Annotated in this window: 45 protein-coding genes, 4 tRNA genes, 1 other RNA gene and 1 pseudogene (1 of these 51 only partly in view); 23 read left to right on the top strand and 28 right to left on the bottom strand. The window is 69.4% G+C overall.

Annotated elements, in window-relative coordinates; genetic code table 11:
* Window positions 1-131: 131 nt before the first annotated feature.
* From purL to purS, 3 genes are read right to left on the bottom strand one after another with little or no spacing between them, the layout of a single operon-like run.
* Entirely contained in the window at window positions 132-2,390 is a 2,259-nt protein-coding gene (purL, locus tag ACZ5XS_RS37330; RefSeq protein ID WP_468659043.1) for a phosphoribosylformylglycinamidine synthase subunit PurL, read from the bottom strand.
* Window positions 2,387-3,067 (bottom strand): phosphoribosylformylglycinamidine synthase subunit PurQ, encoded by a 681-nt coding sequence (gene purQ / locus ACZ5XS_RS37335; protein ID WP_217235955.1) that lies wholly within the window; start codon window positions 3,065-3,067, stop codon window positions 2,387-2,389. Before purQ ends, purL begins: the two co-directional genes overlap by 4 nt.
* Window positions 3,064-3,327 (bottom strand): phosphoribosylformylglycinamidine synthase subunit PurS, encoded by a 264-nt coding sequence (purS, locus tag ACZ5XS_RS37340; RefSeq protein WP_217235954.1) that lies wholly within the window; start codon window positions 3,325-3,327, stop codon window positions 3,064-3,066. The genes purQ and purS overlap by 4 nt, the downstream gene beginning before the upstream one ends.
* Before the next feature lie 351 nt (window positions 3,328-3,678).
* Between purS and ACZ5XS_RS37345 the strand changes: the two genes are divergently transcribed.
* The 8 genes from ACZ5XS_RS37345 (at window position 3,679) to ACZ5XS_RS37380 (ending at window position 8,253) form a co-directional block, all read left to right on the top strand.
* Complete coding sequence (locus tag ACZ5XS_RS37345) at window positions 3,679-3,996, top strand: histone-like nucleoid-structuring protein Lsr2 (RefSeq protein WP_217235953.1); 318 nt, start codon at window positions 3,679-3,681, stop codon at window positions 3,994-3,996.
* Between the two features lie 135 nt (window positions 3,997-4,131).
* Window positions 4,132-4,203 (top strand) — tRNA-Gly (locus ACZ5XS_RS37350).
* 80 nt (window positions 4,204-4,283) lie between these two features.
* Window positions 4,284-4,359 (top strand) — tRNA-Gly (locus ACZ5XS_RS37355).
* 150 nt (window positions 4,360-4,509) lie between these two features.
* Window positions 4,510-5,493, top strand: a complete 984-nt coding sequence (locus tag ACZ5XS_RS37360) for an ABC transporter ATP-binding protein (RefSeq protein WP_468659045.1) — start codon at window positions 4,510-4,512, stop codon at window positions 5,491-5,493.
* Window positions 5,490-6,266 carry an ABC transporter permease gene (locus ACZ5XS_RS37365; RefSeq protein ID WP_468659047.1) on the top strand — a complete coding sequence of 259 codons (777 nt, stop codon included), beginning with the start codon at window positions 5,490-5,492 and terminating at the stop codon, window positions 6,264-6,266. Before ACZ5XS_RS37360 ends, ACZ5XS_RS37365 begins: the two co-directional genes overlap by 4 nt.
* Before the next feature lie 17 nt (window positions 6,267-6,283).
* Window positions 6,284-7,546, top strand: coding sequence for a sensor histidine kinase (locus ACZ5XS_RS37370; RefSeq protein ID WP_468659148.1), 1,263 nt, complete (start codon window positions 6,284-6,286; stop codon window positions 7,544-7,546).
* Window positions 7,543-8,157, top strand: a complete 615-nt coding sequence (locus ACZ5XS_RS37375) for a response regulator (RefSeq protein WP_468659049.1) — start codon at window positions 7,543-7,545, stop codon at window positions 8,155-8,157. Before ACZ5XS_RS37370 ends, ACZ5XS_RS37375 begins: the two co-directional genes overlap by 4 nt.
* Before the next feature lie 23 nt (window positions 8,158-8,180).
* A tRNA-Gly gene (locus tag ACZ5XS_RS37380) sits at window positions 8,181-8,253 on the top strand.
* Between the two features lie 48 nt (window positions 8,254-8,301).
* Here ACZ5XS_RS37380 and ACZ5XS_RS37385 read toward each other — a convergent pair.
* From ACZ5XS_RS37385 to ffs, 6 genes are all read right to left on the bottom strand, one after another.
* Window positions 8,302-9,201, bottom strand: coding sequence for a phosphoribosylaminoimidazolesuccinocarboxamide synthase (locus ACZ5XS_RS37385; protein ID WP_468659051.1), 900 nt, complete (start codon window positions 9,199-9,201; stop codon window positions 8,302-8,304).
* Between the two features lie 85 nt (window positions 9,202-9,286).
* Window positions 9,287-10,777: a N,N-dimethylformamidase beta subunit family domain-containing protein gene (locus ACZ5XS_RS37390; protein WP_468659053.1), complete on the bottom strand. Its 1,491-nt coding sequence runs from the start codon at window positions 10,775-10,777 to the stop codon at window positions 9,287-9,289.
* Window positions 10,778-11,069: 292 nt separating this feature from the next.
* A complete protein-coding gene (locus ACZ5XS_RS37395; RefSeq protein ID WP_468659055.1) occupies window positions 11,070-13,175 on the bottom strand; it encodes a M48 family metalloprotease in 2,106 nt (701 codons plus the stop codon).
* Window positions 13,176-13,563: 388 nt separating this feature from the next.
* Window positions 13,564-14,814: a phosphoribosylamine--glycine ligase gene (purD, locus tag ACZ5XS_RS37400; protein ID WP_468659057.1), complete on the bottom strand. Its 1,251-nt coding sequence runs from the start codon at window positions 14,812-14,814 to the stop codon at window positions 13,564-13,566.
* A 133-nt stretch (window positions 14,815-14,947) separates the two neighbouring features.
* Window positions 14,948-17,332 (bottom strand): DNA polymerase III subunit gamma and tau, encoded by a 2,385-nt coding sequence (locus ACZ5XS_RS37405; RefSeq protein WP_468659059.1) that lies wholly within the window; start codon window positions 17,330-17,332, stop codon window positions 14,948-14,950.
* Window positions 17,333-17,391: 59 nt separating this feature from the next.
* Window positions 17,392-17,490, bottom strand: an RNA gene (gene ffs, locus ACZ5XS_RS37410) — signal recognition particle sRNA small type.
* 72 nt (window positions 17,491-17,562) lie between these two features.
* Between ffs and ACZ5XS_RS37415 the strand changes: the two genes are divergently transcribed.
* From ACZ5XS_RS37415 to ACZ5XS_RS37425, 3 genes are all read left to right on the top strand, one after another.
* Window positions 17,563-17,650, top strand: a tRNA-Ser gene (locus ACZ5XS_RS37415).
* A 336-nt stretch (window positions 17,651-17,986) separates the two neighbouring features.
* A complete protein-coding gene (locus ACZ5XS_RS37420; protein ID WP_468659061.1) occupies window positions 17,987-20,086 on the top strand; it encodes a site-specific DNA-methyltransferase in 2,100 nt (699 codons plus the stop codon).
* The gene (locus tag ACZ5XS_RS37425; RefSeq protein WP_468659063.1) at window positions 20,086-22,662 is read left to right on the top strand and encodes a DEAD/DEAH box helicase; all 2,577 of its coding nucleotides are present in this window, start codon (window positions 20,086-20,088) and stop codon (window positions 22,660-22,662) included. Before ACZ5XS_RS37420 ends, ACZ5XS_RS37425 begins: the two co-directional genes overlap by 1 nt.
* Window positions 22,663-22,763: 101 nt before the next feature.
* Here ACZ5XS_RS37425 and ACZ5XS_RS37430 read toward each other — a convergent pair.
* The 7 genes and pseudogenes from ACZ5XS_RS37430 to ACZ5XS_RS37460 form a co-directional block, all read right to left on the bottom strand.
* Window positions 22,764-23,600: pseudogene (locus ACZ5XS_RS37430) on the bottom strand (tyrosine-type recombinase/integrase); the annotation flags it as partial.
* Window positions 23,601-23,746: 146 nt separating this feature from the next.
* Window positions 23,747-24,970 (bottom strand): methyltransferase, FxLD system, encoded by a 1,224-nt coding sequence (gene fxlM, locus ACZ5XS_RS37435; RefSeq protein WP_468659065.1) that lies wholly within the window; start codon window positions 24,968-24,970, stop codon window positions 23,747-23,749.
* An 87-nt stretch (window positions 24,971-25,057) separates the two neighbouring features.
* Window positions 25,058-26,233, bottom strand: coding sequence for a lanthionine synthetase C family protein (locus ACZ5XS_RS37440; protein WP_397871372.1), 1,176 nt, complete (start codon window positions 26,231-26,233; stop codon window positions 25,058-25,060).
* Window positions 26,233-29,283, bottom strand: coding sequence for a lantibiotic dehydratase (locus ACZ5XS_RS37445; RefSeq protein ID WP_468659067.1), 3,051 nt, complete (start codon window positions 29,281-29,283; stop codon window positions 26,233-26,235). Before ACZ5XS_RS37445 ends, ACZ5XS_RS37440 begins: the two co-directional genes overlap by 1 nt.
* 79 nt (window positions 29,284-29,362) lie before the next feature.
* A complete protein-coding gene (gene fxlA, locus ACZ5XS_RS37450) occupies window positions 29,363-29,566 on the bottom strand; it encodes an FxLD family lanthipeptide (protein ID WP_159327196.1) in 204 nt (67 codons plus the stop codon).
* A gap of 185 nt (window positions 29,567-29,751) precedes the next feature.
* Window positions 29,752-29,919: a hypothetical protein gene (locus ACZ5XS_RS37455; protein ID WP_468659069.1), complete on the bottom strand. Its 168-nt coding sequence runs from the start codon at window positions 29,917-29,919 to the stop codon at window positions 29,752-29,754.
* A gap of 8 nt (window positions 29,920-29,927) precedes the next feature.
* Window positions 29,928-30,335, bottom strand: a complete 408-nt coding sequence (locus tag ACZ5XS_RS37460) for a hypothetical protein (RefSeq protein ID WP_468659071.1) — start codon at window positions 30,333-30,335, stop codon at window positions 29,928-29,930.
* A gap of 211 nt (window positions 30,336-30,546) precedes the next feature.
* Here ACZ5XS_RS37460 and ACZ5XS_RS37465 point away from each other — a divergent pair, with 211 nt between their 5' ends.
* Window positions 30,547-31,092, top strand: a complete 546-nt coding sequence (locus tag ACZ5XS_RS37465; protein WP_468659073.1) for an ATP-binding protein — start codon at window positions 30,547-30,549, stop codon at window positions 31,090-31,092.
* Here the strand turns inward: ACZ5XS_RS37465 and ACZ5XS_RS37470 are convergent.
* On the bottom strand, window positions 30,988-31,692 hold the full coding sequence (locus ACZ5XS_RS37470) for a 2'-5' RNA ligase family protein (protein WP_468659075.1): 705 nt from the start codon (window positions 31,690-31,692) through the stop codon (window positions 30,988-30,990). The two genes, ACZ5XS_RS37465 and ACZ5XS_RS37470, sit on opposite strands and share 105 nt — an antisense overlap.
* 55 nt (window positions 31,693-31,747) lie before the next feature.
* On the bottom strand, window positions 31,748-33,088 hold the full coding sequence (locus ACZ5XS_RS37475; protein WP_468659077.1) for a hypothetical protein: 1,341 nt from the start codon (window positions 33,086-33,088) through the stop codon (window positions 31,748-31,750).
* A 221-nt stretch (window positions 33,089-33,309) separates the two neighbouring features.
* Between ACZ5XS_RS37475 and ACZ5XS_RS37480 the strand changes: the two genes are divergently transcribed.
* Together ACZ5XS_RS37480 and ACZ5XS_RS37485 are read left to right on the top strand one after the other, a co-directional pair.
* A complete protein-coding gene (locus tag ACZ5XS_RS37480; RefSeq protein WP_468659078.1) occupies window positions 33,310-34,191 on the top strand; it encodes a helix-turn-helix domain-containing protein in 882 nt (293 codons plus the stop codon).
* Complete coding sequence (locus ACZ5XS_RS37485) at window positions 34,188-34,424, top strand: DUF397 domain-containing protein (protein WP_134040018.1); 237 nt, start codon at window positions 34,188-34,190, stop codon at window positions 34,422-34,424. Before ACZ5XS_RS37480 ends, ACZ5XS_RS37485 begins: the two co-directional genes overlap by 4 nt.
* Window positions 34,425-34,722: 298 nt before the next feature.
* On the opposite strand, the gene ACZ5XS_RS37490 is transcribed toward ACZ5XS_RS37485, so the two are convergent.
* Entirely contained in the window at window positions 34,723-35,424 is a 702-nt protein-coding gene (locus ACZ5XS_RS37490) for a restriction endonuclease (RefSeq protein ID WP_468659080.1), read from the bottom strand.
* 225 nt (window positions 35,425-35,649) lie between these two features.
* Between ACZ5XS_RS37490 and ACZ5XS_RS37495 the strand changes: the two genes are divergently transcribed.
* The gene (locus ACZ5XS_RS37495; protein ID WP_468659082.1) at window positions 35,650-35,928 is read left to right on the top strand and encodes a hypothetical protein; all 279 of its coding nucleotides are present in this window, start codon (window positions 35,650-35,652) and stop codon (window positions 35,926-35,928) included.
* 65 nt (window positions 35,929-35,993) lie between these two features.
* On the opposite strand, the gene ACZ5XS_RS37500 is transcribed toward ACZ5XS_RS37495, so the two are convergent.
* The gene (locus tag ACZ5XS_RS37500; protein WP_468659084.1) at window positions 35,994-37,253 is read right to left on the bottom strand and encodes a competence protein CoiA family protein; all 1,260 of its coding nucleotides are present in this window, start codon (window positions 37,251-37,253) and stop codon (window positions 35,994-35,996) included.
* A gap of 302 nt (window positions 37,254-37,555) precedes the next feature.
* Between ACZ5XS_RS37500 and ACZ5XS_RS37505 the strand changes: the two genes are divergently transcribed.
* Window positions 37,556-39,049 carry a hypothetical protein gene (locus ACZ5XS_RS37505; RefSeq protein WP_468659086.1) on the top strand — a complete coding sequence of 498 codons (1,494 nt, stop codon included), beginning with the start codon at window positions 37,556-37,558 and terminating at the stop codon, window positions 39,047-39,049.
* A 259-nt stretch (window positions 39,050-39,308) separates the two neighbouring features.
* Here the strand turns inward: ACZ5XS_RS37505 and ACZ5XS_RS37510 are convergent, their stop codons facing one another.
* Complete coding sequence (locus tag ACZ5XS_RS37510) at window positions 39,309-39,776, bottom strand: PIN-like domain-containing protein (RefSeq protein WP_334488283.1); 468 nt, start codon at window positions 39,774-39,776, stop codon at window positions 39,309-39,311.
* Window positions 39,773-40,522 carry a hypothetical protein gene (locus ACZ5XS_RS37515; protein WP_319165619.1) on the bottom strand — a complete coding sequence of 250 codons (750 nt, stop codon included), beginning with the start codon at window positions 40,520-40,522 and terminating at the stop codon, window positions 39,773-39,775. The genes ACZ5XS_RS37510 and ACZ5XS_RS37515 overlap by 4 nt, the downstream gene beginning before the upstream one ends.
* Window positions 40,523-40,887: 365 nt before the next feature.
* Between ACZ5XS_RS37515 and ACZ5XS_RS37520 the strand changes: the two genes are divergently transcribed.
* Window positions 40,888-41,844 (top strand): recombination directionality factor, encoded by a 957-nt coding sequence (locus tag ACZ5XS_RS37520; RefSeq protein WP_468659089.1) that lies wholly within the window; start codon window positions 40,888-40,890, stop codon window positions 41,842-41,844.
* Between the two features lie 587 nt (window positions 41,845-42,431).
* On the opposite strand, the gene ACZ5XS_RS37525 is transcribed toward ACZ5XS_RS37520, so the two are convergent.
* Together ACZ5XS_RS37525 and ACZ5XS_RS37530 are read right to left on the bottom strand one after the other, a co-directional pair.
* The gene (locus ACZ5XS_RS37525; RefSeq protein ID WP_468659091.1) at window positions 42,432-42,833 is read right to left on the bottom strand and encodes a DNA-binding protein; all 402 of its coding nucleotides are present in this window, start codon (window positions 42,831-42,833) and stop codon (window positions 42,432-42,434) included.
* Complete coding sequence (locus ACZ5XS_RS37530; protein ID WP_058850160.1) at window positions 42,830-43,078, bottom strand: hypothetical protein; 249 nt, start codon at window positions 43,076-43,078, stop codon at window positions 42,830-42,832. The genes ACZ5XS_RS37525 and ACZ5XS_RS37530 overlap by 4 nt, the downstream gene beginning before the upstream one ends.
* A 430-nt stretch (window positions 43,079-43,508) precedes the next feature.
* On the opposite strand from ACZ5XS_RS37530, the gene ACZ5XS_RS37535 reads away from it, so the two are divergent.
* From ACZ5XS_RS37535 to ACZ5XS_RS37555, 5 genes are all read left to right on the top strand, one after another.
* Window positions 43,509-46,301, top strand: coding sequence for a DEAD/DEAH box helicase (locus ACZ5XS_RS37535; protein ID WP_468659093.1), 2,793 nt, complete (start codon window positions 43,509-43,511; stop codon window positions 46,299-46,301).
* Window positions 46,298-47,533: an SWIM zinc finger family protein gene (locus ACZ5XS_RS37540; protein WP_468659095.1), complete on the top strand. Its 1,236-nt coding sequence runs from the start codon at window positions 46,298-46,300 to the stop codon at window positions 47,531-47,533. The genes ACZ5XS_RS37535 and ACZ5XS_RS37540 overlap by 4 nt, the downstream gene beginning before the upstream one ends.
* 534 nt (window positions 47,534-48,067) lie before the next feature.
* Window positions 48,068-49,906, top strand: a complete 1,839-nt coding sequence (locus ACZ5XS_RS37545) for a GmrSD restriction endonuclease domain-containing protein (protein ID WP_468659097.1) — start codon at window positions 48,068-48,070, stop codon at window positions 49,904-49,906.
* Between the two features lie 195 nt (window positions 49,907-50,101).
* Window positions 50,102-52,540 carry a helicase C-terminal domain-containing protein gene (locus ACZ5XS_RS37550; RefSeq protein ID WP_468659099.1) on the top strand — a complete coding sequence of 813 codons (2,439 nt, stop codon included), beginning with the start codon at window positions 50,102-50,104 and terminating at the stop codon, window positions 52,538-52,540.
* Window positions 52,541-52,637: 97 nt separating this feature from the next.
* Window positions 52,638-53,141, top strand: coding sequence for a DUF5990 family protein (locus ACZ5XS_RS37555; RefSeq protein ID WP_468659101.1), 504 nt, complete (start codon window positions 52,638-52,640; stop codon window positions 53,139-53,141).
* Window positions 53,142-53,168: 27 nt separating this feature from the next.
* Here ACZ5XS_RS37555 and ACZ5XS_RS37560 read toward each other — a convergent pair whose 3' ends face one another.
* The gene (locus tag ACZ5XS_RS37560) at window positions 53,169-53,459 is read right to left on the bottom strand and encodes a zinc-ribbon domain-containing protein (protein ID WP_468659103.1); all 291 of its coding nucleotides are present in this window, start codon (window positions 53,457-53,459) and stop codon (window positions 53,169-53,171) included.
* A 155-nt stretch (window positions 53,460-53,614) separates the two neighbouring features.
* Here ACZ5XS_RS37560 and ACZ5XS_RS37565 point away from each other — a divergent pair, with 155 nt between their 5' ends.
* Window positions 53,615-54,547: a DUF72 domain-containing protein gene (locus ACZ5XS_RS37565; RefSeq protein WP_468659105.1), complete on the top strand. Its 933-nt coding sequence runs from the start codon at window positions 53,615-53,617 to the stop codon at window positions 54,545-54,547.
* Here ACZ5XS_RS37565 and ACZ5XS_RS37570 read toward each other — a convergent pair.
* From ACZ5XS_RS37570 to ACZ5XS_RS37580, 3 genes are all read right to left on the bottom strand, one after another.
* A complete protein-coding gene (locus ACZ5XS_RS37570) occupies window positions 54,495-56,228 on the bottom strand; it encodes a copper resistance CopC/CopD family protein (RefSeq protein ID WP_468659107.1) in 1,734 nt (577 codons plus the stop codon). The two genes, ACZ5XS_RS37565 and ACZ5XS_RS37570, sit on opposite strands and share 53 nt — an antisense overlap.
* Window positions 56,229-56,354: 126 nt before the next feature.
* On the bottom strand, window positions 56,355-57,125 hold the full coding sequence (locus ACZ5XS_RS37575) for an SDR family NAD(P)-dependent oxidoreductase (RefSeq protein WP_468659109.1): 771 nt from the start codon (window positions 57,123-57,125) through the stop codon (window positions 56,355-56,357).
* A protein-coding gene (locus ACZ5XS_RS37580) for a cupin domain-containing protein (protein WP_468659111.1) crosses the window boundary here: on the bottom strand, window positions 57,122-57,159 show its 3' portion. 436 nt of this gene lie beyond the right edge of the window; 38 of the gene's 474 nt are visible here — the last part of the coding sequence; the start codon falls outside the window, past its right edge; it ends in the stop codon at window positions 57,122-57,124. The genes ACZ5XS_RS37575 and ACZ5XS_RS37580 overlap by 4 nt, the downstream gene beginning before the upstream one ends.

Genomic DNA, 57,159 nt, shown 5'->3' on the forward strand with positions numbered 1-57,159 from the left:
GACGCTCGGCTGGGAAACCCCAGCCGAGCGCCTGCATAAACTGCTCGCCGTCTGACACAACCAATCACGTGTTGCGACGATCCCTAGAATCCGCCAACCCAGGGGCCGGACGGGGCCTTCCGCAGGCGTCCTTACGCGAGCAGCGCCGGGATCGTCCGCTCGTGCACCTCGCGCAGCTCCTCCAGCGACAGCTCGAACTCGCCCTGCAGCTCGACCGTCTCCCCGTCCACGACACCGATGCGGATGACGGGCAGACCGCGCGCGCCGCACATGTCGTTGAAGCGGAGCTCTTCCGAGCGGGGCACGGCGACGACCGCGCGGCCGGCCGACTCCGAGAAGAGGAAGGTGAAGGCGTCGAGCCCGTCCGGTACGACCAGACGCGCGCCCTTGCGTCCGAGCAGCGCCGACTCGACCACGGCCTGGATCAGGCCGCCGTCGGACAGGTCGTGCGCGGAGTCGATCATGCCGTCGCGGGAGGCGGAGATCAGGATCTCGGCCAGCAGCCGCTCCCGCTCCAGGTCGACCTTCGGCGGCAGCCCGCCGAGGTGGTCGTGCACGACCTGCGACCAGGCCGAGCCGCCGAATTCCTCACGGGTGTCGCCGAGGAGGTAGAGCAGCTGCCCCTCCTCCTGGAAGGCGACCGGCGTGCGGCGGGCGACGTCGTCGATGACGCCCAGGACCGCGACCACCGGGGTGGGGTGGATGGCCACCTCGCCCGTCTGGTTGTAGAGGGAGACGTTGCCGCCGGTCACCGGGGTGCCGAGCTGCTGGCAGGCGTCGGCGAGACCACGGATGGCCTCCGCGAACTGCCACATGACCGCCGGGTCCTCGGGCGAACCGAAGTTCAGGCAGTCGGAGACGGCGAGCGGCTTGGCGCCGGTCGTCGCCACGTTCCGGTACGCCTCCGAGAGTGCCAGCTGCGCACCCGCGTACGGGTCGAGCTTGGCGTAGCGGCCGTTGCCGTCGGTCGCGATGGCGACGCCGAGCCCGGTCTCCTCGTCGATGCGGATCATGCCCGAGTCCTCGGGCTGGGCCAGCACCGTGTTGCCCTGCACGAAGTGGTCGTACTGGGAGGTGATCCAGGACTTGGAGGCCTGGTTCGGGGACGACACCAGCTTCAGGACCTGGTCCTTCAGCTCCTCGCTCGTCTGCGGGCGGGGCAGCTTGTTCGCGTCGTCCGCCTGGAGCGCGTCCTGCCAGGACGGGCGGGCGTAGGGACGCTCGTAGACCGGGCCGTCGTGGGCGACGGTCCGCGGGTCGACGTCGACGATCTTGCCGCCGTGCCAGTAGATCTCCAGGCGGTCGCCGTCGGTCACCTCACCGATGACGGTGGCGATGACGTCCCACTTGTCGCAGATCTCCAGGAAGCGGTCGACCTTGCCCGGCTCGACGACCGCGCACATGCGCTCCTGCGACTCGCTCATGAGGATTTCCTCGGGCGAGAGGGTGGAGTCGCGCAGCGGTACGTCGTCCAGGGTGACGCGCATGCCGCCGGAGCCGTTGGACGCCAGCTCGCTGGTGGCGCAGGACAGGCCCGCCGCACCCAGGTCCTGGATGCCGACGACCAGCTTCTCCTGGAAAGCCTCCAGGGTGCACTCGATGAGCAGCTTCTCCTGGAAGGGGTCGCCCACCTGGACGGCCGGACGCTTCGACGGCTTGGCGTCGTCGAAGGTCTCCGAGGCGAGGATCGACGCGCCGCCGATGCCGTCGCCGCCCGTGCGGGCCCCGTACAGGATGACCTTGTTGCCCGCGCCGGACGCCTTCGCGAGGTGGATGTCCTCGTGCCGCATCACACCGATGGCACCGGCGTTGACCAGCGGGTTGCCCTGGTAGCAGGCGTCGAAGACGACCTCGCCGCCGATGTTCGGCAGGCCCAGGCAGTTGCCGTAGCCGCCGATGCCGGCGACGACACCGGGCAGCACGCGCTTGGTGTCGGGGTGGTCGGCAGCGCCGAAACGGAGGGGGTCCACGACGGCGACCGGGCGCGCACCCATCGCGATGATGTCGCGGACGATGCCGCCGACACCGGTCGCGGCACCCTGGTACGGCTCCACGTACGACGGGTGGTTGTGCGACTCGACCTTGAAGGTGACCGCGTAGCCCTGGCCGACGTCCACGACACCGGCGTTCTCGCCGATCCCGACCAGCAGGGCGTCGGACTGCGGGGCCTTCTCGCCGAACTGGCGCAGGTGCACCTTCGACGACTTGTACGAGCAGTGCTCGGACCACATGACGGAGTACATGGCGAGCTCGGCACCGGTGGGCCGGCGGCCGAGGATCTCCACGACCCGCTCGTACTCGTCCTTCTTCAGACCGAGTTCGGCCCAGGGCAGCTCGACGTCGGGGGTCGCGGTCGCGTGCTCGACCGTGTCCAGAGGCGTCCGGCTCATGCGTTGACCAGCTTCTTGAGGATCGAGGTGAAGAAGGGGAGGCCGTCGGTGCGGCCGGTGCCGATCAGCGGCTCCACGGCGTGCTCCGGGTGCGGCATCAGGCCCACGACGTTGCCGGCCTCGTTGCTGATGCCGGCGATGTCCCGCAGCGAGCCGTTCGGGTTGAAGTCGACGTAGCGGAACGCGACGCGGCCCTCACCCTCGAGCTTGTCGAGCGTGTACTCGTCGGCGACGTACCGGCCGTCCATGTTCTTCAGCGGAATGTTGATCTCCTGGCCGGCCGTGTAGTCGGTCGTCCAGGCGGTGTCCGCGTTCTCCACCCGCAGCTTCTGGTCGCGGCAGATGAAGTGGAGGTGGTCGTTGCCGAGCATCCCGCCCGGGAGCAGGTGGGCCTCGGTGAGGATCTGGAAGCCGTTGCAGATGCCGAGGACCGGCAGTCCGGCCTTCGCCTGCTCGATGAGGGGCTCCATCACCGGCGAGAACCGGGCGATGGCGCCGGCCCGCAGGTAGTCGCCGTAGGAGAAACCGCCGCACAGCACCACGGCGTCGACCTGGTGAAGGTCCTTGTCCTTGTGCCACAGGGCGACCGGCTCGGCGCCCGCGAGGCGGATCGCGCGCTGGGTGTCCCGGTCGTCGAGGCTGCCCGGGAAAGTGACGACGCCAATACGAGCGGTCACTTCGCGGCCTCCGCGACTTCCTCCACCTTGACGGTGAAGTCCTCGATCACGGTGTTGGCGAGGAAGGATTCCGCGAGATCGTGGATGCGGGCGAGCGTGGCCTCGTCGACCGGCCCGTCAACTTCCAGTTCAAATCGCTTTCCCTGACGTACGTCCGAGATGCCTTCGAAACCCAGCCGCGGCAGTGCGCGCTGCACCGCCTGGCCCTGGGGGTCGAGGATCTCCGGCTTGAGCATGACGTCGACTACGACGCGTGCCACTGGCACTCCCGGTGTTGTGGTGCTGAGCAGGTTCCTGCAGGTGTCTTCAGACTACCCGCACAAAATTTCTACGCGGGTAGAGTTGTAGGAAAGTACGTGACGGCTGTCACGATCCGGTATCGGAAGGGCGCCTTCACGAAAAGTTCAGGGAAAGATCCCGAATCGATGCACCACGCCTATTGCGCCGGAGACACGCGGGCAGATTTAGTCGAGCTTCACAATGCAATGCCGGGCACTGTACAAATGAATTGGCAATAGCCGATACTTTGCCCAATAACAGGCGGACAGTCGGCATCTCCAGGACGTCCTGGCACGTCATCGCAGAGATGCCGCACGAAGGGACCGATATTCGTGGCGCAGCGTGTCGTGGTCACTCTCTTTGACGACATCGACGGCTCGGAAGCGGCGGAAACGATCGCCTTCGGACTCGACGGCAAGTCGTACGAGATCGACCTGAACCAGATCAATGCCAAGAAACTGCGTGAGACGCTCGAGCCGTACGTGGAGGCCGGCCGCAAGCGGTCGAGGTCGGGCAAGGCCTACCGGCAGACGGAGATCGCGCCCGACCCGGCGGCCGTCCGGGCCTGGGCCCAGGCCAACAAGATGGACGTCCCGGCGCGCGGGCGGATCCCCAAGAAGGTCTACGAGGCATTCGCCGCCGCGCAGTGACAGCCGCCTCGGTTGCGTGCTCAGGGTCCGTCACCGGGCCCTGAGGCCAGCCGACTTGCGCAGCACCCCTCCTGGTCAGCTAGAGTCTGAAGCACGCCGAGGGGCAAGGCCGAAAGGTCCGGCTCCGAAGTACACGCGGGTGTAGTTCAGTAGTAGAACATCCCCCTTCCAGGGGGAAGGCGCAGTGTGCAATTCCTGTCACCCGCTCTGCACCACCAGCTCGACCACTCTTGTGGATCAGGTAGGATGGTGCTCGCGCCGATCGGTGAGAGCCGGTCGGAGGCAATGCGGACGTAGCTCAGTTGGTAGAGCGCAACCTTGCCAAGGTTGAGGTCGCCAGTTCGAACCTGGTCGTCCGCTCCATGAAAAGGACCCCGGTCATTGACCGGGGTCCTTTTCGTGTTCCTCCAGCGCCCGGTGGGTGTGCGCGGCGCGCGGTCTTCTGACATTTGTCACGCCGACTGATGACAGCCCGCACTGCTGCCGGGCCCGTGTCGGCGGAACGCTGAAGGCATGGAAACCGACGGACACGAACACGTGATTGAGGTCACTGACCTGCGGCGTGTGTACGGGGGCGGGTTCGAAGCGGTACGCGGAATCTCCTTCTCCGTGCGCCGCGGCGAGATCTTCGCCCTGCTGGGCACCAACGGGGCGGGCAAGACATCCACGGTGGAACTGCTGGAAGGGCTCGCGCGGCCGGCCGCGGGGCGGGTGCGGATCCTCGGCCTGGATCCCTACGCCGAGCGGGCCGCCGTACGGCCCCGGACGGGCGTGATGTTGCAGGAGGGCGGCTTTCCGTCCGAGCTGACCGTCGCCGAGACCGCGCGGATGTGGGCCGGGTGCGTGAGCGGGGCACGGCCCGAGGGGGAGGCGCTCGCGCTGGTCGGGCTGGAGGGCAGGTCGGGCGTACGGGTGAAGCAGCTGTCCGGGGGTGAGCGGCGGCGCCTGGACCTCGCGCTCGCGCTGCTCGGCAGGCCCGAGGTGCTGTTCCTGGACGAGCCGACGACCGGCCTGGACGCCGAAGGACGCCGGCAGACCTGGGAGTTGGTGCGCGCGCTGCGCGACGGGGGGACGACCGTGCTGCTGACCACGCACTACCTGGAGGAGGCCGAGGACCTCGCCGACCGGCTCGCCATCCTGCACGAAGGGCGGATCGCGGTCGCGGGGACACCGGCCGAGGTGACCGCCGCGCAGCCGTCCCGGATCTCCTTCGTGCTGCCCGACGGCTACTTCCTGGGGGATCTGCCGCCTCTCGGTGAACTGGGGGTGTGCGGGCACGAGGTCGAGGGGAACGTCGTACGGCTGCGGACCCGGGAGCTGCAGCGGGCGGCGACCGGGGTGCTGCGGTGGGCCGAGCGGGCCGGGGTCGGGCTGGGCCGCCTCGATGTGCGGTCGGCGTCGCTGGAGGAGGCGTTCCTGGGGATTGCCCGGGCGGCATCACAAGAGGGCTCTGAGACTCAAGCGGGCCTCGGGACTGTTGAGGAGTACGTGTCATGAGTGGAGCCGTCACCACTCCGGCGGGGCGTGTCGCGGCACTCGCGCGGGCCGAGCTGACGCTGTTCGGGCGGAGCAAGGGCATGATCGTCACGGCGGTGTTCGTGCCGCTGGTGCTGCCGGTCAGTGTGCGGTCGGTGGCCGAGGACATGGACCTCGAGGGGTCCGGGCTCAGCATCGGGCTGGTGCTGCTGCCCGGGGCCGTCGGGTTCTCGCTGCTGTTCGCCGTGTACTCGGCGCTCGTGGGCGTCTTCGTCGGGCGGCGCGAGGAACTCGTCCTCAAGCGGCTGCGCACCGGCGAGCCGCGGGACCGGGAGATCCTCGCCGGGGCCGCGCTGCCGGCCGTCGCCACAGGGCTGGTGCAGTGCCTGGTCCTGGCGGCGGGCTGCACCGTCCTCCTTGACGTACCGGCTCCTGAGGCTCCCCAACTGGCGGTGATCGGCGTCGGGTTGGGGTTGGTGCTGAGTGCGGTGCTGGCTGCTGTGACGGCGGGCCTGACGCGTACCGTGGAGAGCGCGCAGGTCACCTCCATGCCGCTCGTGATGGCCTCGATGGTGGGGTCCGGGGTCACCGTACCGCTGGAGTTGATGCCGGACCGGGTGGCTTCGGTGCTCGAACTGCTGCCGCTGACACCGGTGATCACGCTGGTGCGGGGCGGGTGGACCGGTGAGCTGTCGGCGTACGAGGCGGTGGGGGCCGTGCTGACCGGGCTGGCCTGGACGGTGTTGGGTGTGTTCGCTGTACGGCGGTGGTTCCGGTGGGAGCCCCGACGCTGAGGAACGGGGGCATGGACGTGCGGGGACCGGCCAGATGGTGGCGGGGCAAGAGCACACCGGCGAAGGTGGAGACCTACACACGGTCGACGTTCCACTTCTTCGCGGTGCTGGAGATCGCGGCCATCGGGCTCACCGGGTTCGGGCAGGTCGAGCTGTGGCTCGCGGGCTGGCTGCTGCTGATGGTGGGCGTCCACGGGGCGGTGTGCGCGGTGACCGCGTCGCGGGCGCTGGACTGGACGCGCGGTCGGCGTGAGCAGCCCGTACGGCTGCTGTGGACGCTCGGCGCGATCACCGCTGCGGTCGCCTGCGCGGCCCTCGCGATCGCGGAGTACGGTCCGGGCGGCGAGAGCGTGGACAGCGCGGCGGGCGGGGTCTTCGGGGTCGTCCTGGTCTTCGGCGCCGGCACGCTCGCACTCGGCGTCCACAACCGGCGGCGCGTGTACGCACTCGTCGGCGGTTTCGGGGCCGGCGCCGGCGCCGTGTCGCTCGCCCTGGGCGCCCCCGGGGCCGCCGCGCTGGTCGTCACGCTGGCCGTGCTGTTCGGCTCCGCGCTCTTCGCCTTCACCTCCGTGTTCTCCGTCTGGCTCCTCGACGCCTTCTACGAACTCGACGAGGCCCGGGAGACCCGCGCCCGGCTCGCCGTCGCCGAGGAACGGCTGCGGTTCGGGCGCGACCTGCACGACGTCATGGGGCGCAACCTCGCCGTGATCGCCCTGAAGAGCGAGCTCGCCGTGCAGCTGGCGCGGCGCGGGCGGCCCGAGGCCGTCGACCAGATGATCGAGGTGCAGCGGATCGCGCAGGAGTCGCAGCGCGAGGTGCGGGATGTCGTACGGGGGTACCGGGAGGCCGACCTGGGGGTGGAACTCGCCGGGGCGCATGGGGTGTTGACGGCCGCGGGGATCCGCTGCGAGGTGACCGGGGGCGAGGTGACCGGGCTGCCGGCCGAGGTGCAGTCGGCGCTCGCGTGGGCGGTGCGGGAGGCGACGACCAACGTGCTCCGGCACGGGGACGCCGGGTGGTGCGCGGTCGGGGTCCGGGAGAGGGAGGGGCGGGTGGTCCTGACGGTGGAGAACGACGGGGCGTCGGTTCCTTCCGGGACGGAGGGGAGCGACGGGGCGTCCGCTCCTTCCGGTGCCGGCGGTTCGGGGCTGGCCGGGCTGCGGGAACGGTTGGCGGCGGTGGAGGGGACGTTGGAGGCGGGTCCGGCCGACGGAGGGCTGTTCCGGGTGGTGGCGGAGGTGCCGTTGGTCACGGCAGGTGCGCGTGAGGTCATGGCATGACCTCTCCCGTACGACTCCTGCTCGCCGACGACGAGCACCTCATCCGGGGTGCGCTCGCCGCGCTGCTCTCCCTCGAGGACGATCTCGTCGTCGTGGCCGAGGCGGCCACCGGACCCGAAGCGATGGCCATGGCCCGTGCGCACGTTCCGGATGTCGCCGTCCTGGATCTCCAGATGCCCGGCGCGGACGGTGTGAAGGTCGCCACATCCCTGCGGACCGAACTGCCCGACTGCCGGGTGCTGATCGTGACCAGTCACGGGCGGCCCGGACATCTGAAGCGGGCCCTCGAGGCGGGTGTGCGGGGATTCGTGCCGAAGACCGTCAGCGCGCAGCGGCTCGCGGAGATCATCCGCACGGTTCACGCGGGGAACCGTTACGTCGACCCCGAGTTGGCCGCCGACGCGATCTCCGCCGGGGACTCGCCACTGACCGCGCGGGAGGCGGAGGTCCTGGAGCTCGCCGCCGACGGGGCGCCCGTCGCGGAGATCGCCGAGCGGGCCGCGCTGTCCCAGGGGACCGTACGGAACTACCTGTCGTCGGCCGTCTCCAAGCTCGGGGCGGAGAACCGCCACACGGCGGTGCGGCTCGCCCGGCAGCGAGGTTGGGTATAGTTGCTCTCGCGCCACGGCGCAGTGCGGACGTAGCTCAGTTGGTAGAGCGCAACCTTGCCAAGGTTGAGGTCGCCAGTTCGAACCTGGTCGTCCGCTCTCTTCGAAGAAGCCCCCGGTTGTCACCGGGGGCTTCTCGCGTGGGAGCTACGACCAGCTCGTGCCCGTCAGCCGCTCGTACGCCTCCACGTACTTGGCGCGCGTCGCGGTCACGACCTGCTCGGGCAGCGGCGGCGGGGGCTGCTCGCTCTTGCGGTCCCAGCCGGACTCCGCCGAGGTGAGCCAGTCGCGGACGTACTGCTTGTCGTACGACGGCTGCGCGCGTCCCGGCTGCCACTGGTCGGCCGGCCAGAAGCGCGAGGAGTCCGGGGTGAGGACCTCGTCCGCGAGGACCAGGGTCTCCCCCTCGAAGCCGAACTCGAACTTGGTGTCCGCGAGGATGATCCCGCGGTCCCGCGCGATGTTCCGGCCCCGTGTGTAGACGGCGAGGGTGGCCTGGCGCAGCTGGGCGGCGGTGTCGGCGCCGACCTGCCGTGCGACCTCCTCGTAGGAGACGTTCTCGTCGTGCTCGCCGACCTCGGCCTTGGTGGCCGGGGTGAAGATCGGGGCGGGCAGTTCCGAGCCGTCGACGAGGCCTTCGGACAGGGCGAGGCCACAGACCGTGCGGGACTCGTTGTACTCGAGCAGACCCGAACCGGTGAGGTAGCCGCGGGCCACGCACTCCACCGGGACCATCTGGAGGGACTTGCAGATCAGGGTGCGGCCGGCCCAGTCGGCGGGGGCGCCCGCGGGCAGGTCGGTGCTCAGGACGTGGTTGGGCGCCAGGTCGGCGAGCTGGTCGAACCACCACAGGGAGAGCTGGGTGAGGACCCGCCCCTTGTCGGGGATCTCGGTGGGCAGCACCCAGTCGAAGGCCGAGAGGCGGTCGCTGGCGACCATCACGAGGTCGCCCGCCTCGTTCTGGTACAGGTCGCGCACCTTGCCGGTGTGCAGGTGTACCAGGCCCGGAACCTGGAGCGGCTCGGGCTTTTCTACGAATCCGGACACGGTTCCTCCCCGTGATGATGTCCAAGTGGCTCGATTCTCCCGTATGCCGGGGATCGGTCTTGGTCCGGGGTGTGTGGAGCGGGGCTCAGTCGTGTTTGCAGATGCGGTCCAGGAGGTTTGCTGTGGCGCGCTGGACCCGGGGGTCGACGTGGCCCGGACGGTCCAGTGACGGTGACCACGCGAACGTCCCGGATGCGAAGACCAGGGCTCCGGAGGGGGCCCGGTACAGGGAGGTCTCCTGGTGGCGGAGGACTCCCTCGCTGTCGGCGTACGGGGAGTGGGCGAGCAGGACGCGGTCGTCGTGCTCGGGCAGCGGAGTGCGCGGGAAGTAGCGGTCGGCCTCGCCCGCGACCAGGCCCTCGATCTCGTCGCCCTCGTGCGCGCCGGTCGCCTCCCACATCCAGTGGTCGGCGTTGCGCACGATCAGGGGGTGAGGTTCGGGCACGCGGCCGGCGTACTGGATGCCGACCAACTGCTGCTCGGGCCGGTCGATCTCGCGCCACAGCACGGGCTTGCCCGGCCCCCGGCGTTTTCTGCAGGTGAGCAGGCGGTCCGGGACGCCGGACGGGGACGGACCCAACTCCACCTGCCAGTACATGGTGTTGGCGGAGAGGAAGACCAGGCTCGTGCCCCTCTCGCGGGCGCGTTCCACGGTGCGGCGCATGTTCGTCGACCAGTACTCGTCGTGGCCGGGGAAGACCAGGCCGCGGTAGCGGGTGGGGTCGACCCGGCCGGCGTGCAGGTCGCGGGCATCCGCGTAGGCGAGGTCGTAGCCGTAGCGCTCGGCGAAGCGGATGAAGTCGTAGGCGTGGCCCACGTGGAGGGGCAGACCGGCGCCCGCGTACGGGCGGTCGAAGGAGATGGTCGTCGCGGCGTCGGCCTCGCCGAGCAGCCGGCCGTTCTCGTCCCAGGCGTGGTAGAGGCTGGCACCGGTACGGCCGTCCTCCGGGTAGAGGTTGTACGCCTGCCAGGTGATGTCGGGCAGCAGGAGGAGCAGGTCGGCCGGGTGGTCGTCGCGGACGGTGAACGGGATGTGCGAGCGGTAGCCGTCGGCGGTGGTGAGGACGGCGACGTACGCGCCGATGCTCCAGTAGCTCGGGATCTGCAGGCGCCAGGACAGCCACCAGTGGTGGCAGGAGACCGTACGCTCCGCGGTCAGCGGCGGGGGCTGGACGATGCCCGACAGGCGAGGGCTGGTGGTGATCTTCGCGGCACCGTCGCCGCCGTAGTGGCCGATGCGGTAGATGTCGACGCCGAACTCCTGGGGCGGGTCGACGGTGATGTGGAAGTCGACGGCCTCGCCGGGGGCGACCGCGCCGGTGGAGATGAAGCCCTTGATCTGGCGGCGGACGTCGTCGGCGGAGCGGGGGCCTCCGGCGGCTCGCGGGGCGGGCACGCGGGGGTCCTTCCGCGTCGGCTGCTGAGGTGCCTCCACGTACCAGGGGACCATCTGGCCGGTGTCGTCGACGTACGTCTCAGCGCCGCGGAGCCAGGGGACCTGGCCCTGACCGAAGGGGTCCGTCACGGCGTGCGCGAGTGCTCCCGACTCCCAGCGGCGGATCTGCTCCGATCCCATGGTGGCTCCCCTCCCTCACGCCCCCGTACGCCCGTGTCAGCTGTGCCGCCTGTGTCACGTGGCTACTGCGCCATGTGGCTGTTGTGGCGTTCGACCGTCGAGCATGCGGCTCTCGCGCCATGTGGCTGTCGTGTGCCGTAGGCCCCTGCCGTGTGCCCGATCAGTCCCAGCACATCACATTACGCACGCAGGCGGTCACTACTCGTTGCGAATTGGCCAGAAGTGGAATTGCTGAGTCCGGTACGAGGGGGGTGCCGTTCGCGCCGGCCTTCGCCGCTTGGGGTGGCGGTGGTCAGACGAGGCGGACCGGCTTCTCCGGGCGTATCCCGGACTTGACCAGCCACGCCTGCAGAGGGACGGGATCGCCGTCCTCCACCAGACTGAGCACGCGAGGGGCCAGATCCGCCGCGCGTTCGCCGTTGACCATGAGGGACGGGCCGTCCAGCCAGTCGAGGCCGGGGGTCGCTCCGGCGGTGTCCATCGCGGCGCAGCACACCATCGCGGTGACGTGGTCGGTGAGCAGCTCGCGGGCGGTGCGGGGCGGCTGCAGGGGGAAGAGGGGGAGCGTGCCGTCGTCCCAGAGGGCGGTGTCGGGGCTGCCTCCGCTGCCCTGGCCGGGTGCGGGCGGACCGCCGGCCGTGGGGGTGGTCGCGGATGCCGATGCCTCTTCACGGGCGATCTCGGCGCTGAGACGGGCGGCGAGGGCGGAGCTGCGTTCGGTGCTGGGGAGGTCGTCGTCGGGGTCGACGCCGGGGCCGGGATCGGTGCCGAGGGCCGGGGTGGCGTCGGCGTGGGGGGCGGTGGGCTCGGTCAGGTCAGTCGGGGCCGTCGGCCCTGCTGTCGCTGTCGGCCGTGTGGTCCCGGTCGGCTCGGTGAGCTCGTGGGGATGGGGCGCGGTGCGTTGGGCGTCTTCGTCGGGGCGGGTCTCGGTGCTCTGCCCGGCCTCGCCGGGAAAGGCTCCTGAGGTGTCTGAGGTGTCTGAGGTGTCTGAGGTTCCCGGGGTGTATGGGGTCGCCGGCCTCTCTCTGCGGTCCGCGGCCCGGCTCTGCCCGGCATTCGGGAGGTCGTCCCCCTGGCGCCCGGCTTCGGTCTGGGGCGCAGGCGTCGTGGCCGTGGGTTCCGTCAGGTGGTCCATGACGCGGGCCAGGGTCGGTCCGCCGTCGGGGTCCGGGGAGGAGGGGTCGGGGGTGCGGCGTACGCCCAGGGTGTCCAGCACGCGGTGGAGGCGAGCCGCGTCGGTGCGCCACTTGCGGTCGACGACCTCGTCCGGGTACTCCTGCCAGTCCACCGGGGCCCAGTCACGGCCGGGTTCGGCGGGTCCGCCGTGGAAGAGGCGGGCGGCCAGCAGTGAGGTCGCCTCGTCCACTGTGCCGGGCTCTTCCAGCAGGTCGCAGGCGGGGCGCTCGCCCAGGCGGGAGGCGAAACCCTCGGCCAGCCGGTCGCGCCGGGACAGTTCGGTGAGGGCCGCGACGACACCCGCGTCCAGCCGGGAGGGCCAGCGGCCCATCCGCCAGGCGGGAAGCGCGACCCGGGTCAGCAGCCGGTCCCAGCCGGCGTACGCCAGGCCCACCTGTTCCTGGGCGACGATCCGGAGGCCGTAGTCCACAGCCTGTGCACGCTCGGCCGCCGCGGCGGCGACCCCGCGCTCCATCTCGCCGGCATGGCCCCGACAGCTGCGGAGCAGCAGACGGGCGACCCAGCCGACACCCGCGAGCACCGGGCGGACGAGGGCGTTGCGGCCGGTCGCCGAGGTGACGGCCACCGCGGCGTCCAGGCCCCGTACGAAGCGTCGGGCCGCGGCTATGTCCGGGTGGGCCGAAGGTCCTGTACCGGCGACGACCGGGGCGAGGACCGCGCGCAGCTCGCCCACGCGCATCCACCACAGGAACGGGGAGCCGATGACGAGGACGGGCGCTGTGGTGGCACGCCGGTGGGAGCCGCGGACGCCCGCTATCTCGTCGTGGCCCTCGCGGGCGGGCGGGCCGTGGGCCGGGTGGGTGCGGTCCTCCAGCCAGCTGTCGCAGTCCGGGGTGAGCGCTATGGCGGAGGGCACCGGGACGTCGAGACGGTCGGCGAGGTCGCGCACCATGCGGTAGAGGTCGGGGGCCGACTCCTCGGCGATCGGGACCGTCGGGCTGACGGCGGGCCGGGCGCGGGCGACGACCAGGGCGATGCCGGCGGCGGCGACCAGGACGAGGACGGCGGCGACGGACATCGTCCACCGAGCGGCGTCCCAGCCGGGGCCCACGAGGTGGCCGGTGGAGTCACCGGCGAGCAGCACGACGGCGACGGCCGCGGGCAGCAGCGCCACGGCCAGCGCCCGGCTGCGGATGCGCAGCACGGCCAGAGCTCGGGAACGCGCTGCCTGCGCGCCCGCCTCCACACCCATACCGGTCATGACCGGACCTCGCCCCCTCCCTGCCGTCCTGCCCGCCCGGCTGTCCGCCCGGCTCTCCTGGTGTTGCTCACTCCCCCACTGTGGCACCGACCCCTGACATCGCAATGCCGGTGGGCCAAGTGCCGGACCGCTTGCGCCGCACCATAGTTGGGCCCCCGGCCCCCGTCAGCCGGATGGGGCATCGGTCACTCGATGGAATGGCTCTGGGGAGAGGTGGATGACGGACCGCAAAGATCAGGCCCCGGATCCTGAGACGGATCCGGGGCCTGCGGGGTTCATCGACGCCCGGTGATTCCAGGGATTTCCAGGGGATTCCGGGTTTTCGGTGTCTTCGGGCGCTTCGGAGACTCTCGGGGTTCCGGACTGCCGGACTCCCGATTGCCGGGACTTACGCCCCCGCGACCTTCGCCGCGATATCCGTACGGTGCTGGGAGCCCTCGAGGTTGACGCGGGCCACGGCCCGGTACGCGCGGTCGCGGGCCTCGGTGAGGTCCTCGCCGACCGCCGTGACGGACAGGACGCGTCCGCCGGCGCTGACGACGTCGTCGCCCTCCTGCCTGGTCCCGGCGTGCAGGACGTACGCGTGCGGGGCGTCCTGCACGGCCACCTCGTCCAGGCCGGTGATCGGGTCGCCGGTGCGCGGGGTGCCGGGGTAGTTGTGCGAGGCGATGACCACGGTGACCGCGGCCTCGTCGCTCCAGCGCAGGGGCGGCAGGTCGGCGAGGTTGCCGGTGGCGGCGGCCATCAGCACGCCGGCGAGCGGGGTCTTCAGCCGGGCGAGCACGACCTGGGTCTCGGGGTCGCCGAAGCGGGCGTTGAACTCGATGACCCGTACCCCGCGGCTGGTGATCGCGAGACCGGCGTACAGCAGTCCGGAGAAGGGAGTGCCGCGGCGGCGCATCTCGTCGACGGTGGGCTGGAGGACGGTCTCCATGACCTCGTCCACCAGCTTCGGGTCGGCCCAGGGCAGCGGGGAGTACGCGCCCATGCCGCCGGTGTTCGGGCCCTCGTCGCCGTCCAGCGCGCGCTTGAAGTCCTGGGCGGGCTGGAGGGGCCGGACCGTCACGCCGTCGGTGATGGCGAAGAGGGAGACCTCGGGGCCGTCCAGGAACTCCTCGATGACCACGCGCTCGCAGGCGTTGGCGTGCGCCGCGGCCTCCTCGAGGTCGCCGGTCACCACGACGCCCTTGCCGGCGGCGAGCCCGTCGTCCTTGACGACGTAAGGGGCGCCGAAGGCGTCGAGAGCTTCGGCAACCTCTTCCGGGGTCGTGCAGACGTACGACCGCGCGGTGGGTACGTCGGCTCCCGCCATGACCTCCTTGGCGAAGGCCTTCGAGCCCTCGAGCTGCGCGGCCTCCTTGGAGGGGCCGAAGACGGGGATGCCCGCCTCGCGTACGGCGTCGGCGACCCCGGCGACGAGCGGCGCCTCCGGGCCTACGACGACCAGGTCGGCGCCGAGCTCCACGGCCAGCGCGGACACGGCCGCGCCGTCGAGCGCGTCGACCGGATGCAGCTCGGCGACCTCGGCGATGCCGGCGTTGCCGGGAGCGCAGTACAGCGCGCTGACGTCGGGGTCGAGGGACAGAGAACGGCACAGGGCGTGTTCGCGGGCACCGCTGCCGATGACGAGGACCTTCACGGGGTCAGCCTATCGGGAGGGCGGCGTGCTGGTTTGTGCGGGCTTCCGAAGGGGTGGGAGGTGGCGAGTTGTGGGTTTCTCCAAAGCGATGGTTTCTCCGGAGCGACACCCTCTACTCGTGCGAGAACTCCTCCTACTCGTGCGAGAACTCCTCCACCACTGTCGCTCCCAGCTCTCTCACGATGAGTTGGTGGCCGGACAGGGCCGACTCGTCGAGATCGGGGTCGTCGTCCTCCGGGGTGTCGTCCTCGGGGGAGACCGGGGGCGGTTCCGGGGCGGACGGCCGGGGGGCGGGGGCGCCGGTGGAGGGGGAGGTGGGTGCCGAGGTGGCCGTCGTGGGTTGGGCGGACGTGGGCTGGGGGGACGCCGGGCGCTGGGGGGCCGTGGCGCCACCGCCGTAACCGCCGCCGCCTGAGCTGCCGTATCCGCCGCCTCCTGAACCGCCGTAGCCGCCACCGCCACCGCCGCCGCTGCCCGTGGGGCCGCCGGGGGCCGGGGGGGCCGAGCCGCCCGACGGGTCGACGATCGCCTCGATCTTCCACTGCACGTTGAACTGCTCGGCCAGCGCCTGCTTCAGCACGTCCTCGCTGCCGCTGCCCGAGAAGTTGTCACGGGCGCCGGCGTTGATGAAGCCGAGCTGGAGGGTGGTGCCGTCGAAGCCGATCACCTGCGCGTTCTGGCTGAGCAGGATCCAGGTGAACCGGCGGCGGTTCTTGACGGCCTCCAGGATGTTCGGCCAGAGCGTGCGGGGGTCGAGACCGCCGGCCGGAGGGGCGTAGGCGGAGGCGGGGGCCGCGGCCTGGGGGGCCGCCGGTGCGGAAGGGGCGGGGGCAGGCGCGGGTGGGCTGCTCTGTGCGGCCGGGGGCTGTCCGCCGCCGGCGGGCGTCGCGGTGGGCCAGCCGCCGGGCCGTCGACCCCCGCCCGCGGGCGCGGCGGTGGGCCAGGCGCCGGGGGCGGAGCCGGTTGCCGCGGGCGGCGACTGGGTCTGGGGCTGTGGCTCGGACGGCTGAGGCTGTTGGCTCTGCGGGGCCTGCGGGGCCTGCGGGTTCTCGGGCTGGGGTGGCTGCTGGGCGTGGTCGGGACCGGCCGGGCGGTCGACGGGAGCGTCAGATGCTCCAGCCCCACCCACTCCTGCCGGGGTCCCCTGCTCAAAGGGCGCCCCCGACGCGGCGGCCGCGGCGCCGGCGGGCGCCCCGGAAGCCCGTACGGCGGCCCGAACCGCGGCCGGACCGCCCCCCGGCGGAACCGGAGCGACCGGAGCGACCCCGGCCGCCGTTCCTCCCACCGCTCCCCCGTGTGCATGCGCGTCCGGCCCCGGTACGTACCCCATGGCCGGCGCGCCGCCGCCCGTGGAGAAGTTCACGCCGCGCTCGATGCGGTCCAGGCGGGCCATGACCGAGCGCTCGTCGCCGTACGCGGCGGGCAGCAGCACTCGCGCGCAGATGAGTTCGAGCTGGAGGCGAGGGGAGGTGGCGCCGCGCATCTCGGTCAGCCCCGCGTTGACGAGGTCGGCGGCGCGGGTGAGCTCCGCGGCGCCGAAGGTACCGGCCTGGGCCTGCATCCGCTCGATGACGTCGGCGGGGGCGTCGATGAGCCCCTTCTCAGCGGCGTCCGGCACCGCGGAGAGGATCACCAGATCCCGCAGCCGCTCCAGCAGGTCGGCGACGAACCGCCGGGGGTCGTTTCCCCCCTCGATGACATGGTCGACGACCTCGAAGGCGGCGGCGCCGTCGCCGGTCGCGAAAGCCTCGACGACGGAGTCGAGAAGCGACAGGTCCGTGTAGCCGAGCAGGGAGGTCGCCATGGCGTACGTCACACCGTCCGCCCCCGCTCCGGCGAGCAGCTGGTCCATGACGGACATCGAGTCACGCACGGACCCCGCACCGGCACGCACGACGAGCGGCAGCACCCCGTCCTCGACGGGGATTCCCTCCCGCCCGCACACCTCGGCGAGGTACTCGCGCAGCGTCCCGGGCGGCACGAGCCGGAACGGATAGTGGTGCGTCCGCGACCGGATGGTCCCGATGACCTTCTCGGGCTCGGTGGTGGCGAAGATGAACTTCAGATGCTCGGGCGGCTCCTCGACGACCTTGAGGAGCGCGTTGAAGCCGGCCGACGTGACCATGTGGGCCTCGTCGATGATGTAGATCTTGTACCGGCTGCCGGCGGGCCCGAAGAAGGCCTTCTCCCGGAGGTCACGGGCGTCGTCCACACCACCGTGCGAAGCGGCGTCGATCTCGATGACGTCGATGGAGCCGGGGCCGTTCCTCGCGAGGTCCTGACAGGACTGGCACTCCCCGCACGGCGTCGGCGTGGGCCCCTTCTCGCAGTTCAGGCACCTGGCCAGGATCCGCGCGCTGGTCGTCTTGCCGCATCCGCGCGGACCGCTGAACAGGTACGCGTGATTGACCCGGTTGTTCCGCAGCGCCTGCTGCAACGGGTCGGTGACATGTTCCTGCCCGATGACCTCGGCGAACGACTCCGGGCGATAGCGGCGGTACAACGCGAGAGACGACACGCATACGAGGTTATAGGCGCCCACTGACAACGGACCCCGCCCGCAGGTCTCGCCCTGACAACGCAAGCGCCCCCCACGCACCCGCCAGAGCCAACCTACCCTTGCTGCCTTCCGGCCCTGGGGGAGTTCAGTCAGATAGCGCCGCGTGAGGGGCTGCGCCAACAGTACCCGATGCCGGCCAGGGGGTACGAGTTCGCGAGCACTCCTCAACGTCTTGTATTGTTTGCGGCGGAGGATTCGCCTAGTGGCCTAGGGCGCACGCTTGGAAAGCGTGTTGGGGGCAACCCCTCACGAGTTCGAATCTCGTATCCTCCGCCAGTGCCTCACCGGGCACGATGTCGAAGGGCCCCACCGTTCGCGGTGGGGCCCTTCGTCGTGCGTGGTTGCAGTTGCCCGACGCCGCGAGTCGCGGACGGCCAAGAGACCATGTACATCTCCATGATCGTTCCTGCGTCCATCATCATCGCGTCCCCCACGGGCCCGCGAGCGGCATCAGAGAGGGGGCACGATGCCGACTGAGCCCTGCGTCGCACACATCGGCACCTGGCCGACCGCTGGATCCATGTCGTGGATCATCTCGCCGGTTCCGCGCCCTCGGTATCGGGATTCCGACAAGATGGACACCGTCATCTCCACACCGCAAGGGATCGCCGCATGGCCTCGAACTCGACGCCCCGACACCAGGGCCGCCTCGAACTGACCTGGACCGACAAAGACAAAACACTTCTGTCGACCGGGGACGGCAAGTACGACTACACCTTCGTCGATCCGTCGGACTACCGCGTCTCCGAAGTCCGGCTCCTCCACGAGGTTGATCGAGTCGAGGCACCAACACCCGCGGAGCGCCCGGAAGATCTGCCGGCGCCAACCGATGACAATCTCCTCATCACCGGCGACGCGATGCATGTGCTGGACGCACTGGGCAAGATCCCTGCGTACGCGGAGAAGTACCTGGGCCGGGTCAAATTGATCTACATCGACCCGCCCTTCAACACGGGACAGGCGTTCGCCAACTACGAAGACAACATCCAGCACTCGATCTGGCTCACGCTCCTGCGGGACCGTATCCGCCAGATCAGGCCGCTGCTCGCGAACGACGGATCTGTGTGGGTACACCTTGACCACATGGAGTCGCATCGGTGCCGCGCTGTCCTCGACGAAGAGCTGGGCGAAAGCAACTTCGTGGCCGAGGTGGCCTGGCAGAAGGCAGACTCCCCCCGAAATGACACAAGGCTTCTTTCGACATCGCAGGACACGATCCTGGTCTATCGCAAGTCCGAGTCGTGGGTCCCAAACAGGATGCGCAGGCTGGCGGCCTCGAACACGAGCCGCTACCAGTCACGTGATGGGGATCCCGTGCCGTGGCGTGACGGAGATGCGACCGCCGGCAAGGCAGCGACGAACCATCCGATGGTCTACGCCATCCAGCACCCTGTCACCGGGGGACTGATGTATCCGACTGCGGGCCGCTGCTGGGGGAAGGCGCAGTCGTGGATGCTGGAACAGATGTCGGAGTACGCGCCCTACGAACTACGGGACATCGGCGACGAGGCGGAGCGCGCACGCATCTGTGGGACAACAGCAGAGAAGGTCAAGGCCGGCGTTCCCGCGATCATGCTGTCCGTACCTGTCGAGGAGGCCGCCAAGCTCGCTCAAGCCCGCTACGACGCCGGGCACTGGCCTGACATCGTCATGCTCGGGCTCCGGGAACGGATCCAGCGCAAGAAGCACCTGGAGGACAACGGCCGCGTGCCCGAGACGCTCTGGCTGGGAAGTGAGGTCGGAGGGAACCTCCGCGGGAAGATCGAGATCAAGAATCTGTTCCCAGACGAGCATCCATTCGCGACGCCGAAACCGGAAGCCCTGTTGGCCCGCATCATCCACATCGGCTCGAAGCCCGGCGACATCGTCCTGGACTGTTTCGCGGGCTCAGGCACCACCGCAGCCGTCGCCCACAAGATGGGGCGCCGATGGGTGACCAGCGAGCTGCTGGCCCACACCGTGGCCCGATACACGCTGCCTCGGCTCGCCAAGGTCGTCAACGGACAAGACCCCGGGGGCATCACCACCATCACCGAGCGGGTCGCAGCGGTGGATGACGACGAGGATGACGAGGGCGGTCTGCCGAATGGGATGCCCCCTGAGGAGGCTCAGGAGTTCAACCGGCTTCTCAATAAGGTAACCAAGGCCATCGGAACGGACCTCGACGCCTGCACAATCAAGGCCCTCAGGGCAGCCACCAGAACCAAGGACGTCACAACCGACAATTGGCACGGAGGTGGAAGCTTCACTCACCTCCAAGTCGGCGAGTCCATGTTCGTCGAGATGGCGGGGATGGTCCTCCTGGCTGACTGGGCCGTCCAAGGCGCCCTGACCGAGGCCATGTGCGCCCAACTGTCCGTCCCCTACGAGCCCGACGGCATCTTCGCGGGTAGGCAGGGCCGCACCAGGTACGTCGTCATCGACGGCATGGTCGGCACGGGCACAGTGGCGTCCATCCTCGACAGGCTCGCCGAGGACGAGGTGGTCGAGGTGTGGGCGACCCAAATCCAGGACGGCGCCGCCGAGGCATTGAAGAAGGCCCGACGGGGGTGCCGACTGGAACTCATCCCCGACAAGGTCCTCGACAACTACCGGCGCAAGTCGGCACGCACGTCACCGTTTGGCGCCGGCCGTTCGGCGCTGCCCTCTCAAGCCTCAGACGAACCGACCGAGACCGCTGTTGCGGCAGCGACCGAAAGGGAGAGCGCCTGATGGGCGAGTTGCGATTCCAGCCTGACCTCCTCAATGAGGTCGCCCACCGCCTCGACCTGCGCGAGCCGAACCGCAAGGCAGTCGAGTCGGTGATCCTCCGCACCTCCGACCACTACGACGTGCAGGAAAAGACCGAGCCATATGAGTGCATCGTTGACTCGGCCACCGGCGTAGGGAAGACGTACGTGATGGCCGGCCTGATTGAGTACTTGGCCGGCGCCGAGGAACCGGTGCGGAACTTTCTGCTACTGGCCCCCGGACGGACGATCCGCGACAAGTCGATTCTCAACTTCACCCCCGGCAACTCGAAGTCGCTGCGGCATCTAATGCGGTCCAACCCGTACGTCGTCACGGCGGACAATTTCGACGCGCAGTCCACGCGAATCGCGATCGATGATCCGGCCGTAACGAAGCTCTACATCTTCACCGTTCAGGCCCTGACCTCGGCCACAGGCGAGGGCCGCGCTACACACGTGCCGACCGAAAACCTTGGCATGTCCTTCTTCGACCACCTCGCGCGGCTGAGCGACCTCGTCATCTTGGCGGACGAGCACCACTGCTACCGAGGGCCAGCGTTCTCCCGCACCATCCGCGACTTGAAGCCTGAGCTCGTAGTCGGAATGACCGCCACCCCTGTGCGAGCGGACGAGTCTCTGGTGGCGTTCCGCTATCCGCTGGCTGCCGCAATCGCAGACGAACTCGTGAAAACCCCCGTGATGGTGGCCCGCCGCGACGATCGGTCTGACATCGAGACCAAGTTGCTCGACGGAGTCAACTTGCTGCGGTACAAGGCTCAGTCGGCCGACGCCTACTGCGATGAGAACGGCCTGAGCCGGGTGAACCCCGTAATGCTCGTCATCGCCCAGAACATCGAGGAGGCCGAAGAATTCCAGGCTGTCCTTGACTCGATCACTTTCGATGGGGGCCAGTGGGTCGGGACTACGTTGCTGATCCACTCAAAGTTGACCGGTGAGGCCAAAGAGAAGGCGCTCGCCGATCTCCAGGCTGTGGAGGACTCTGATTCGCCTGTGCGGATCATCATCAGTGTCGGGATGCTCAAGGAAGGCTGGGACGTCAAAAACGTCTACGTGATCGCCTCCATGCGCGCCTCGGTCTCCGAAGTCATGACTGAGCAGACACTTGGCCGTGGTATGCGCCTTCCGTTCGGCAAGTACACCCGGACCGAAATCCTCGACACTCTCGAAGTTCTGGCCCACGAAAAGTACAGCGAGTTGCTGAGTAAGAGGAAAGTCCTCAACGAGGCTTTCATCGACTACGCAACGTACGCTGAGCTCCGCCAACTCGCCGACGGCAGCCAGGTTGTCCGACAAAAGACGACCGAGACAGAAGCAACGGTCATCGCGGAGCCCGCAAGCGAACAGCAAGCCGCGGTAGGAAATAGGCAGATCGTCGAGGAGGGTTCATCTCCTGGTGCAGTAAGGCTCTCTGCAGAGGCGTCGAACGCCTCTGAGGGGCCAGCTGCATCGGACGGATCCAACCCAACTAGCGGGATCGTGGACATGGAGACCCGCACACGAGAGGCACAGGAATCCGCGAAGAAGACCTCAGCCACCGATCAATACGACCCGTTGCCGGACCGGGAACCTATCCTGATTCCACGGTTGGTCTCGGTTCCTCAACCTGCCGTGGTAAGCCTCAACGACATCAACCCAGAAGACTACGGGCCATTCAAACGACTCGGTCGCGCCCTCGCTGCGGATCATTCTGATGAATTGAGACGAACCAAGCTTACGGCCAGCCACAACTGGCGCACAGCGGAGGTGCGCACCGCGACGGCAAGCGACGCGATAAAGGCTGCCCTTCCGCTTGACATCCCACTCGAAGAGTCCCGGAGAGGGCTCATCCGCCGCGTCATTTCCGTCAAGGGTGTGCCTAACCGGCCGGCAGAGATCGGGGCAGCAGAGCGGATCGTCGACTGCCTCATCGAAGCGATGGGACCGGAGGCAGAGGAACATCTCTCTGCCTTTGGCGAGCTGTGCGGACAGCGCCTCGCTACAGAAGTCAGCAACACCCTCCGAAAGTCCAGTCCGACTCAGGTCACCTATTCTGATGAGGTAAAGCTAGTAGCTCTCGACAAAACTCGCCTGGCACGCAAGCGGAAGGACTCGGGACACGCCGATGGCTCATTCGACAAAGCCGTGGCATTCAACGGTTGGACGAAGAATCTATACAGCCACGCATGGTTCGATACTTCGCCAGAGTTCAAGGCCGCCAACGCTATTGACAGCGGCCAAACAGTCGTGGTTTGGGCGCGCCTGCACATCAACGATGTGCCGATCACCTGGAATTCGGACGGGCGTCAATACAATCCGGACTTCGTCGTAATAGAAGAAGTGGATGGGAAGCGTTTCGGCTGGCTCGTCGAGACGAAGGCAGATAAGGATATGACCATTTCTGAAGTGAGGTCCAAGCGTCAAGCAGCCAAGAAGTGGGTCAACACGGCAAATTCTTCACCAGAGATCGCGGATATCACCTGGAACTATCTCCTCGCCTCCGAGCGAGATGTTGAGGACGCTCAGGGATCCTGGGAACACCTGAAGGGGTTCGGCCAGTAGCGAGTCTGGTGCCGCTGATCGAATCGCAACTGGTCGGGCTGGAGCAGGCGAAAGTTCTTCACCCTCTGCGTGGCCCACGTCGTGGGCCACGCAGAGAATCTTCAGCCACCCAGATCGCCGTACTTGCCGGGGGCCTTCGCGCGATCCACAGCCTGTGCACAAGCCTCGGCGTAGGCCGTAGAGACGGCGTCCGCGTCCGTGCCTCGCACCTGGGCCTCGACCTCCTGGCCGGGGCGGCGGGTGGTGTGCCAGCGGACCGGAAGTTCCGTGTAGAGGTCGGTCTCGAACTCCCAGGCCATCACGGACCATTGGGCATCGCGGCCGGTGTTGAGCCGGTCGCCGCCGGACAGGTACACCGCGTGGGCGTGGTGGACGATCCGGCGGTCGGGCATCTTGTCGCGGATGGCCCGCGCACCGCCGGGGCCCTTGTCCTCCCACTTCTCCCAGTCCCATTCCTCCACCTCTGCCGCGTGGTGGGGATGGTCAGCGCCCCACTGCACGGCCACCGCCTCCGCATGCTCGCGGTGCAGGAACGGGATGAGGTGTTCGCCGAGCCGGGCGACGTACACCGTCGGGTCAGCTGGGACGGGGTCCTGGCTTGGGCCGGGCACGGGGCTTCCGGAGGTCGATGCAGGCGTAGAGGGCGTCGGCCCCCACAGCAGTGCGCCGACCTTCGCGGCGGTCTGCTGGAGCACCGTACCGGTGAGGTGCTGGTAGCGGCGGCGCATCCGGGCGGACTTGCCGGGCTCCCAGCCCATGATGCGGTCGACGACCGCCTCGGGGACACCGAGGGTCAGCAGCACGGTCGCGGCGGTGTGGCGGGCGTCGTGGAGTCGGCCCTCGCGGACGCCGGCGGCCTTCAACAGGTCCTTCCACCTGTGGTGGTCGGTGTTGGGGTTGAGCGGCTCGCCGGTCGGCGAGGTGAACACGTACCCCTGCAATCCGAGGCGGCGGGCTGTGCGACGGTGCACCACCTGTGAGGCGAACCTCGCGCAGGGCTGACCACCGTGCTGCGACATCGCTCTGTTCTCGCTTCGGTGGGCGCGGCCTCACCCGTCAACGGCCACGCCCGCCTGCGTCAAGATCAGTAGCTGATGACGAACCGCACAGAGGGCCGGTCGATCACGGCTCCGTCGGCCAGGTCACTGTCCGGTGTGTCCGCAGGGTAGGCCGTGACCACGGGTTCGGCGGTCCGGGCCGGGCTCCAGGCGCGGATCTGCGCGCAGATTCGCTCGGCGAGCTCGGCGCCGGCAGGGCCGTAGCCGACGGCTCCCAGCCGGAACCGGGGTTCTGTCTCGGGGTCTTCGGCGGTCCGCTCCAGGGTGAGGTACGCGATGGAGTCCCCCTCGACGAGGGCGGGGCTCAGGGCGGGTGAGGCGGGGCGGTGGAGGCCGGCCTCCACCGCTGCGGGCTTCGCAGTGATGCGGCAGGTCGCTCGCTCGGTGGCGCTCAGCCGCAGCCAGACGCCGTCGAACGACTCGACGGGGCCGACCGTCACATCGGTCCAGACGACCGACTTCGGTCGGGTGAGCGCGTCGCGAAGGAGTTCCGGGGCGATGGACTGGTCCTCGTCCCAGTAGAGCCTGACGAGCCGGTCGTCGTCGATGTAATCGTTCCGCTCTCCGTCCTGGCCGATCACCGGGAGGAAGCCGCACATCTTGACGGAGTCGGACCGCATCCGCCCCTCCTCGTGTTGGAAGGCCACGGCCCTGGAGAGCCCGCGCCACCGCAGTGGGACCACGAGGCGTCCGCCGACGGTGAGCTGGTCCCACCAGGCGCCGGGGAGGTCCCACATGCCAACCGCGGCGATGATTCGGTCGTACGGGCTGAACTCCGAAGCGCCGAGGGCACCGTCCCTCGTGACCACGCGAACGTCTTCGTATCCGTTCGCGTCCAGCGTCCGGCGGGCGTAAGCGGTCACGTCGGCGTCGATGTCGCACGTGGTGACCTGTCCGGACTTCCCGGTGAGGTGCTTGAGCAGGGCGGCGTTGTAGCCGGTGCCGGCCCCGATCTCGAAGACATTGTCGCCTTCGCGGACGGCGAGCTGGACCAGCATGAAGTGCACGACGTCGGGCTGGGAGGCGCAGCTCAGCGGGAGTGCGTCCTTGTCGGGGTTCTCCTTGATCGTCACGCTCTTGTTGGCGTACGCCTCCTCGATGGGTGCGTCGGGGAGGAAGGCGTGGCGGGGTACGGTCCGCATGGCGGTCTCGACGCGTGCGTCGCGGAGGCCGGAAAGGTCCTCTTTCAGGATGGCGTCGACCAGGCGGTTGCGCAGGTCCTCGGGGGAGGCGCCAGTGGTGGTGTTCATCGCGTCCTTTCGGAAGGTGCCCGGCTGTGCGTACGGCAGGGACAGATCGTTCTCATTTGTTCTGGTGTGCGTATGCGGTTCGCGGCGTCACCCTGTCAGGAGCAGGCAGCGGTCCCAGGGCGCGGTGATCGCCGTGTTGACGGGGTCGGTGAGACGGACCAGGTGGATGCCTGCCGTGCCGTCCATCAGGCCGGCGCTGTCCGGTAGTCCGTTGTGGTCCAGGTGCTTGTTGAGCCGGGCGTTCAGGCGGCGTAGATGCGATGCGAGTTCGTCGTTGAGGGCGTCGGCGGCGGCGCGGGAGACGGTCTGTATGAGCCCCGCCCAACCGTGGCAGAGGGATGCGTCGGTGAGTTGGGCGAGCTGCTGGTTGTCGGCCAGACATCCGGCCAGGGCCTGCTCGGCTTGGCGTTGCCGGTCATGGTCGCCGAGGGCGATGCCGGCGAGTTGCTGGGCGCGGGCGATGCCGGGGGTGCCGTAGCACCAGGACGGGCGTCTCGGTCCTGGGCGCTGGAGTTCGCCGCGTCGGTGTTCGGCTCGGGTGATCAGGTCCGGCCACCAGGCGCGCGAGTCGGTGTCGTTGCGCCACCGGTCGATCCAGTCGCAGATTCGGGTGATGGCTTGCGTCTGTCCGGGCACCGTGTGGCCGTGTCGCAGGGCCGTGGCCAGCAGTGCCAGCGGTCCGGTGATGCCGTGGGCGAGGCCGAAGTTGCCGTGCCCGCCGGGCCATCGCGGCGTCGGTCGCAGATCGGGGCTGTCTCCCGTCCACCAGCCGGGCAGACGTTGCGCTTCGATGGTGATCGGTTCCGTCAGCCGCGCCAGGTAGACGAGGACGTCCCGAAGTTCCGTCTTGTGGCCGCGGTGCAGGTGGTACACGCCCAGCCCTGTCAGTCCGCTGATGAGGTCGTACTCGCCCAGGGTGGGCAACGCGCCGTGATCGATGCGGGCGTGTGCCCGCTGGAGTCGTTGGCGTGTGACGTCGGCGAGGTGTGTGTCCAGGGTCGCCAGGGCGCGAGTGGAGGTGTTCGTGTGCGTGAAGCTGAGGACGTACGCGACGGCCGGGGCGCCCTCGTACAGACCGCATGCCTCGGGGGCGGCCTGGATAGGGCCCTTGAGCATGGCGGCGGCCCATGGCCGGAGCGCGTCCCTGTCGTCTTCGCCGGTGTGGGCCCTAACGGCGTGCAGCAGGGCGACTCCCGCCGCGCCGGAGTACAGCGACTGGCCCCAGCCGGGCCCGGTGGGTGTGGGCGGCGCGTCGTAGTTCATCAGCGGCTCTCCCCCGGCCAGGCGGCCCATGCGACAGCGGACTGACGGGCAAGGCGGCGGCAGATCCTCTCGTCCTCCCGGTCCAGGCCACGCAGGCGGTTGTGGTGCATGTGCAGCAAGGATTCCAGGACGGAGTCGAGGTCCATGCTCTCGGCGAGGCCCTCGCGATACAGCGCCAGGGCCACGGCGCGACGGTGCAACGCTGGGGCGAGCTCTTCGCCCCAGCCCCGGGCACGAGGCGTAGTGCGGCGGACGAGTTCGATGGCCTGGTCGCTGACGCCTCGCTCGACGCGAGCCGGAGGCGCGGGCCGGTTCGCCAGCCACCGCATGCCCTCGTCGGGGCCGAGCAAGCCGCAGGCGATGTCCACCATGCCGACCGCGGCCAGCGCGCGTCCGTCGACGCCGTCGGCTCCGGGGCCCTGCAAGGCGGCTAGGGCGTAGGCCGAGTCGGCCGTGAACACCGCCTCGGCACAGCGCAGGGCGGCGCCTGGGCCGTAGCGGCCGATCTCGGGGGTGTACGTGTCGAACACGAGCCTGCTGCTGAGCCCCTCGCGGCGCAGCCCGGTGGCCCATCCGGCGACGAGCTCAGTGCAGGCGGCGTGCTGGCCGGGGCTGCGGGTGCGGATGCGCAGGCGCAGGTGGTCGAGGTCGTGCGGGGTGCGGTAACGGACGAACCACCACTCGGGTGTACCTGGGAGTTGGAGCACGAGCCGCGCGAGGTGGGTGCCGATCAGCTCATCGAGCTGTTCGGGGTGGCTGTAGATCTTGGCGTTCAGCCAGGGTGCCTGCACCGCCCCCGGTACAGGCCCGAGGGTGCTGTTGGTGAGCACGGGGAGGAAGCCGGAGAGCGGGTCGGGTATCGGCCAGCGGGTGCTGGTCATCGGCAGGGCGATCTCGTGGACGTGGCCGCCGATCCAGCCGTAGGTCTCCTCGGCCGACGCCTCCGTGAGCACGGCATTTGCTTCCCGGTCCAGGTGGGCACGCAGGACGGTGGCGTGTGCGGGCACGTCGAGTTGGAGCCGCCGTGTCCGGTCGTCCTCCCGCAGCTCGACGGCACCGTGGCAGTGCCAACGCTTCCGCCACCGGCCGAGGGCGTCAGTCCACTCCCGCATGTCCGCGCCGCGGCTTGGAAGGTCGTCGGCGGTCAGGTTCCAGCGACTGAGAGAGAGGATCACGCGCCCGTAGCGGACGCGCGGCAGGAACGGCAGCCGTGCGCCGTGCGGCCCCCAGTCGAAGCTGGTCCAGGCAGGGCCGAAGGAGCGGGTCAGGTGCGCCAGGAACCTGGCCAGGGGCGGGGGTTGCTTGTCCAGGGCCATGGCGTGGAAGACCTGCGGGTCCACCAGGCGACGGCGGGAGATGCTGACCAGGTACAGCCGGGTGTGCGTGGCCGTGACCGCGAGGTCGTCGACGTCGATGACCGTCGGCGCGGTGTCATCCGGGCTGCGGTGCTCGCCCAAGGGGATCACGTGTGGAAGATAAGCGGGGATGCGGGCGACGTTCTCTGTGTGCGGGTACAGCGGCGGGAAGGAGAGCTGCGCGGTCAGCGCGTTCTCGACGCCCGTGGGAACTTGGCGGTAGACCTCGTCGAGTCCCGTGCCGGTGGCGACCGGAGTGAACCGGGAGGTGAGCGTGCCTGCGGCGCGGGCCGGTGTCACCGTGAGCATGAAGTCCCCGTCCTCCAGGGCGGACAGGCTGTCGGCGTGCAGGCGCGCGCACATCTCCACGTGGGGTGGTGCCTCCTGCCCGGTCAGCGCATCGCCGACCAGGCGGTCGATCTGGTCGTCGGTGAGGACGATCTCCCTGCTGCCGTCAGCCAGTGCCTGCCAGGCCAGGGCCAGCAGCCGCTCGTCCCGCTCGGAGACTGTCGGGGGCGGTGCGGTCATGCGGCTGCCGGGGTACTCGGCTGGGTAGCCGAGCCCGGACGCCGGGTCGACGACCTCCTTCACCGGCACGAGCGTGCCGGTGCCGTACCGTTCCCAGAACGCGACCTGATACTCCTTCCACACACCCTGGCCCGCCGGTCGGCGCGTGAGCCGCAGTAGGGCGTCGGCAGCCCTCTCCATCTCCTGCGCGACGCTCTCGGGAATCCGTAGCTCGGCATCCAGCCGCAGGTCGACGGTCAAGGGACTTCGACCCGCGTCGGAGAGCCGACGCATCCGACCTGTGAGTTCCTCCCGAGCCGGCCCTTGCGCGCTCGTCGGGCGCCGGTTGTGCTCGCGTAGGGCGCGTTGCACCGCTTCCAGTTCGTGCAGGACCTGCGCGACTTCCGGCACCGTGCCCGCGTCCGCGCCGTGCAGCCGCTCGATCAGGTGGGACAGCGGATCGGTGTCGGTCATCGGCGCGCGCAAGCTGGTGATCAGGAACCTCTCACGCACCAGCGCGCCGAGCAGTGTGCGGATCTTCTGCGGCTCCGCTCGGGGGAAGGAAGCGGCCAACTGCTCGGCGAGAGCGGCGAATTGGGCTGGCCGGCGTGCCAGTTCCTCGATCACGCGTACCGCGCTGGTGCGCCGGACGGTGGCACCCATGGGTCCGCCGTGCGGGACGTGAAGGCGTCCGCCGCGGCGCGCCGCCAGGTTGTTCAGGACGACATCCAGGCGTTCCAGCAGGGCCGGGCACGCCTCCAAGCGGACAATGACGTCGTCCAGCCACTCGGTGTCCACCCGCGCCACGGCCTGGTGTGTGTCGCCCCACCTCACGTGTGGCGTCGAACCCACGCTGGCCGCGGTGACTCCCGCGAAGAGGCCGAACGGGGTCGGTCGCCCGGTGGCGCGCAACAAGTAGCGGACGGTGGCCATGGCGGCGCGCCGGACCTGCTTGGAGCGTGTCGGCTGCCCAGCGCAGATCGCGTCGACCCGAGAGGCAAGATCGCCGCTTGCCTGCCGTACGGCGTCGGCGAACCGCGCATCGGCCCACACCTGCTTCAGCCACTTGCCGCACGCCTCCGTGTCGGACGAATCAGGCCACCATGTCGGCAGACCCGTCAGCGGCATCGCGGCGGCCCGCAGCAGCGCCGCGCCCGTGTGCTGGTAGAGCTTTCCGTCGCTTCCCATCCCCATGCCTCCGCCATCAGTGCTGTGAACGAACAGGGTCGGGGGCGGCTGCGCCCCCGACCCTGTGCACGGGCCGTCGTCAGACGGCGCTGGCGCAGGACGAGGCGCAGGAGGCCGCGCACCCGTCACCGGTGCCGCACGCCTTGGGGAGCAGGTCGGCGCCGATCTCCGTGACGATGGTCAGGTCGACGTCGAACGGGTCGGCGGGCGCTCCAGGGACGGCCGTCGCAGCGGACGCCCCGGTGGTGGCCGTTGTGATCGGGGTGAGCATGGTTGCGGTCATCGCACTTCCTCTTCTGTCGGAAGGATCCGAACGGTTCGTCGTGCCGCCCGGCCTGCGTATGGATTGCCGCAGGGCCGGGTTTCTGCGTTCGCACCTTGGGTGCGGCCCCTCTCCGGTTGACCGGATTCCGTGGGGGACATGGATTCGGAGCATCCGGAGAGGGGGGTCAAGGACACGGGCCGGGGCTACCGGGCCTGGCCCGCGTAGAGCGTGGTCAACGTTGTGCCGGTCACCAGGACGGGCAGGAACAGCACCTGGAAGGTGCCGAAGCCGAACCGACCGACGTACGTCGCCGGATGCCGCAGCACCCATCCGACCTGGCCGAGCAGCTGGCGGGGAACCCTCTGACGCATGGTGGTCATCACGCCGCCGACCGCCGTAAGGCCGTGGAGCCGACGGCGTCGACGACCGCCCACGGCGTCGTGATCAGCGCCCCGGTCCGGGCCTGCCAGGCAGCGAGGTTCGCCCTGTCCTCCTCCAGATGGCCCAGCATCACGAGCAGGGGTGTGACGATCCCGGCCGCCCTCCCCTGCTCGACCGCGGACAGAGCGTTGTGCCAGCCCTCGCACAGGGCACGGCTCTCGAACGGTGCCGCCCGGTCGACGTATGTCTCGACCGCCTCCCAGCCGGCATCGGCGACGTACCGCTGTGCGCTGGCCACGCTGTGGTCGGCGGCCTCACCGAGTGACGCGGGCAGGCAGGCGTACAACACCAGGCGCGCGCCCGGGGGCACCTCGTGTCGTGCGGTCTGCCTCGCACTGCCGCTCATTCCGCGTTACCTCCAGCCAGGTGAGCCGAGACGCCAAGGACCGGCGCCTCGAAGAAGAGCCTCGCCGGGGGCAGTCGGCGGCGGTACGCCGTCAGCACGCCGTTCGTCCGCCGTCCGGCGGCACGCGAAGAGGCGGAGCCGCGGCGTGCCTCCGCGGCTCCGGCGTGGCGAGGCTGATCGGTCCAGTGCCAAGCGGAAACGAGAAGTGGCGATGGACGCGGTGGACGAAGAGCGCCTCTGCAGGCGGACGCCAGCACGGCGTCATTGGGTGAAGTTGGCCGATTGCACCGAGCCTTCGGGCCTCGCGCGCAGACACGTACGAGAGTTCCTCGAGGGACGTGCCGCGCCGGAGCGGGTCGACGACGCCGTTCTGATCGCCTCGGAGCTCGTGGGCAACGCGCTCAGGCACACAGCCGGCGGACCGGACTGCATGTGTGTGGAGGTCTACCGGGACGTGGCGGTACTGCGGGTCCATGACGCGGGACGGGATGTCTCCAGGGTCCGGGCACGCTCTGCGGAGGAGTCGGTGGAGGAGTTGACGGGCAGTGGTCTCGGACTGCTACTCGTCGGCGAGTTGGCCTCCGCGTGGTCCGTCCGGCCGACCGCGATCGGCAAGGAAGTGGTCGTAATTCTCGCCCTGGACGCCAGCGGGCTACCCGAGCGCGACGTTCCTCCGCACATCCCAGTGGTACGTCCGCCCCTCACGCCGGAGTTCCACCAACTGGACGGCGGACACGGAGAGTTCGACAGCCGGTAGAGCGCGAAGCCCTGAGACCGTCTCCACAACGGGCGCGGCGGGGCGTCGGCGGTTGTTGTACGCGAGGCTCAAGTGCGGCCGGAAAGCGGACGTCGGCTTCTTCGGGGCCAGACCGACGCTGCTCCCCGCCTTGGCCAGCGCGTGGTGCAGCCGGAGCAGGGGTTCCCAGGGGCCGAGGGACAGGCGGACGGCGCCTCGGGAGCCGGCCAGCGGCATGGCGCGTACGGAGAACGCGGAGGGCAGCAGCGCCTCGGCGTCCTGCGCCAGGCTGTCCAGCTGGCCGGGGGTGACGACGCCGGGCGTTCCGACTCGGGCGAGGGTGATGTGCAATCCGTCCGTCGGCACCGGGTCGAGGCCGAGGGGCGCCAGCTCCTCCTGGCAGTGCCCGGCGAGAGCGGCGAGCCGCTGATCATCCGGGAAGGTCAGCATCCAGTAGTACGCACGGCTGCCGTCCGACCAGCCGGGGCGTGCCCAGTGGTCGGTCATCTCGTCGAGTGCGCTGAACGCCGCCCAGTCGTGGGCCGCGGTGACCGCCGGGTCGTGCGTGTCGGCGGGGGGCTCGGCGGGGAACGCGGCGGGATCAGCGCTGAGCAGGGACACCCGACGTACTCCTTCGGCTTCACACCGCCCCGGAGCACGACGACATCGACAGCGCCTAAGACGCGGATGACGCCATGGCCAGGGCCGCTGGCTGCGAGCTCCAGGTCCGGAACTCGTCGCCATAATCGCGTACCGCCGAGTGATCACGCCACGGCCCGGCCTGCTCATGCAGGTCACGGGAGCGTTGGTAGACGGAGCTGATCGGGGTTTCTCCGCACAACTGCAGGGCCTCACGGCCCAGCGCCATCGCGTGGTCGATGTCGGGTGTGCGCTGCTGCAGCAGCGCGGTGGCGACGTCGAGGCGTACGAGCGAACGGCTCCAGGAGGAGGACGAGTGCTCCACCAGATCGTCGATGTGCTCGGCGTCGCGCAGGACCTGGGCCGTGTTGCGCAGCGCCACGTGTGACGTGACGGCGTTCGCCAGCGTCCGGGCCCGTCCGTATGGCTCGAAGGAGATGCAGGAGGTCAGCCCGACTGGTACCTCGTGGAGGTCGGAGAGGCGGAGTGCCTGTCCGATGGCCTGCTCGACGGCACGCCGGTCGCCGGTCTTGGCGAGGGCCCGTGCCCGGCCGTTGGCGAGTAGGCGGATGCACTGGGCGTGGCGTGGGGCTCGCTCGACGGCCGCGGCCGCGCAGGCGTCCGCCTCGTCGTACTGGCCGGCGTAGTAGAGGCTGAAGGAGAGGGTTCCGCACGCCCAGAGGTCGGTGTCCAGGTCGCCGATCTCACGGCTGAGATCCCGGGCTTCGGTGCAGTACGCCTCCGAGAGCGCAAAGTCGCCCGTGTTCACCGCCATGTATCCGAGCAGGCCGGAGGCACGGGCGGCGAGGCGGAAGAGCTCCCGGCGCGTGCGTGGGGGCTGGCGGCCGTCGAGGAGGGTGTGGGCAAGCTGCCGCACCTGGCGGGCCTGGGGGCGAAGAGCGTACGGCCCGTCCTGTTCGTACCGGCTGGCGATGCCCTCCAGCGAGGAGTCGAGGAAGGCGAGCGTCGCGTCGTCGGCGTTGCTGGCGGTGAGCTGCCGGGTCCGGGTGACGATGTCCAGCGGGTTCTCGTCGTCCTCGCGTGGCGGAGGGACTCTCGTCGCCTGCTGGCGCGTGCTCGACTCCTCGTCGCGGTCGTGCGCGGAGTCGCCGTCGTACGCCATGGAGAACAGCTCGGACACGGGCCTGCCCAGCATGTGCTCCAGAACTCGGCAGGCGTCAGGACGGGGCAGAGTCAGCAACTCCCCTCCGTACCAGCGGTCGAACTGGCGTGGAGAGACCTGGAGGGACGCCAGGCGGGGGTCTCGGTCGAGCTCTGCCAGCCGGGCGGCGGCCCGCTCGTACTGGGCGGCGAAAGCCTCGTGCGTCGTCAGGTGCCGTTGCTGGAGCAGCTGCCGGAGCAGCGTTGTCCGTGGCATGGCCCACCCTCCTGGTGTGGCGTGCAGGGCCGACGCGGAGGCGCGTGCCGGTAGCGAGGTCGTGGCCTGCTCGCCCATCGGTCGGCTGCGGCGCACGCCCGTACGAACGCGCGCCGTGACTCCTGACAGCATGCCGACGCAACCACCAACTAGGCAATATGTCTGGTGAAGTTGACCCGTATGGGTTGTAGAGGTGTCCCCGGTACGGAGAGACTTCCGGCATGGCCTTGAAGAGAAGCCTGGTCCCGCAGTCGGTGTATCGGCGACAGCTCGCGGCACGGCTGAAGGAACTGCGTGACGCGACCGGGCTCACCCTCACCGAGGTCGCCGACCAACTGGAGGTCAACCAGGGGTCGCTGAGCCGGATCGAGAACGGCGAACGCGGCACGACGCCGGTCCTCGTCCGGGCACTGCTGGACCTGTACGGCGTCAAGGACGAAGACCGGCGCGCCGACGTGCTCGACCTCGTGCGAGCGGACAAGGAACAGCAGAAGCCCTGGTGGCGGAAGTACTCGACAGTGCTCACCCCGACCCGCTACGACGGGTACCTCGCGCTGGAGGCCGGCGCGACGCACCTCGCCAGCTACCAGCCGATGCTCGTGCCGGGGCTGCTCCAAACCGAGGACTACGCGCGTGCCGTGATCTCCCAGATGAGGAAGGACCTGTCCCCGCCGCAGGTCGAGTCCCTGGTCAGGGTCCGCATGGAGCGGCAGAACAGCCGCTTGGGCGGTGAGACCCCCGCCAGGCTCTGGGCGATCCTCGACGAGGCCGTGCTGCGCAGGACGGTCGGCTCTGAAGAAGTGATGCGCGACCAGATGCGGAAGCTGGTGGAGGCGAGCGAGCAGTCGAACGTCACCGTGCAGCTGCTGCCGTTCTCGCTCGGAGCGCATCCCGGCCTGTACGGCCCGTTCGTCATCCTGACCTTCCCCGCCCCCACGCCGAACCTGGTGTGGCTGGAGAACCCCAAGAACTCCGTGTATCTCGAATCCCCGGAGGACGTCGACAACTACACGGAGATCTTCGACCAGTTGAGGGACGCCGCCCTCGATCTGTCGGAGACCCGCACCCGCATCGCACGCATCAGCAAGGAGCTCGAAGAGTGAGCACGCCCAGCACGACTGCCCCGCACGACGTCGATCTCGCGCACGCGCGGTGGCGGAAGAGCTCGTACAGCGGCGGTGCGAACGACTGCGTGGAGGTCGCGGAACTGGGCGGACACGCGGCAGTGCGCGACTCCAAGGACATCAGCCGTGGGCCGTTGCTCTTCTCGAAGGCGGTGATGCGCGCGCTGGTCAGCGGGATCGCTAGCGGGGCAATCGGTGAGCATCGGGGCTGAGCAGAGAGCTGGGGCGTAGGGAGAGACTCATGGCGGTCGTCGTCGCGGGAGCAGGCGTCTCGGGTCTCACGACCGGCGTGGCTCTATTAGAAGCCGGGTTCTCCCCGCGGGTGGTGGCCGGAGAAAACTCCCGGGCGAACGTCGCTCACGGCCGGCGCGATGTGAGGGCCGTAGATGACGGCCTGGCTGACGTACGCGCCTGTTGTAACCGCGCCGCCCTCGACGAGCGATGTCGGTACAGCTGGAGGCCGCGCTGCGAAACGCCCTGAATGACCGCCTCGCGCACCCGCGCGGCCGGTCATCTCTCGTACGCGCGCTTCCAGCGTGCCCGGTGCCGGGAGTCTCCCTGTCCTCTGCCGTTCACCTCGCTCACGGACAGCAGGGAGGCCCCGTTGTTCCATATGCCAAGGTGGTCGCGGTGCACCGCGAGGATGCCGTGCTGCACCGCGAACCGCTCGGAGGGACGGCTGAAGCGCGTGGTCGTCACAAACACCGCCAGGTCGGCCCCGAAGTGCACCTTGGCACCCAGTAGATCGCGTAACTCGCGACTCGCGATCGTGCTGTTCGGCGCATAGCGCTTGCACTGGATCACCATGGTCCGCCCGTCCGGGAGACGGCCGACGACGTCGGCACCGTTGTCGTTGGCACCGCCTACCCGCCGGACCTCTGTGCAGCCATCCCGTCGGCACAGGCTTGCGACCAGGTCCTCGAACTCGGTGCCGGTCATCGCGTCCACCTCGGCGAGAGTCCGGTGACCGGCCTTCACCGCCTCTTCCTGCCGCCACAGACGGTCTCGCCCGCGCACGAGCCGGTCCGTACGCCACAGCCACCAGCCCGCCACGCCGACGCCGCCGAGGACCAACGCGCCCGTGGCGTACGGCCACACGGCCGACCAGAACACCACCAGCAGGACCAACACCAGACCACCGCCGGCCGCCAGCGCCTTCAGTCGCGCCGCCCGCCTCCTGCGGGCAGCCGTACCCCGTCTACGCCCAGCCACGATCGAAGCCCCTCCCCCACAGGTCCGTGTACGGCAGTCTGAGCAGCCTGAGGCGGCGACAGAAGGGCGCGAGTCGGCCATGGCCGGATTGGACTGCCAGGCGGAGCGGTGTGGGCCCGGTACGCGACCGCCTCGACGTCAACGGCAGCGGTCTCTTCCGCTCTTTCCAGTGGTTACAGGGTTGATCGACTCCGTAGAGGCCGACTGCGCCGCAACACTCGCGGCGTGGCCGACACAACATCGCATGCACCGGACGGCGCCGGCCCGTCCCCGGAGAATGAGCCCGGGCAAGCAGGAAAAGCGGCTGGCACCGGCCTCGTGCAGTTCTCCCTCGTACGCTGGGTGCTCGCGCCTCGAACGACATTGCAGGCCCGCCGCCTGATGGCCGAGTTCGGATCGGCGATGGACGCCCAGACCGCCTGGGTGATGGCGCGGCTGGCTCGGCACCCGGACGAGCTCCCGTACGCGATGTGGCACCTGAACGGTGAGGAGCAAACCGGCTGATTACTCAGGCGACTAAGCAGGGTCCAGCGCCCCACAGGCGCTCGCTCCGCCTCTGGAGTAAACGGCTATCGGCCGTTGAGTTCGGCGCGGCACACCGCGCAGTACATGGCCGCATAACGTCCGTGCCGGCGCATCAACTGACCGCATCCTGCGCACAGCCCTAACTCCCACGGAGGGCATCCCAGCGCGGCCGAGGCGGCAGCCCGCTCGACGGACGTGATCAGCGTCGGCTTCACAGACCGCTGCAGCGGCATCCGCGGCAGGGTGACACCACCGGTCGGTTGCCCGAGATCGCGGATGGGCCGCGCATCGCTGACGAACCAGCCCTCTTCCCCAGAGCGGCACGTTCGGTCGATCTCCTGGTCGGCGAAGGTGATCTGGTCGTTCTCCAGTTCCGGCGCGACGGGAAGCGGCGCCTTCTCCCCGACCAACTCCCGCCACAGCTCGCAGTCGTCCGCCGGCACCCACATGTGCCGGCCAGCCCGGCCGCTGCCGCGATTGGGCACGTAGACGGGAACACTCTCCCCTGTCGCGCTGGAGAGAACGAGATCCTCGATATGGACTGGCTTCTTCTCCGGCTGGCACAGCGCGGGAAGAAACCACTCGGCATGAATCCCGTCGCAATGGCCTGCTCCCTCGGACAGAGGGCAGTGGCGATCGCTGCTGGGCAGGCACTTCCAGACCTGGAGGTAGCGATATCCACCGCGGATCACCATCTCCTTGCCGTTGGTTATGTCCTTCCACGGCATGTCGTCCACACGGGCCCACGGCGCCCGGTCGATCAACGAAGCTGTACGGTCCTTCGCCACCCACAGGGGCGTGATCTCGTGCTGCACCGCGTTGCGAGACCTGCGGTGGACGCTGCTGGGACTGATGTGGTGGTACTGGATCTCCCAACCGATACGGATGCCCGCGGGGCCTGTAACGAGGGCATCGGAGACGGTCCGACTGTTCCCCGCGGGGACTTCGGCTTTGGCGTTCAGACCGCATCGCGAAGCAGTCTCGACGATCCGCTCCTTCGTTGCCTTGTGCTGCGCGCTCTCCGCCGGCGTCGCCTTGTGGGTGATCGGCAGGTGCGCGGCCACCAGAGGGAAGCGCCCGCCGACGCGAGCACGCCGGATGAACATCCACGGCGACTTTCCGCCTGCTTCTGAGGCGCATTTCTTTCCCTGGTGGTGTGCAAGGCACTCCAGCAGTTGGGGGTTTCGATCAGAGACGCTGGTCATGATCTCTTGGAGCAGACCGGGGTAGCCGTCGACTCCGAGATCGGGTTTCGTCAGGTTGATCTCAATGCCGTACTCGGTGTGCCACACGCCATTGGCCATCCGTCCAGCATATAAACGCCCACTGACACTCCGACAGACCGCATCACGGACCGATGAGTCCATCATCAATGGCGAACACAGGCGACCAACAGCAGGCGGAAGCAGACCGGTTGCTCACCAAAGTGACCCCGAAGGCGTCTTTGACTGATCGCATCGCCGTCAACAGCATCTCGCCTTACACACCGCCACTCGAACGAAAGTTCCCGTCTAGGGTCCCCTTCGGCGTCCATCGCGATCGGCGAAAACCCGCCCATGTGCAGCGCGAGTACGTCACCATGCCGACATGAACCGGGGAGGAACGTGTGGGTAAGCGCGAACGCCGTCGCAAGCGGGAACGAGCCAAGAAGCACCAACCGCAACAGCAGCCGGCTGCTCCGCAGCCAATCATTCAGGAATACCCAGAAGGTGCCCCCCGCATCCGCGTCGTGATCAATCGGGATGCTCCCGAAGATGCCCAGCGGATCAGTGCCCTCTACTGGGAGATCAAGGACGACGGCACATGGGCCCGAACCGTCAGCAGCATCGGAGTGGCCAGCAACATCGGAGCGGTAGCAACGGCGCACTCTCACGCCATCCTGCTGAGCTCCCTGTGCGCGAACTGCTCCGAACCGATCAACGTCGCCAACCGGTCCTGGGCCAACAAGGTTGGCGGCAAGTACCTCGATGTCGAAGCCCCCACCTACCTCTGCGGCGACTGCTCGGCGATCCAGAAGCGTGAGAAGGCCGAACGGCAGCAGCTCGCCGCTGAGCAGAAGCGTGCCGAGCAGGCGCGCGAGAAGCAGAAGGCCGAAGAATTCGAACGCCTGGTTGGCGAGGCAATCGAGGACGAGGAGGCGAAGACCGAGGCCATCAGCCGCCTCCCAGATGACAACCCTCGAGCCATGGCCCTCTATGTGGCGTTGGTCAGCTACGCCACCCGAAACCCCGGCAAGCAGTTCCCGAGCATCACGGGTATCGGCCCGATGGGTTGGACCGGCGACACCGCTCAGGACAGGGAACTCCTGCTGGCGCTCTACTACTCAAACCTGCTCGCTATCTCCCGGGAAACGCCGTCCCGAGCATTCGGCCTCTCCAAGGACGGTGACGACATCACGTTCGGCGCCAATGACGTCGTGTGGAGGCTCATCGGCGACCGATCAGCCGCTCAGGAGCGCGTCAAGGAGATCACGAACAGGTTCAAGACTCAGCCTGGCCCACAGGGAGCCGCAGCGCGCGAAGCCTTCACCTCGTTGACGGACGAGATGGAAATCTCCAACGTCGCCTCGTATCTCAACGGCCTACTCACCAAGAAGTACGACTACCCCGAAGTCCCGGAGGCACGGCGGGAAGAACTCACGGACGTCATCCGCAAGGGTTTCGGGCATGGATATACCTCTGGACAGATGATCTGCTTCGCGTGGCGGGCCGCCGACTCCGCCGCGGCCTGGAAGGAGCGCAATCAGCGGATGGGACCGCCGGAAGCCGCTTCTGCCTCGGTGACTTCCCTGAACGGGAAGATCGACAAAGCCATCGAACTCCACCACGCCATTCCTGAGTACGAGGTCCCCCGCTGGCACGAGGCGCCCCTCGCTCTCAGCAGCTTCCGGCGGCTGTCCGCAGATATTCGTTGGGTGTACAACCGCGAAGTCATCGAGGCGTGCCCCCACTGCGACCACCATGGTCTGCAGGAAACCGTTCATCCCGAGACCGGGGCAACGGCCATGCGTCGCTGCGTCCATCCCGCTGAGATCACGGACCAACTTCAGGACGAAGAGCCGAACTGGTGGGACGACGCGCCCGATCCGGCCGACGTCTGAGCCCGAAACCCGCCGGCCGGCCCCCAGTTCAAATAGGGTCGGCCGGGCCAGTTCCACGGCGGTCGTCGTGCGCAACGGACGGGCACCCTGCGGCGGTCGGGCAACACCGGTCACACAGACGGAGTGCCCTGCCAGATACGTTGCCGTGCCAGCGACGATCGCGAAGCCCTCAGCTCGACCACGCCCGGGCAGGACCTCCAAGAGAGCCTCGTCTAGACCCTCCACCAAGACCTTCGTCGCCCTTCGTTGAGACGAGGTGTCAACCAGGGTGCATGCCCATACGCTGAGCAGCACGGATTAGACGCTGCTCTAGTTCCTCGCGTGGTACGAGAACCAGCCCGTGCTGGGCCATGGTGTAGGCCCAGGGACCAGGAGTTCCTGACAGCTCTCGAATGTCGGGCAGGAGGGTGCTGAAGAGCCTGATCTGGTCGGCAGTCCGTAGGTTGTTGTTGGCGTAGACCAGGTAGCGGACTCGGTGCTTCAGAACCGCAGCGATCTCCAACGGACGGGATCCGGAGAGGATCTTCTTGTCGGCTCCGACGCAGATCCTCTCCTCCCTCGCGGCCTCCGCCAGCCACACGGTGTCCTGAACATCCTCGGCGGCTTTGACGCCGTACTTCTCGCCGATGGATACGGTGTCGGGACACAGGCCCTTCATGCCCTTGACGAAGTCGTCGCCGTTGGTGCTGCGGTCCAGGAAGAGCCTCAGCGTCGGCGGGCCACTCATGCGGCGATGTGGAGGTAGTAGTCGACCTCAGCGACCTGGTCGTCGGGCAGTCCGTGTGCGGCGGCCACCTCGTCACAAGGAACGCCTTCCCTGAGCGCGTCCTCGATCAGTGACAGTGGGGTGCCGTTGTGGACGAAGTAGGGCTGGCCGAAGTTGACCGCCGGTTTGACCGCAACCTCAGCAATTTCCCAGCCTGGAAGCAGCACGCGGTTGGCATAGCCAGCCACGCCGTCGGAGTCGTAGCTGATCTGCTTCATGTAGCGCTCGACGACCTCGCGGAAGACGTACTGCCCGTTGCGCAGCACGATGACTTTGCGAGGCTCGATGCGTTCGTCGCCGTCCAGGTGGTCGCTTACCTCATAGAGCAACTCCGCGCCATCGGTGTACAGGCGCTTGGACGCCAGCGCGTGCTCCACTCCGAGCTGGTCGCGGACCAACTCCAGGGCAGGGCGGATCTTCTGCATGGGGACGTTTGCTGCCCTCAGCGCCGACAGGAACATGCCCTCGGCAAGCCCGATGAAGGGGATGGAGGCGCCGCGTCGCGGATCACCCAGAGAGGTGATCAGTGGGTCCCCAACGACGTCCGGGCGGTCTGGGAAGTGATTGTGATAGCCGCGCGCCCACGATCGGAGTGTGGATGCGGGCGTATGCAGGTACCGCGCCGCTGCTTCCTGGGTATACAGCGGCACCGTGAAGCGGGTGTCCTCGTCGAGGAAGGCATTGATCAGCGCGTCGATATCCGTCATGATCCACCTCCTCTCCCCAGGCCCCACTCCAGTGTGCCCGTTCCGAAGGCACGCGGACCGCGGTGGAACAGTAACTGACAGGGATCTAACGAGCGAGGCCACCCGCGGATGTTTGGCGCACACCACCGTGCCTACGGAGTCGACTCCCGAGGATCACGTTCGATCGTCTCCACTCCCTCCGCACGGCCGCAGCAATACGGTCGAGCTTCACTCGGTCGAAGTAACGCGAGAGGGTGAGCGCCGGCAGAGAGGTGAACGATTGAGCGCCGCCCCGTTGCCGGTCGGCGTCGTGGCACGCCGCATGCCACTTCTTCGGCGCGCAAAGGCAAAGCCTCGTCTTTTACCCGCTCCACGAAGGCTCCCAGATGACGCAGAGCACAACTGCCCGAGTCGGACGCTTCCACCAGGGACGTTTATCCGAGGGACGACCCCAGGTGCTGGATGCGTGGCGTATCACCACTGACGACGCTCACGTGGCCGCCCGCGTGGCCAGCCTCCTCGGAGGCCAAGCTCAGCAAAACGAGGGGGGTGGGGGCCTCGCCCACGAAGTCCTTACGAACCGTGAGAGCGTACGCGTACTCATGGATGGGCCTGATGCGGTCACGGCTCGTATGGTCCTCTGGAGCAGCAAAGGGATCACCCACGACTGCGACGGCTCGGTGTTCCTGTCACCGCAAGGGAAAAAGGGTCAACCCTGCGGCTGCCATCCACGGCTTGAGGACAAGAAGCTGGCGGCCAGAGAGGGCCGCGGCCCAGTGCCCGCCATCGACCTCGCCTTCCGGATCGCAGCAGCACCCATGCTCGGCGAATTCCACTTCATGACGAGCTCATGGCAACTGGCCGCGCAGCTGTCCGATCTGATGGAGGCGCTGGAACGTGGCGGCGGGCCAGCAGCCTGCGACCTCACCACAGAACTGGTTGCCCTCACGACCAAGACGGGCAGGAACGTCTGCTATCGAAAGCCGGTAGTCAAGGTGCTCGGCAATCCCGACATCGTTGCGCCGGACCCCCCGCGGACAGCCGCACCCATGCCTGATCCGGCACCATCCGCACCCCGCCGCAGGTCCAAGTCCACCCCTGAGCCGACCACCCCGTCCACCCCTGAGCCGACCTGCTCCGTCAGCGTGGATGCGGTAGCGCTTCGCCGTGCCGCCCAAGTGCTGGGCACCAGTGACCACCAGGAAACCGTCATCGCCGCTCTGTCCGAGGTCGTGGCAGCGCGACAGCAGACCATAGAGCTTGCCCGGCTGCGCGAGCACGTCGGACACATCGCCGCCATCGCGCGGCAAGCGCTCCCGGATGGGGATTTCTCACTCACCTGACCAGTTCCGACCGTCTCAGAGTGATCACCGCCAGCTGGGGCAGGCAGCATGGTCTCAATTTGGGTCTCATTCACCCCCGTCCAACTGCGTCCATAGTCTCTGACATCACCCGCTCCGCCCCAGGTCAGGACGCCCCTGGCTGCGCCCGAACCCCCAGACGAACATTTGGAAAGCGTGTTGGGGGCAACCCCTCACGAGTTCGAATCTCGTATCCTCCGCAGCCGCCTGAACAGGCGAAACGACGAGCCGGACCGCTCAATGCGGTCCGGCTCGTTGGCACGTCTTGGTTGCAGTTTCGGTTGCATTTATAGGCGACATTTAGGTCATTTCCTCAAGCGGGAGAGGCGCACGCTCACGTCCTATGGGGCGACCGGCGCAGACTGTGGGGAGCCACACCATCTGACGGGATACGTCACGACGGCTACCGGCCGCCAGCTGGCGTTGCGCCCTGAGGAGCTTTGACACCGAACGCAGCCATGCCCCCGCATCCGTCGATGCCTTATTCGCCCGTCATGGGTTGGCCTGCGGCGACTCTGGTCTCGGGGGATCCACGCGGATCTGTCCATGGTCCCGGGACGATGTCGCGGTCATAGCCCGATCATCCGGACCTTGCCGCCGCACAGCCGGGTCATGTCATCGACATCCGACGTGAGGATGGCGACCGGACCAGGCTGACGCAAGGCCGCTTCCGCGACGGTGGCGTCGATCGCGTACTTGTGTCCGTGCAGACCGGCGCCCTTGAGCAGTTGGGCCGCCGCCTTGGCCGCTGCCTCCGTGATCGGCTCCACCTTGACCCGGGAGAGCGCCCATTGCAGTCGGGGCAGGTTCACCCTTGCGTGGCTCACCTCCACGATGGTGTTGGCGCTGACGACAAGGTCCGCTCCAATGTCGTGGAACACCTGGAACATCGCCAGAACCTTCCGGCCCTGCGCCACCCAGGCTGACAGTCCCTCGCTGTCCAGGACGACGGTCTCGATGTGCCCGCTCACGCGGCGCTCGCGCCGCCGGCGGCCGACGTCGTACCGAAGATCCGCGCCCGCGCCTCGGCCAGCTCTTCCTCACTGAAGGCCCCGTGCTCGTCTGTGTGGCTGCGCAGGTCGGCCCCGAGGAGCTGGTGCCGGATCTGCCTGGCGACCGCTTCGGCCACGTAGCCGGAGATGTTGTCCGTGATCTTCTTCAGCTCCGCCACCTGCTCGGTGGGGAGCGTCACCGTGATGCGTGTGGTGTCTGCCATAGCCGCAAGCATACTGCGGTATGCGCGCTACGTGCTGCCTGTTCCCGCCCTCGGGGGCGGGTTCCGGCAGCGGCAGGTCCAGAAGCCGGTGAGCTGGGCTCATCTTCGCCATAGGCGTCGACCGTGGCCTCTTCGATCAACGCCTCTCAGCGCGGCTGGGTCCCAGCTGCTCATGGCCTCAGCGCCGCACCGTACGGTTGAGGACCAGTGTGTTCAGCAGCGGCATATCCGTCGTGGCGCCGTCGCCAGCAGTCAAGCCAAGGCCCGTGGTTGCCAGCGTGTGACATTGCCTGGTGAGGTTCGACAGTGAGCGGCCCAGGGGGCCCGGCAAGCGACAGGGCGGAAGAGAGTGGCACGAGTCGTCGTACGAGAGCCGAATACGGGCGCGAGGAGCGCACCGCCGCTGGCCCGGCAGGAAACGTCCGCCTTCGTGAGGGAGCTGCTCGGCGTCGGCTGGGCGGCGGTGTTCCTGCCCGGTGAGCCCGCTCGCCTTGGGCGGCTGCTGCTGTGGAAGCCGACCGGGGCGGCGGCCGGAGACAGTGTGGCGCCCACCGGCCTGGAGACTGCGGTGGTGGAGCTGGTCCTGCCGCACGGCCGCTCGGTCAGGCGGCGCAGCGTTGAGGGCTACGCGCTGCCTGTCGCCGTCGCTGTCGCCGCCTTGGCTACTGCGGAGCCGACGCATCCCGCCGGCGCCGCCTGGCAGGCCGCCACTCGCTTCGCGCTGCGGCTGCTCGCCGACGGCCGCATCCACCCGGCCCTCGCCCCCGCCGGTTACGACAGCTGGCAGGTGGGTCCGTACACCGCCGCCCAGCGCCAGACGCTGGACGCCCTGGCCGCCGCCTTCCCGCCACACGCCCACTGCCTGCCCGAGCCTGGCCCTCCTCCGGTTCGGATCGCCGAACCGGCTGCGCTGGTACGCCAGTTCTGCGACGCGGTCGCCGATGATCTGGTCCGCACGCCGGCCGCGCCGCTCGCCATGGGAGCGCTGCCGTACGCCTGGCGCGAGGCCCGCGCCGTGCCCGCCTTGCGTGAATGGGCCGAGGAGACCCAGGCGGCGCTCACCGCCGAGGTCAGTGTCTCCCTGCGCGTCGACGTACCCGAAGGACGCCGACGGCAGTTCCGGGCCGTCCTGCAACTGCACACCGCGGCGGACCCGGCGCTCGTCATCGAGGCCGCACGACTCTGGAGCGAGCCGGCCGAAGTGGAGCGGCTGCTCGGCCCACGCGCCGAGACCGAGACCCTTCTCGCCCTGCGCCGCGGCGCCCGCGCCTGGCCCCCGCTGCAGAGGCTGCTCAACGATGCCGCTCCTGATCAGCTCCGGTTGACCGACGACGAAGCCTTCGATCTCCTTGGAGACGCCACGGACGCGCTGCGTGCGGCCGGTGTCGACGTGCACTGGCCGCGCGAACTGGTCAAGGCGCTCACCGCGACCGTGGAGATCGGGCAGCGCACCGCCCCCGGTTCCACCGCGGGCGGCCTGCTGGACACCGGGGCCCTCCTCGACTTCCGCTGGCAGGTCTCCCTTGGCGGCGAGCCGCTCACCGAGGCCGAGATGGATGCTCTCGCAGAGTCACGCCGTCCCCTCGTCCGGCTTCGCGACCAGTGGGTGGTCGCCGACCCGAAGCTGGTGGCACGCGCCAGGCGCCGCCGGATGGAACCGCTCACCCCCATGGAGGCGTTGAGCGCCGCGCTGACCGGTGAGGCCGAACGGGACGGTGACCGGGTCCCCTGTGCGGCGGTCGGTGCGCTCGGCGACTTGGTCGCTCGTATCCGCGACCCCGAGTCCCGCACCCCCGTGCCCCAGCCCGCCGCCCTCAAGGCCACGTTGCGCGAGTACCAGAAGCGGGGCCTGGCCTGGCTGGCCGAGATGTGCGCACTCGGCCTCGGCGGCTGTCTCGCCGACGACATGGGCCTGGGCAAGACCATCACCCTGCTCGCTCTGCACCTGCACCGCCAGAGCGACCCCACCACCGCCGGCCCCACGCTCGTCGTCTGCCCCACCTCTCTGCTCGGCAACTGGCAGCGCGAGGCCGCCAGGTTCGCGCCTTCCATCCCCGTGCGCCGCTACCACGGCGGCGACCGCCACCTGAAGGACCTCGCCGATGACGAGATCGTCCTGGTCACCTACGGCGTCCTGCGCCGCGACCGGGAGACCCTCACCGAGCACGCATGGTCGCTGATCGCCGCCGACGAGGCACAGCACGTCAAGAACCCCTACGCCGTCACCGCCCGTGAGCTGCGCGCCCTGCCCGCCCGCGCCCGCGTCGCCCTCACCGGCACCCCCGTGGAGAACAACCTCTCCGAACTGTGGGCGCTCCTCGACTGGACCACCCCCGGACTCCTCGGCCCGCTCACGGCCTTCCGCGACCGGCACGCCCGAGCGATCGAGTCGGGCGAGGACCCACAGGCTGCCGACCGGCTGTCCCGTCTTGTCCGTCCGTTCCTGCTGCGCCGCAGGAAGTCCGACCCGGGCATCGCACCCGAACTGCCCGCCAAGACCGAAACCGACCGCGTCGTGCCTCTGACCGCCGAGCAGGCGAGCCTGTACGAGGCAGTGGTCCGCGAAACCATGACGAAGATCGCCGAAGCCGAGGGCATCGCCCGCCGCGGTCTGGTTCTGAAGCTCCTCACCGCGCTGAAGCAGATCTGCAACCACCCCGCCCAGTACCTGCGCCAGTCGACACCGCTGCGCGGCCGGTCCGGCAAGCTCGACCTGCTCGACGAACTGATCGACACCATCACCGCCGAGGGCGAGTCGGTGCTGGTCTTCACCCAGTACAAGCAGATGGCGACCCTGCTGGAGAAGCATCTCGCAGAGCGAGGAGTCCCCACCCTCTTCCTGCACGGCGGTACCCCCGTCACCGCGCGCGAGGAGATGGTGGACCGCTTCCAGCGCGGCGAGGTGCCTGTGTTCCTGCTCTCCCTCAAGGCCGCGGGCACCGGCCTCAACCTCACCCGCGCCACCCACGTCGTGCACTACGACCGCTGGTGGAACCCGGCCGTCGAGGACCAGGCCACCGACCGCGCCTACCGCATCGGCCAGGACAAGCCCGTACAGGTCCACAAACTCCTCGCGGAGGGCACCGTGGAGGACAAGGTGGCGAAGCTTCTCGAGTCCAAGCGCGCGCTCGCCGACGCCGTCGTCGGCTCCGGTGAGGCCGCCCTGACCGAACTGTCCGATGCCGACCTCGCCGAACTCGTCGCCCTGGGGAGGCAGACATGAGCCCTTCGTTTCCCGGCCAGCGCCGTGCGCCCGCCCGCGGCAGGCGTGCATTCGCCGCTACCTGGTGGGGCCAGGCATGGGTGACGGCCCTGGAGGACTCCACCCTGGACTCGGGGCGCCTGTCCCGCGGACGCACCTACGCCCGCCAGGGCATGGTCGGCGCCGTCACCATCGCCCCCGGCCAGGTCAAAGCCGCCGTCCAGGGCAGCAGGCCCCGCCCCTACCGCTCCGCCGTCCACCTGCCCGTCCTCACCGACGCCCAATGGGGCACTCTCCTCGACACCATCGCCGCCCGAGCCGGGCATCTCGCCGCCCTCCTCGACGGCGAGATGCCCGCCGAACTCGTCGACGACGCCCACCAAGCAGGCGTCCCCCTGCTCCCGCAGCCCACCGAACTCGATCCCGAATGCTCCTGCCCCGACTGGGGCTACCCCTGCAAACACGCCGCCGCGCTCTGCTACGCCATCGCCGCCACCATCGACGCCGACCCATTCGTGCTCTTCGCGCTGCGCGGCCGCGGTCGCGAGGAGGTCTTCGCCCAGCTGCGCGCACTCCGTACGGCAGCACAGGAGACCGCCGCCCCACCGGCACCGGCCGGCATCCCGGCCGCCGCCGCGTACGCCCGCTGGGTCGAAGAGCCCCCCGAACTGCCCGAACTCCCGGAACCCGCCGCCCACACCACAGCACTGCCCGTCGCCCCGCCATCCGGCACCGGTCTGGCCGCCGCGGACCTGGAACGCCTCATGGCCGACGCCACCGCGCGCGCCGCCCGGCTCCTCGCGGGCGACACCGCCGACCTGCACCTGACCCAGCACCAGGACGCCGTCCGCATCGCCGCAAGCAACCCCGGACCCGAGTGGTTCCACCACCTGATCCAGAACACCGGCGCCAAACCCACTGCCTTCGCACGCCTCACCCGCGCCTGGCGCCACGGCGGCCCTACGGGCATCACCGTCGCCGAACATCCCTACGCCCCCGACCCGACGGTGATGAAGGCCGCCCGCACCGCCCTGGACGCGGCCCTCGCCGAGATGACCGACTCCCCCACACCCCTCAGAACCTGGCGCAACCGCCTCACCCTCACCCACCACGGCATCCAGCTGCGTCTGGGCCCCGACGCCCGCTGGTACGCCTACCTCCGGGACGAAGACGGCGAATGGTGGCCCGCGGCACCAGCCGACTGCGACCCGGTCACCGCGCTCACCGCGGCCTGGTCGCAGAACGGGGAGTAAGGAGGCGATTCCCCGCTGACCAGGAACCACGAGCAGAAGCTGGACACACTCACGCTGCTCCCATTTCCGTGGTTGCAGTTCTGGTTGCATTCACCGGCGTACAGCACCGTTCAGAAACCCCGCCCGGACCAGCTGCACCGCAGGTCAGGACGTTGCCGTACGCGCCAGAACCCCCGGACGAACATTTGGAAAGCGTGTTGGGGGCAACCCCTCACGAGTTCGAATCTCGTATCCTCCGCCAGTGCCTCACCGGGCACGACTCGAAGGGCCCCACCGCTTGCGGTGGGGCCCTTCGACGTTGTCTCAGTCAGCAGGGGATCGCGGGTGCCGTCCCCGCTCTCGTCGCTCGCGGCGGGAGCGGGGACGGTCGGCGAAGCCGCGGGAAGGTAGCCCGCTGACCTGCGCCTGATGAATATTTGAGCTGTTTTGCATTTCTGGCACCCGATGTCATGACACCTAGTAGTTTTTTGGTGACACGAGACAAGTCGACCTCCGGTGCCCACCTCTGGTGGCCGGCAGCCTCAAGGAGCGGATGTGCCCGACGAAGCGTTCAGCATCGACAAGCGACCGCTGCGTGATCTGCTAAGGCAGGTGGAAGTCGGCAAGGCGCAGCTGCCGGAGTTCCAGCGGGGCTGGGTGTGGCCCTACCCGAACATCGCGAGTCTTCTCGCGTCGATCTCGCTGAGTTACCCGGTCGGCACCATCATGCTGCTCAAGGCGGGTGGCGACGTCCGGTTCAAGTACCGGCCGATCGAAGGTGCCACCCCGGCAGGCGAGCCCGAGCCCGACACGCTCGTACTCGATGGGCAGCAGCGGCTGACGTCGCTGTTCCAGGCCCTGAAGTTGACGGGCCCGGTGGTCACCCAGGACCTGCGCAAGCATCAGGTGTCGGGCTGGTTCTACGTCGACATGGTCCAGGCTCTCGACGAGAACGGCGACCGCGAGGACGCCATCCGGTTTCTGCCCGAAACGCGCAAAGTGCTCAACTTCCGGGGTCAGGTCGTCGAGGACTACTCGACTCCGGAGCGCGAATACGAGGCGCATCTCTTCCCGCTCCACGCGGTCTTCGACGGCGGCGACTGGGGTTATGAGTTCACCGACCACTGGGACGGCGACAAGGACAAGCGCACACTGTGGCGCGACTTCAACGAGGCGTTCGTCCGCCCCTTCGACCGCTATCACGTGCCGGTCATCGAGCTCGGGCAGGCGACCCCACGCCAGGCCGTGTGCCAGGTGTTCGAGAAGGTCAACACCGGCGGTGTCACCCTGACCGTGTTCGAGCTGTTGACCGCCACCTACGCGGCGGATGAGTTCGATCTGCGCAATCACTGGGAGCAAGTGTGCTGGGCTGCATGGAAGGCGCCCGAGTACCGCATCCTTCGCGAGGTCTCCAACACGGACTTTCTCCAGGCGGTCACCCTGTTGGCGACGGCCGAGCGGCGCGGGCGCGAGGCGGAACGCGGGACGGAAGAGGAGCGGCTGCCGCGCATCGGCTGCAAGCGCAAGGACATGCTCGCCCTCTCCCTGGAGGACTACGTACGCTTCGCACCGTCCGTCATCACCGGGTTCAAGGCGGCGGCGAAGTTCCTGCACCAGCAGTTTCTCTTCGACACGAAGTTCCTGCCGTACGGCACACAGTTGATTCCGCTTGCCGCGATCCTGGCCCTGGCGGGGGACGCCGCACAGAGTGCCGGCGCCCAGCACAAGCTCGCTCGCTGGTACTGGTGCGGTGTGTTCGGGGAGCTTTACGGCGGCTCGACCGAGACCCGCTTCAGCCAGGATCTGCCGGACGTCGTCGACTGGATCCGGGAGGACGCGGCAGAGCCCCGGACCGTCACCGCGGCGCAGTTCGCCCCCGGACGCCTGCTGACCCTTCGTACGCGCAACAGCGCCGCCTACAAGGGGATTTACGCGCTCCTGCTCAAGGCGGGAGCCCTGGACTGGCGCACCGGGGAGAAGGCCGAGGTCACCGGGTACTTCGACGAGTCCATCGACATCCACCACATCTTCCCGAAGACGTGGTGTGAGAAGGCCGGATACGCCCCCGCCGACTACAACTCGATCATCAACAAAACCCCGTTGACCGCCCGCACCAACCGAATCATCGGAGGGGCGGCTCCCTCCGACTACCTGGGCCGTCTGGTCAAGACCGCGCAGACCCCTCACGAGGGCGTCGCCGAACGCGTCCGCTCGCACCTGGCCCAACCGGAACTCATGGCCACCGACGACTTCGACGGGTTCTTCACCGCTCGCAGAGCGGCGTTGCTCCGCAGCATCGCGGTCGCGATGGGCAAGCCGATCCTGGACGACGAGTCGAGCCCCGAGGAACCTGGGATCAACCTCGACACAGCGGATGACACCGACGATCTGTGATCAGTCAGGTCTCATCTGCCCTGTGATCAACTCATGGATCAAAATGTTCTGATTCGCGCATACGGGGGAGCGAATCGTGCTCTCTCGCCGTGCGGTCCTGCGGCTCGCAGGGATGCGCCATCCTTGAAACCGGCGCCGGACCGGCTCCGGTCACGCTGCGGCGCTCGTTCTCCGTTCTGACGAGGTGCACCCCATATGACGTCCCGATCAACTCTGACCACGTGGCTGGGCAGCCTGGACTGCGATCGCCTGGCTCGCGTGTTCGTGACACGGAAGGACGCCGTGGCCCTGCCGGAGCCACGCTCGCTGGGAGAACTGGCGGACCGGCTTCAGCGGCCGGGGTCCGTGGCGCTGGCCCTGCCGGGGCTCGCGTTGCCGTACCTGCAGGCGGCCGAGGCGCTGGCGGCGCTGGGGGGAGCCGCGTCGCGTGAGGCCCTGGCGGAGTTGCTGGGAGCGGCGGACGAGGAAGCCGCTCGCGAGCTGGACGTCGTGCTGGGAGTACTTGCCGATCGTGCTCTGGTCTGGCCGGACGGCTCGGGGATGCTCCGCATGCCCGCACCGCTGCAGCAGGCCTGGGACGCGCCTCTGGGGCTGGATGCCCCGCTGGAGGAACTGCTGGCGGGTACGACCTCCGACGAACTGCGCGGCATGCTGGTGGCACTGGGAGTCAAGCCGCCCGGCACCAGGGCGCAGCGGATGGCCGTCCTGGTCGAACACCACAGTGACCCGTGGCAGATCGCCGCGCTGGTCGCGAAGGCCCCTGCTGCCGCCCGGAAGTTGCTCGAACTCCGAGCGGAGGCCGCAGCGAGGCAACCCGAGTTCATCGCGTTCGGGGCAGCCGGCGCCGGCCTCGAACCGGGCGCGCGATGGGCGCTGGACCGGGGGCTCCTGGTCCGGGAGCGTCACCACTACGGCCCGGCCCGTATGCCTGTCGAGGTGGCGCTCGCGCTGCGCGGACCCTCCTGGCATGCCCCGTTCGAGCCCGTCCCGCCTTTCGCACGGCTGGTGTCCGTCACTTCGGCGGAGGTGGACCGCGAAGCGTCGGCCGCGGCCACGGTGTTCGCCGCTCAGGCCGTCTCGGTGCTGTCGGTCTGCTCGGCGGCCGCGCCGGCCCGGCTGAAGTCCGGTGGGATCGGCGCACGGGAACTGGCCCGGATCGGCAAGGCCGCCCAGGCCGACGACGCCGTCGTACGCATCACCCTCGAGGCCGCCTTCGCTGCCGGGCTGCTGGGCCGGGACGGCGATCACATGGCATCCACCGACGCGTATGACGTCTGGGCGGAACAGGAACCGTCGGAACAGTTCGCCGTACTCCTTCAGGCCTGGCGGAACCTGACGCTCACCCCCAGCCGGTCTCGCGACGAGGACGACAAGGCGCTTCCCGCGCTCGCCGGCGCACCGCCCTGCGACGGCTGTCTGCAGGCTCGTGACGGGCTGTTGGCCGCCGCCGCCCAGCTCCCGGCAGGGCAGGGCGTGAAGGCCGTGTCGGATCTGGGGCCGCTGATCGCCTGGCACCGTCCGCTCGCCGACTCGTCGCCCCAGGACCGGACGCCGTTCGCCGCCGTGATCCGTGAGGCCGAACTGCTCGGCGTACTCGCTCGTGGTGCCCTGTCCGCCCTCGGCGCCCACCTGTGGGCCGGCACCGTGCAAGAACTGGGCGCCACCTGCCGACGGCTGCTGCCCCCGGCCAGCTCGACGGCCCGGATCGGAGCAGACCTCTCCGCTGTCGTCACGGGCACGCCGTCCGCGCGACTTGCCGCGTTCCTGGACTCCGTGGCGGACCGGGAGACCAGCGGCACGGCGTCGGTGTGGCGGTTCAGCGGGAGCAGTGTCCGCCGGGCCCTGGACGCGGGCCGTGCCCCCGCCGACATCACCGCCGAGCTGGCCGCTGTCGCCGTCGGCCCCCTGCCGCAGCCGCTGTCGTATCTGATCTCCGACACCGCGCGCGGCCACGGCCGGGTGCGCATCGCCCCCGCCGCCTGCGTCCTCCACGGTGACGAGCCCGCGCTCCTGGCGGAGATCGCCGCCCACCGGAGGCTCGCCGAACTGGGACTACGCCGGTTGGCGCCGACGGTGCTGGTCAGCCGCAGCCCGATCGACGTGACCCTCGCCGCGCTCCGAGCCGAGGGATACGCCCCGGTCGCCGAGACGGCCGAGGGCACGGTACGCATCGACACCACCCGGGCTCGGCGGGCCGCCGTACCCGTTCCGGCCCCGCGCCGCTCCGGTGGAAGGAGCGGCTTCCGGAACGCGACCACCGTCACGGCGAAGGCGCCGGCCGCCGTCGACGCGAGCGCCTTGGCGGCCCGGCTGCTGGCCGCCCCGTCGGAGGTTCCGGACCCGGCACCGTTCGACGGAGGGAGGCCCTTCGGCACGGACACCGAGGAGATCGTCTCGGGGTGGGCGAAACTCCTGCCGTACACCGATGTCCGTCAGCTCGCCCATGCCATCGACACCGGTCGGGCCGTCACCGTCGAATACGTCGCCACCTCGGGCAACCGGACCGTGCGTACCCTCAGCCACCTCTCGCTCGACCCGCCCTACCTCGAAGCCTGGTGCCACCTGCGGGACGCCGAGCGGGTCTTCACCCTCTCGCGCATCCACAGCATCATGCCCGGGGAGGAAGAGGAATAGGTCGCGGTTCTGGTCGGTACCGGCATCGGTATCGGTCTCCGTCCCGGTCGGCCGGTCGGCCGGGCAGCCGGGCAGCCGGGCAGCGGATGATGGCCGCATGCGTATCCGTATCGATGCCTTCGACCTGCCCGGTCTCACCCGCCCTGCGCCCGCCGACGGCAGCGCCCCCGCCTGTGGCAACGTCCACGTCGCCGTGCAACGCCGCGACCGGCCGGGAGAACTGCTCGATCCGCAGCGGGGGGACGCCGCGTCGGCGACCTGGACGCTGGAGTGCGCGGCGATCGTCTCGCCGAGCGGTGTCGAGGTGCGGGGGCCCTATGTGCAGAACCGTCTGGGGCACCGGTTCATCTATCTGTCGTGGGGGACCGTCGACGAGGCGGGGCTCTTCACGATGTTCCGGCGTGCCAAGCTCATGCTCGACGCCGTCCCGGCGGACGTACTCGCCGCCGCCGCACCCGACGGCCTGCTGGTCGCACGCCTCGGCCTGACCGACGCGCAGGGCGGGCCCCTGTGCGCACGGATCACGCCTCCGCACGTCAGCTGGACCGCTGAACCGGCGGCCGGCCACGCGGGCCCGGGGCAGGCCACGCGGGATCGGTGAGACCGGGCGGGCCCGCCCGGTCCGCGCTCAGGACTGGTACGGCTGCTGCTGCGTCTGCCCGTACTGCTGACCGCCCTGGCCGCCCGCGCCCTGCGCCTGCAGCTGGTCCGCCTGTTCCTTGGTCAGCTTCTGTTCCGCGCCGCAGAAGGTGCACTGCGTCGTGTACTTCGTCGAGAACGGGAACAGCGGCACGAAGAACAGCGTGAACTTCGTGACGCGCTTCCTGAGTGTGTGCGCGGCGGGGTTGCCGCACTGGCCGCACACCAGGGTCAGTATCGCGAGCTGGTACAGGTAGCCCTTGGTGCCGAAGATGATCATGCCGGGTTCCTTCCCGAGTCAGTACCTGCCGACACAGTGCCGGCGAGCGGCAAGGTGCGGTCAGATCACAGTGTCCTGCACTCCGGCGCCCGACGCGGATGCACGGACTCCTGAGGCGTCGCGTTCCTGCCCGGCAGCCGGGTAACCGCTCCCCCATGGGTGACATCCTCGTCGGCACGTGTTCCTGGACCGATCGGGCCCTGGTCGCCAGCGGGTGGTATCCCGCCGGGCAGCGGGACGTCGAAGGGCGGCTGCGGTACTACGCGGGGCGGTTTCCGGTGGTCGAGGTGGACTCCGGTTACTACGCGCTGCCCGCGGAGCGGAACAGCCGGTTGTGGGTGGAGCGGACCCCGGAAGGGTTCGTGTTCGACGTGAAGGCGTTCTCGCTGCTCACCGGGCACCCGACCAGGGAGCGGTCCCTGCCCGACGGGTTACCCGCCGACGCCGGGGACCCTGTCGTGCTCGACGAGGTGTGGGCGCGGTTCGCCGCCGGGATCGGGCCGCTGCGGGAGGCCGGGCGGCTCGGGGGTGTGCTGTTCCAGTTCCCGCCGTGGTTCCGGCCGGGGGCACGGGCCGAGGCGTTTCTGGAGGAGTGCGCGGTGCGGACGGCCGGGTGGCCGGTCGCCGTGGAGTTCCGGCATCCCGCGTGGTGGAGGAGCGAGCCGGAAGGACCGGAGGGACGGGACGGACGGGCGCGGGCGACCACCTCGCTGCTCACCCGCCTCGGCTTCGCCGCCGTCGGGGTGGACATGGTGCGGACGCTGCCCTCCTCCATACCGCCCGTCACGCCCGTGACCTCGCCGCGCCTGTCCGTCGTACGGTTCCACGGGCGCAGTGCCGCCTGGGGGACCGGGAGCAAGGAGGACCGCTTCCGGTACGACTACTCGCGCGCCGAACTCGAGGAGTGGGTGCCCCGCTTACGCGCTCTCGCCGGGCGGGTCGGCCGGCTCCACGTCCTCTTCAACAACTGCTGCGCCGACTCCGCCGTCCGTGCCGCCGAGACGATGGAGCGTCTGCTCGCCGGCCAGGCCCTGCCTAGCCCACGATCCGCACCGTCTTCGACTCGCTCACCTGATCGATCTCCGTGACCCGGACCGTCACCTTCATCTCCCAGTCGCCGGCGATGGGGAGGTTGAGGGCGTTGGTGGCCCAGTAGCCGCCCTTGTCGGTGAGCCGGGCGTCGATGGGGCCGATGTCCTGGCTGGGGAGGGTGAGGGAGAGGCGGAGCTCGGGAACGGTGGAGATGCCGTCGTCGGGGCCGTAGACGACGGCTTCCACGCGGTTGTCGCCGGTGCGGCCGGGGTCGAGAGTGATCTGCACCTTGCCCTGGCCGCCCGGGATGCCGACGTCGAAGGGGATGGTGGTGACGGAGGCGGTGGGCAGGCCGGTGGTGGACGCCGTTTCGGCGGCTTCCGCTGCCGCTCGGCCCGGCAGCGTGCCGGTGAGGATGGTCGTGATCACCAGTACCGCCACGCCCACGGCGACTTCGGCCAGCACCGAGCGGCGCAGGCCCGAGTGGTGCGTGGTCGAGGGGGAGAGGGGGACGGCGGCGGGCTCCCGCGGTGCCGGCGGGCCGCCCACCGGCTCCGGCACCCGTTCGGGTACGGCCGCCTCCACCTGCGTCAGCCGGGCCGTCCACCGCCGTGAGACGCTCGCCGCCGCCAGCAGCGCGAGGACCGCGGCGAGCTTGACGACCAGGAGGCGGCCGTACGGGGTGTCGGTGAGGGCGTTCCCGGAGCCGAGGCCCCGCCAGGACTGGTAGACGCCGGTGACGACCAGGACGGTCACCGACCAGAAAGCGAGGCGGGAGAAGGAGGTCACCACCGACGCCGGAACGGCCGCCTGTGAGCGGTACAGCGAGGTCAGCAGTGCCGTCAGGCCGCCCAGCCATACCGCCATCGCGAGGACGTGCAGGACGGACGACGTCATCGCCACCGGCACCTGGATGCCGGCCGACGCATGCTCGCCGGCGGCCCAGGTCAGCGCCAGGCCGACGCTGAGGGCGGTGCCCGCGGCGAGCCAGGCGCGCGACAGCGACTCGCGCCGCAGCAGTCGTACGAGGAAGACGGCCAACGGCACGAGGAGGGCCAGACGGGCCAGCAGGACCAGGCCGGGGCGGGTGGTCAGGGTGCGGGTGAAGGCCGCGGGGTCGAGGGAGGGGGCCGTGCCCGACTCGTACGGGGCGCGCAGCATGAGCAGCGCCACGGTGGAGGCCAGCAGGGTCCACCAGCCCGCGCGCAGGAGCCTTCGCAGGGAGGCGGGGTCCGGGGGGCGGCAGGCCGTCATGAAGACGGCCGTGCCGATCAGCAGCGCCGCGGCCAGGTACGCCAGGTAGCGGGCGATGGTGTACAGGCCTGCCGTCACCGGGTTCTCGACCGGGTCCGTGCCGACCACCGCCGTGGTCGCGGAGGGCTTGCCCACCGAGAAGGTGAACGCCCCGGACACCGGGTGGCTGTCCGCCGACACCACCCGCCAGGCCACCAGGTACGTGCCCTCGGCGAGCTTCGCGGGCAGGGTGACGCGGGCCGTGTCGGAGCCCTCCGGTGCGTGCTGGGCCTTGCCCGTGCGCAGGCGGTGGTTGTCCGGGTCCAGGACCCGGAACGAGTCCTCCAGGAGGCCCACGGACTCGGTGAAGGAGAGGGTCAGGTGGCGGGGGGCGGACTTGAGGACGGTTCCGTCCTTGGGGTCGCTGTCGCGGAGAGCGGCGTGGGCCGACGCCGGTCCCGCGCTGCCGAAGAGGAGCAGGACCAGCACAGTGCCCAGCAGCACCAGCCCTTGAAGTCCCCGGCCTCCTCGGCCTGCGCCTGCCCTGAACTCACCCGCACGCTCCACGTCTCTTCTCCGTCTGTGGCCTTGCCGCCTACCGGACAGGTACGGACACGGCGGCCGGAACGCTCACCACGTCGGCCGCGCCGTCACCCCGCCGTCCACCACCAGGTCCTGCCCGGTGATCCAGGACGCGAGCCGCGACGCCAGGAACACGCACGCGTCGCCGACGTCCTCCGGTCGCCCCAGCCGGCCCAGCGGCGCCGCCCGCTCCCATCGCCGTACGCCTTCCGGCCAGGCCTCGCCCAGTCCCTCCCGGTCGATCAGCCCGGGTGAGACCGTGTTGACGCGGATGCCGTGGGGGCCGTACTCCAGGGCCGCCGCTCGCGCGTGCATGACCACGGCGGCCTTGGAGGCGGCGTAGTGGGCGTGGTCGGCGGCGGGGTGGCTCGCCTCGACGGACGCGATGTGGGTCACGGAACCGGAATCCGGCGCCCCCGTCCCGCGCATCACCTCCACGGCGGCCTGCGTGCACGCGAAGACGCTCGTCAGGTTGGTGTCCACCACCGACCGCCACTGTGCCGCCGTCATCCCGGGCAGCGCCCGGGTCGGCTGGACGCCCGCGTTGTTGACCAGCGCCGTCAGCCGGCCCTCGCCCCACTCGGCGGCCTCCCGCACCAGGCCCCGGCACTCCTCCTCGTCGGTGAGGTCCGCCCGCAGGACGACGGCCCGCCCGCCCGCGTCCCGGATGCGGGCCGCCGCCGCGCGCGCCGGCTCCACCGCCGTACGGCAGTGCAGGGCGACCGCCGCGCCCTCCTCGGCGAACCGCAGGGCGATGCCCCGTCCGATGCCGCCGCCCGCGCCGGTGACCAGGGCCACGTGCCCTTCGAGGAGTCTCATGGACGGCACAGTGCCGCGATCCGGCCGGCCTGGG

This window comes from Streptomyces sp. NPDC033131 (assembly GCF_055578365.1).

What these genes read in the sequence shown, in the direction of transcription:
- purL (WP_468659043.1), bottom strand. Translation starts at nt 2,390, where the DNA reads ATGAGCCGGACGCCTCTGGACACGGTCGAGCACGCGACCGCGACCCCC.
- ACZ5XS_RS37360 (WP_468659045.1), top strand. Translation starts at nt 4,510, where the DNA reads ATGGAAACCGACGGACACGAACACGTGATTGAGGTCACTGACCTGCGG.
- ACZ5XS_RS37365 (WP_468659047.1), top strand. Translation starts at nt 5,490, where the DNA reads ATGAGTGGAGCCGTCACCACTCCGGCGGGGCGTGTCGCGGCACTCGCG.
- ACZ5XS_RS37375 (WP_468659049.1), top strand. Translation starts at nt 7,543, where the DNA reads ATGACCTCTCCCGTACGACTCCTGCTCGCCGACGACGAGCACCTCATC.
- ACZ5XS_RS37390 (WP_468659053.1), bottom strand. Translation starts at nt 10,777, where the DNA reads ATGGGATCGGAGCAGATCCGCCGCTGGGAGTCGGGAGCACTCGCGCAC.
- ACZ5XS_RS37395 (WP_468659055.1), bottom strand. Translation starts at nt 13,175, where the DNA reads ATGACCGGTATGGGTGTGGAGGCGGGCGCGCAGGCAGCGCGTTCCCGA.
- ACZ5XS_RS37420 (WP_468659061.1), top strand. Translation starts at nt 17,987, where the DNA reads ATGGCCTCGAACTCGACGCCCCGACACCAGGGCCGCCTCGAACTGACC.
- ACZ5XS_RS37425 (WP_468659063.1), top strand. Translation starts at nt 20,086, where the DNA reads ATGGGCGAGTTGCGATTCCAGCCTGACCTCCTCAATGAGGTCGCCCAC.
- fxlM (WP_468659065.1), bottom strand. Translation starts at nt 24,970, where the DNA reads ATGAACACCACCACTGGCGCCTCCCCCGAGGACCTGCGCAACCGCCTG.
- ACZ5XS_RS37440 (WP_397871372.1), bottom strand. Translation starts at nt 26,233, where the DNA reads ATGAACTACGACGCGCCGCCCACACCCACCGGGCCCGGCTGGGGCCAG.
- ACZ5XS_RS37445 (WP_468659067.1), bottom strand. Translation starts at nt 29,283, where the DNA reads ATGGGAAGCGACGGAAAGCTCTACCAGCACACGGGCGCGGCGCTGCTG.
- fxlA (WP_159327196.1), bottom strand. Translation starts at nt 29,566, where the DNA reads ATGACCGCAACCATGCTCACCCCGATCACAACGGCCACCACCGGGGCG.
- ACZ5XS_RS37455 (WP_468659069.1), bottom strand. Translation starts at nt 29,919, where the DNA reads ATGCGTCAGAGGGTTCCCCGCCAGCTGCTCGGCCAGGTCGGATGGGTG.
- ACZ5XS_RS37460 (WP_468659071.1), bottom strand. Translation starts at nt 30,335, where the DNA reads ATGAGCGGCAGTGCGAGGCAGACCGCACGACACGAGGTGCCCCCGGGC.
- ACZ5XS_RS37465 (WP_468659073.1), top strand. Translation starts at nt 30,547, where the DNA reads ATGGACGCGGTGGACGAAGAGCGCCTCTGCAGGCGGACGCCAGCACGG.
- ACZ5XS_RS37475 (WP_468659077.1), bottom strand. Translation starts at nt 33,088, where the DNA reads ATGCCACGGACAACGCTGCTCCGGCAGCTGCTCCAGCAACGGCACCTG.
- ACZ5XS_RS37480 (WP_468659078.1), top strand. Translation starts at nt 33,310, where the DNA reads ATGGCCTTGAAGAGAAGCCTGGTCCCGCAGTCGGTGTATCGGCGACAG.
- ACZ5XS_RS37500 (WP_468659084.1), bottom strand. Translation starts at nt 37,253, where the DNA reads ATGGCCAATGGCGTGTGGCACACCGAGTACGGCATTGAGATCAACCTG.
- ACZ5XS_RS37510 (WP_334488283.1), bottom strand. Translation starts at nt 39,776, where the DNA reads ATGAGTGGCCCGCCGACGCTGAGGCTCTTCCTGGACCGCAGCACCAAC.
- ACZ5XS_RS37515 (WP_319165619.1), bottom strand. Translation starts at nt 40,522, where the DNA reads ATGACGGATATCGACGCGCTGATCAATGCCTTCCTCGACGAGGACACC.
- ACZ5XS_RS37520 (WP_468659089.1), top strand. Translation starts at nt 40,888, where the DNA reads ATGACGCAGAGCACAACTGCCCGAGTCGGACGCTTCCACCAGGGACGT.
- ACZ5XS_RS37530 (WP_058850160.1), bottom strand. Translation starts at nt 43,078, where the DNA reads ATGGCAGACACCACACGCATCACGGTGACGCTCCCCACCGAGCAGGTG.
- ACZ5XS_RS37540 (WP_468659095.1), top strand. Translation starts at nt 46,298, where the DNA reads ATGAGCCCTTCGTTTCCCGGCCAGCGCCGTGCGCCCGCCCGCGGCAGG.
- ACZ5XS_RS37550 (WP_468659099.1), top strand. Translation starts at nt 50,102, where the DNA reads ATGACGTCCCGATCAACTCTGACCACGTGGCTGGGCAGCCTGGACTGC.
- ACZ5XS_RS37555 (WP_468659101.1), top strand. Translation starts at nt 52,638, where the DNA reads ATGCGTATCCGTATCGATGCCTTCGACCTGCCCGGTCTCACCCGCCCT.
- ACZ5XS_RS37560 (WP_468659103.1), bottom strand. Translation starts at nt 53,459, where the DNA reads ATGATCATCTTCGGCACCAAGGGCTACCTGTACCAGCTCGCGATACTG.
- ACZ5XS_RS37565 (WP_468659105.1), top strand. Translation starts at nt 53,615, where the DNA reads ATGGGTGACATCCTCGTCGGCACGTGTTCCTGGACCGATCGGGCCCTG.
- ACZ5XS_RS37575 (WP_468659109.1), bottom strand. Translation starts at nt 57,125, where the DNA reads ATGAGACTCCTCGAAGGGCACGTGGCCCTGGTCACCGGCGCGGGCGGC.